Annotated in this window: 48 protein-coding genes and 1 pseudogene (1 of these 49 running past the window's edge); 30 read left to right on the forward strand and 19 right to left on the reverse strand. The window is 66.3% G+C overall.

Going from position 1 to position 57671, the window contains the following annotated elements; all coding sequences use genetic code 11:
* Positions 1 to 319 precede the first annotated feature (319 nt).
* The 3 genes from KDH83_RS03375 to KDH83_RS03385 are packed head-to-tail and all read right to left on the reverse strand — an operon-like array spanning position 320 to position 2476.
* A complete protein-coding gene (locus KDH83_RS03375; RefSeq protein WP_212312784.1) occupies positions 320 to 1288 on the reverse strand; it encodes a DUF4880 domain-containing protein in 969 nt (322 codons plus the stop codon).
* The gene (locus KDH83_RS03380; RefSeq protein WP_349291598.1) at positions 1279 to 1815 is read right to left on the reverse strand and encodes a sigma-70 family RNA polymerase sigma factor; all 537 of its coding nucleotides are present in this window, start codon (positions 1813 to 1815) and stop codon (positions 1279 to 1281) included. Before KDH83_RS03380 ends, KDH83_RS03375 begins: the two co-directional genes overlap by 10 nt.
* Complete coding sequence (locus tag KDH83_RS03385) at positions 1808 to 2476, reverse strand: STN domain-containing protein (RefSeq protein ID WP_212312786.1); 669 nt, start codon at positions 2474 to 2476, stop codon at positions 1808 to 1810. Before KDH83_RS03385 ends, KDH83_RS03380 begins: the two co-directional genes overlap by 8 nt.
* Positions 2477 to 2750: 274 nt before the next feature.
* Between KDH83_RS03385 and KDH83_RS03390 the strand changes: the two genes are divergently transcribed.
* Positions 2751 to 3098 carry a hypothetical protein gene (locus KDH83_RS03390; RefSeq protein WP_212312788.1) on the forward strand — a complete coding sequence of 116 codons (348 nt, stop codon included), beginning with the start codon at positions 2751 to 2753 and terminating at the stop codon, positions 3096 to 3098.
* Positions 3099 to 3116: 18 nt separating this feature from the next.
* Here the strand turns inward: KDH83_RS03390 and KDH83_RS03395 are convergent, their stop codons facing one another.
* The 6 genes from KDH83_RS03395 to KDH83_RS03420 form a co-directional block, all read right to left on the reverse strand.
* Positions 3117 to 3437 carry a cupin domain-containing protein gene (locus KDH83_RS03395; protein WP_212312891.1) on the reverse strand — a complete coding sequence of 107 codons (321 nt, stop codon included), beginning with the start codon at positions 3435 to 3437 and terminating at the stop codon, positions 3117 to 3119.
* Positions 3438 to 3565: 128 nt separating this feature from the next.
* A complete protein-coding gene (locus KDH83_RS03400) occupies positions 3566 to 4120 on the reverse strand; it encodes an XRE family transcriptional regulator (RefSeq protein WP_212312790.1) in 555 nt (184 codons plus the stop codon).
* Between the two features lie 154 nt (positions 4121 to 4274).
* Positions 4275 to 5057, reverse strand: coding sequence for an aldolase (locus KDH83_RS03405; protein ID WP_212312792.1), 783 nt, complete (start codon positions 5055 to 5057; stop codon positions 4275 to 4277).
* Positions 5058 to 5069: 12 nt separating this feature from the next.
* The gene (locus tag KDH83_RS03410; RefSeq protein WP_212312893.1) at positions 5070 to 5705 is read right to left on the reverse strand and encodes a glutathione S-transferase family protein; all 636 of its coding nucleotides are present in this window, start codon (positions 5703 to 5705) and stop codon (positions 5070 to 5072) included.
* A 173-nt stretch (positions 5706 to 5878) separates the two neighbouring features.
* On the reverse strand, positions 5879 to 6841 hold the full coding sequence (locus tag KDH83_RS03415; RefSeq protein ID WP_212312794.1) for a tripartite tricarboxylate transporter substrate binding protein: 963 nt from the start codon (positions 6839 to 6841) through the stop codon (positions 5879 to 5881).
* Positions 6842 to 7618: 777 nt separating this feature from the next.
* Positions 7619 to 9769, reverse strand: a complete 2151-nt coding sequence (locus KDH83_RS03420; RefSeq protein ID WP_212312796.1) for a nuclease-related domain-containing protein — start codon at positions 9767 to 9769, stop codon at positions 7619 to 7621.
* 368 nt (positions 9770 to 10137) lie between these two features.
* On the opposite strand from KDH83_RS03420, the gene KDH83_RS03425 reads away from it, so the two are divergent.
* Positions 10138 to 10842: a DUF6602 domain-containing protein gene (locus tag KDH83_RS03425; RefSeq protein WP_212312798.1), complete on the forward strand. Its 705-nt coding sequence runs from the start codon at positions 10138 to 10140 to the stop codon at positions 10840 to 10842.
* A gap of 472 nt (positions 10843 to 11314) precedes the next feature.
* The gene (locus KDH83_RS03430) at positions 11315 to 14164 is read left to right on the forward strand and encodes a hypothetical protein (RefSeq protein WP_212312800.1); all 2850 of its coding nucleotides are present in this window, start codon (positions 11315 to 11317) and stop codon (positions 14162 to 14164) included.
* A gap of 58 nt (positions 14165 to 14222) precedes the next feature.
* On the opposite strand, the pseudogene KDH83_RS03435 reads toward KDH83_RS03430, so the two are convergent.
* A pseudogene (locus tag KDH83_RS03435) lies at positions 14223 to 15178 on the reverse strand (IS3 family transposase); the annotation flags it as partial.
* A 154-nt stretch (positions 15179 to 15332) separates the two neighbouring features.
* Here KDH83_RS03435 and KDH83_RS03440 point away from each other — a divergent pair.
* The 4 genes from KDH83_RS03440 to KDH83_RS03455 all read left to right on the forward strand — a co-directional run bounded on the left by KDH83_RS03440 (position 15333) and on the right by KDH83_RS03455 (position 20519).
* Positions 15333 to 15836 carry a sigma-70 family RNA polymerase sigma factor gene (locus tag KDH83_RS03440; RefSeq protein ID WP_212312804.1) on the forward strand — a complete coding sequence of 168 codons (504 nt, stop codon included), beginning with the start codon at positions 15333 to 15335 and terminating at the stop codon, positions 15834 to 15836.
* 3 nt (positions 15837 to 15839) lie between these two features.
* Positions 15840 to 16754: a FecR family protein gene (locus KDH83_RS03445; protein WP_212312806.1), complete on the forward strand. Its 915-nt coding sequence runs from the start codon at positions 15840 to 15842 to the stop codon at positions 16752 to 16754.
* Positions 16755 to 16892: 138 nt separating this feature from the next.
* Positions 16893 to 19361: a TonB-dependent siderophore receptor gene (locus KDH83_RS03450; protein ID WP_212312808.1), complete on the forward strand. Its 2469-nt coding sequence runs from the start codon at positions 16893 to 16895 to the stop codon at positions 19359 to 19361.
* Positions 19362 to 19385: 24 nt separating this feature from the next.
* Positions 19386 to 20519 (forward strand): PepSY-associated TM helix domain-containing protein, encoded by a 1134-nt coding sequence (locus KDH83_RS03455; protein WP_212312810.1) that lies wholly within the window; start codon positions 19386 to 19388, stop codon positions 20517 to 20519.
* Positions 20520 to 20850: 331 nt separating this feature from the next.
* Here KDH83_RS03455 and KDH83_RS03460 read toward each other — a convergent pair whose 3' ends face one another.
* On the reverse strand, positions 20851 to 22395 hold the full coding sequence (locus KDH83_RS03460; RefSeq protein ID WP_212312812.1) for an MFS transporter: 1545 nt from the start codon (positions 22393 to 22395) through the stop codon (positions 20851 to 20853).
* Positions 22396 to 22532: 137 nt separating this feature from the next.
* Here KDH83_RS03460 and KDH83_RS03465 point away from each other — a divergent pair, with 137 nt between their 5' ends.
* Together KDH83_RS03465 and KDH83_RS03470 are read left to right on the forward strand one after the other, a co-directional pair.
* Entirely contained in the window at positions 22533 to 23459 is a 927-nt protein-coding gene (locus KDH83_RS03465) for a LysR family transcriptional regulator (RefSeq protein WP_212312814.1), read from the forward strand.
* Positions 23460 to 23529: 70 nt separating this feature from the next.
* On the forward strand, positions 23530 to 24261 hold the full coding sequence (locus KDH83_RS03470) for a hypothetical protein (protein WP_212312816.1): 732 nt from the start codon (positions 23530 to 23532) through the stop codon (positions 24259 to 24261).
* Here the strand turns inward: KDH83_RS03470 and KDH83_RS03475 are convergent.
* The gene (locus KDH83_RS03475; protein ID WP_212312817.1) at positions 24256 to 24984 is read right to left on the reverse strand and encodes a helix-turn-helix transcriptional regulator; all 729 of its coding nucleotides are present in this window, start codon (positions 24982 to 24984) and stop codon (positions 24256 to 24258) included. The two genes, KDH83_RS03470 and KDH83_RS03475, sit on opposite strands and share 6 nt — an antisense overlap.
* A 126-nt stretch (positions 24985 to 25110) precedes the next feature.
* Here KDH83_RS03475 and KDH83_RS03480 point away from each other — a divergent pair, with 126 nt between their 5' ends.
* Positions 25111 to 26481 (forward strand): MFS transporter, encoded by a 1371-nt coding sequence (locus KDH83_RS03480; protein ID WP_212312818.1) that lies wholly within the window; start codon positions 25111 to 25113, stop codon positions 26479 to 26481.
* A 162-nt stretch (positions 26482 to 26643) separates the two neighbouring features.
* On the forward strand, positions 26644 to 27246 hold the full coding sequence (locus tag KDH83_RS03485) for a GNAT family N-acetyltransferase (protein ID WP_212312819.1): 603 nt from the start codon (positions 26644 to 26646) through the stop codon (positions 27244 to 27246).
* A 27-nt stretch (positions 27247 to 27273) separates the two neighbouring features.
* On the opposite strand, the gene KDH83_RS03490 is transcribed toward KDH83_RS03485, so the two are convergent.
* On the reverse strand, positions 27274 to 27747 hold the full coding sequence (locus KDH83_RS03490) for a GNAT family N-acetyltransferase (protein ID WP_212312820.1): 474 nt from the start codon (positions 27745 to 27747) through the stop codon (positions 27274 to 27276).
* A 256-nt stretch (positions 27748 to 28003) separates the two neighbouring features.
* Here KDH83_RS03490 and KDH83_RS03495 point away from each other — a divergent pair, with 256 nt between their 5' ends.
* The 4 genes from KDH83_RS03495 to KDH83_RS03510 are packed head-to-tail and all read left to right on the forward strand — an operon-like array spanning position 28004 to position 32437.
* On the forward strand, positions 28004 to 28612 hold the full coding sequence (locus KDH83_RS03495; protein WP_212312821.1) for a TetR/AcrR family transcriptional regulator: 609 nt from the start codon (positions 28004 to 28006) through the stop codon (positions 28610 to 28612).
* A 47-nt stretch (positions 28613 to 28659) separates the two neighbouring features.
* Positions 28660 to 30108, forward strand: a complete 1449-nt coding sequence (locus KDH83_RS03500; RefSeq protein ID WP_212312822.1) for an alkaline phosphatase — start codon at positions 28660 to 28662, stop codon at positions 30106 to 30108.
* Positions 30109 to 30155: 47 nt separating this feature from the next.
* A complete protein-coding gene (locus tag KDH83_RS03505) occupies positions 30156 to 31679 on the forward strand; it encodes an alkaline phosphatase (RefSeq protein WP_212312824.1) in 1524 nt (507 codons plus the stop codon).
* A gap of 5 nt (positions 31680 to 31684) precedes the next feature.
* The gene (locus tag KDH83_RS03510; RefSeq protein WP_212312826.1) at positions 31685 to 32437 is read left to right on the forward strand and encodes a hypothetical protein; all 753 of its coding nucleotides are present in this window, start codon (positions 31685 to 31687) and stop codon (positions 32435 to 32437) included.
* Positions 32438 to 32455: 18 nt separating this feature from the next.
* Here KDH83_RS03510 and KDH83_RS03515 read toward each other — a convergent pair whose 3' ends face one another.
* Together KDH83_RS03515 and KDH83_RS03520 are read right to left on the reverse strand one after the other, a co-directional pair.
* Positions 32456 to 34120 carry a GMC family oxidoreductase N-terminal domain-containing protein gene (locus tag KDH83_RS03515; protein ID WP_212312828.1) on the reverse strand — a complete coding sequence of 555 codons (1665 nt, stop codon included), beginning with the start codon at positions 34118 to 34120 and terminating at the stop codon, positions 32456 to 32458.
* A gap of 295 nt (positions 34121 to 34415) precedes the next feature.
* On the reverse strand, positions 34416 to 35861 hold the full coding sequence (locus tag KDH83_RS03520; RefSeq protein ID WP_212312830.1) for an efflux transporter outer membrane subunit: 1446 nt from the start codon (positions 35859 to 35861) through the stop codon (positions 34416 to 34418).
* 123 nt (positions 35862 to 35984) lie between these two features.
* On the opposite strand from KDH83_RS03520, the gene KDH83_RS03525 reads away from it, so the two are divergent.
* Genes KDH83_RS03525 through KDH83_RS03535 form a run of 3 tightly spaced genes read left to right on the forward strand, consistent with a single transcriptional unit; the run spans position 35985 to position 41529 of the window.
* Positions 35985 to 37232 (forward strand): MFS transporter, encoded by a 1248-nt coding sequence (locus KDH83_RS03525; protein WP_212312832.1) that lies wholly within the window; start codon positions 35985 to 35987, stop codon positions 37230 to 37232.
* On the forward strand, positions 37229 to 38437 hold the full coding sequence (locus KDH83_RS03530) for an efflux RND transporter periplasmic adaptor subunit (RefSeq protein WP_212312834.1): 1209 nt from the start codon (positions 37229 to 37231) through the stop codon (positions 38435 to 38437). The genes KDH83_RS03525 and KDH83_RS03530 overlap by 4 nt, the downstream gene beginning before the upstream one ends.
* On the forward strand, positions 38434 to 41529 hold the full coding sequence (locus tag KDH83_RS03535) for an efflux RND transporter permease subunit (RefSeq protein ID WP_212312836.1): 3096 nt from the start codon (positions 38434 to 38436) through the stop codon (positions 41527 to 41529). The genes KDH83_RS03530 and KDH83_RS03535 overlap by 4 nt, the downstream gene beginning before the upstream one ends.
* A 33-nt stretch (positions 41530 to 41562) precedes the next feature.
* Here the strand turns inward: KDH83_RS03535 and KDH83_RS03540 are convergent, their stop codons facing one another.
* The 4 genes from KDH83_RS03540 to KDH83_RS03555 all read right to left on the reverse strand — a co-directional run bounded on the left by KDH83_RS03540 (position 41563) and on the right by KDH83_RS03555 (position 44598).
* The gene (locus KDH83_RS03540) at positions 41563 to 42207 is read right to left on the reverse strand and encodes a hypothetical protein (protein WP_212312838.1); all 645 of its coding nucleotides are present in this window, start codon (positions 42205 to 42207) and stop codon (positions 41563 to 41565) included.
* A 128-nt stretch (positions 42208 to 42335) separates the two neighbouring features.
* Positions 42336 to 43187, reverse strand: a complete 852-nt coding sequence (locus KDH83_RS03545; protein ID WP_212312840.1) for a hypothetical protein — start codon at positions 43185 to 43187, stop codon at positions 42336 to 42338.
* Positions 43188 to 43217: 30 nt separating this feature from the next.
* Positions 43218 to 43928, reverse strand: a complete 711-nt coding sequence (locus tag KDH83_RS03550) for a hypothetical protein (protein WP_212312842.1) — start codon at positions 43926 to 43928, stop codon at positions 43218 to 43220.
* Positions 43929 to 44109: 181 nt separating this feature from the next.
* The gene (locus tag KDH83_RS03555) at positions 44110 to 44598 is read right to left on the reverse strand and encodes a MarR family transcriptional regulator (RefSeq protein WP_212312844.1); all 489 of its coding nucleotides are present in this window, start codon (positions 44596 to 44598) and stop codon (positions 44110 to 44112) included.
* Positions 44599 to 44812: 214 nt separating this feature from the next.
* On the opposite strand from KDH83_RS03555, the gene KDH83_RS03560 reads away from it, so the two are divergent.
* From KDH83_RS03560 to nrdB, 12 genes are all read left to right on the forward strand, one after another.
* A complete protein-coding gene (locus KDH83_RS03560) occupies positions 44813 to 46270 on the forward strand; it encodes a 2-hydroxymuconic semialdehyde dehydrogenase (protein ID WP_212312845.1) in 1458 nt (485 codons plus the stop codon).
* A gap of 26 nt (positions 46271 to 46296) precedes the next feature.
* Positions 46297 to 46728, forward strand: coding sequence for a RidA family protein (locus tag KDH83_RS03565; RefSeq protein WP_212312847.1), 432 nt, complete (start codon positions 46297 to 46299; stop codon positions 46726 to 46728).
* A gap of 93 nt (positions 46729 to 46821) precedes the next feature.
* On the forward strand, positions 46822 to 47796 hold the full coding sequence (locus KDH83_RS03570) for a LysR substrate-binding domain-containing protein (RefSeq protein WP_249204808.1): 975 nt from the start codon (positions 46822 to 46824) through the stop codon (positions 47794 to 47796).
* A gap of 150 nt (positions 47797 to 47946) precedes the next feature.
* Positions 47947 to 48498 (forward strand): 3-hydroxyanthranilate 3,4-dioxygenase, encoded by a 552-nt coding sequence (locus KDH83_RS03575; protein ID WP_212312851.1) that lies wholly within the window; start codon positions 47947 to 47949, stop codon positions 48496 to 48498.
* Positions 48499 to 48523: 25 nt separating this feature from the next.
* Positions 48524 to 49525, forward strand: coding sequence for an amidohydrolase family protein (locus tag KDH83_RS03580; protein WP_212312853.1), 1002 nt, complete (start codon positions 48524 to 48526; stop codon positions 49523 to 49525).
* Between the two features lie 51 nt (positions 49526 to 49576).
* On the forward strand, positions 49577 to 50752 hold the full coding sequence (locus KDH83_RS03585; protein WP_212312855.1) for an ABC transporter substrate-binding protein: 1176 nt from the start codon (positions 49577 to 49579) through the stop codon (positions 50750 to 50752).
* 35 nt (positions 50753 to 50787) lie between these two features.
* The gene (locus KDH83_RS03590; protein WP_212312857.1) at positions 50788 to 51708 is read left to right on the forward strand and encodes a branched-chain amino acid ABC transporter permease; all 921 of its coding nucleotides are present in this window, start codon (positions 50788 to 50790) and stop codon (positions 51706 to 51708) included.
* A gap of 12 nt (positions 51709 to 51720) precedes the next feature.
* Complete coding sequence (locus KDH83_RS03595) at positions 51721 to 52707, forward strand: branched-chain amino acid ABC transporter permease (RefSeq protein ID WP_212312859.1); 987 nt, start codon at positions 51721 to 51723, stop codon at positions 52705 to 52707.
* Positions 52704 to 53483 (forward strand): ABC transporter ATP-binding protein, encoded by a 780-nt coding sequence (locus tag KDH83_RS03600; RefSeq protein ID WP_212312861.1) that lies wholly within the window; start codon positions 52704 to 52706, stop codon positions 53481 to 53483. Before KDH83_RS03595 ends, KDH83_RS03600 begins: the two co-directional genes overlap by 4 nt.
* Positions 53480 to 54190, forward strand: coding sequence for an ABC transporter ATP-binding protein (locus KDH83_RS03605; protein WP_212312863.1), 711 nt, complete (start codon positions 53480 to 53482; stop codon positions 54188 to 54190). The genes KDH83_RS03600 and KDH83_RS03605 overlap by 4 nt, the downstream gene beginning before the upstream one ends.
* A 290-nt stretch (positions 54191 to 54480) precedes the next feature.
* The gene (nrdA, locus tag KDH83_RS03610) at positions 54481 to 56760 is read left to right on the forward strand and encodes a class 1a ribonucleoside-diphosphate reductase subunit alpha (protein WP_212312865.1); all 2280 of its coding nucleotides are present in this window, start codon (positions 54481 to 54483) and stop codon (positions 56758 to 56760) included.
* Between the two features lie 16 nt (positions 56761 to 56776).
* Positions 56777 to 57671 carry the 5' portion of a class Ia ribonucleoside-diphosphate reductase subunit beta gene (nrdB, locus tag KDH83_RS03615; RefSeq protein ID WP_212312867.1) on the forward strand. 239 nt of this gene lie beyond the right edge of the window, so the window shows 895 of its 1134 coding nt (coding positions 1-895); its start codon is at positions 56777 to 56779; its stop codon lies beyond the right edge, outside the window.

The raw sequence follows: 57671 nt of genomic DNA on the forward strand, positions 1-57671 counted from the left end.
CGGCTGATTGCGCCGCGCCCTTGTCGGCGAACCAGCCGGGGCTGAAGGCCCGCGACTGCGCTTGCGCCGCGCCCGCCGCGCCGCCCGCGATCAGCAGCGCCGCGAGCGCCTGTGAGGCCGGCGTCAAGCGCCAACCCGCTGGCGCGGCCCCGCGCATGCGCGCCGCCGGCGCCCCTGCGCCCGCCGTCGGATTCGTCGTTGCCCTGCCCGTGTCCCGTGCCCGCATCATCGCCTTTCCTTGTTCCAATCGCGCGTGTTCGCCACCTAGAGCAAGACAGACGGATGGAAAAGCACCGACCGGAACCCTGTCACAAATAATTCACGACAGCAGCACGACTCCTGCTGGCAAGTGGGTCAGGCGCGCGCCATAGGCGTCGCGTATCAATTTTTCCGCGTCAGCGATCTGCGCCAGCGAGATACGCGCCTGCACCAGGCGCTTGCCCAGTTGCTCGTTCATCAGCACCAGATGGCCACGGCGATAGCGGTTCAGCTCGTCCACCACCTGGGACAAGGGCTGCTGGTCGAACACCAGCCAACCCTGCCGCCAGGCGACGACGCGATCCGTGTCCACCGGCGCCGGCGGCTGTACGCCTCGCCCGTCGTAGCGCAGCTCCCGCTGCGCGCCCAGGTCGAACACGCCCTGCGCATGCGTCAGGCGCACCGTTCCCGACAGGCAGCACAGCCGCGCCTCGCCGTCGACGTAGCGCAGGTTGAAGCTGGCGTCGCGCGCCAGGATCCGGCCGGCGCCCGCGACCACCTGAGCGGGCTCGGCGCCGGCGCGCACCTCGGCCTCGCCGTCGGCCAGCTCGATGAGCTTGGCGCCGTTCGCGCCGACCGTCACATTGATGCGGGTCAGGGTGTTCATCTGCACGTCCAGCGCATCGCCCAGCGTCAGGCGACGCTGCTCGCCGCGCGCGGTACGGTAGTCGGCGGTCAGCTCGCCGATGCCCGGCCACAACCCCAGCGGCGGGCGCAGCGCCAGATAGGCGGCCGAGGCCGCCACCGCGCCGCCCAGGAATGCGCGCCGACCCATGGCCGGCCGTCGCTCGGGCGTCCTGGCGCGCGCCACGCTTTCCTCCCGCAGCGCGGGGCCCAGCGCGCGCCAGAGTCCCTGCTGTTCGGCAAAGGCGGTCTCGTTCCCGGGATCCGCCCGCCGCCAGCGCTGGAAGTCCTCCGCGTCGGCCTCGGTGGCGCGCCCCGACGTCAGCAACAGCAGCCAGGCCTGCGCCTCTGCCCTCGGCCCGGCGCCCGCTTTTTTCCTTGCGCGCGACATCATCATCAAGGCCATGGCTCCCCGCCCTGTTCATCGCCCGCGCGCAGCGCGCGGCCGCAGTGGTCCAGCGCGCGCTTGATTTCCTTGGAGACGATGCGCTCCGACACACCGTAGCGCCTGGCGATCTCCGCATGCGGCAATTCATGCACGCGCGCGGCCAGCAGCATCTGCTGGGTGCGCTCAGGCAATCCGCGCAACGCCCGGCGAAAGACCTCGATCTCGCTGCGGCCCTGCGCGATGCGCGCGGGGTCCGAGGCTTCGTCCGCCACATTGATCAGTTCGCCGATCTCCACGCCCGTCAGCAGCCGTGAATCCCGACGCCTGTGATCCTCGGCGGCGTTCAGCGCCATCCGGAACAGATAGGCCGCCGGCTGCTGCACCGGCATGCCCGGCGGCAGCTCGTTGACTTTGAGGAACGCCTCCTGCATCGCGTCGTGTGCCAGGTCTTCCGATCCCAGCCGGCGCTTGAGCTGATTGCGAAAGTCGTTGTAGCGCTCGAGAAACAGCGCTTTCAGAAACCCCGGCGTCTTACCCTCAGCCACCGGATGCGCCCTCGAGCATGTCGCATTGCCTTGCCGCGCGCGGCTCCAGCAGCACGGTCACGGGCTGCGGCAGATCCACCGGCAAGGGGCCCGCGCGCATGTCCGCCAAGGCATGCTCCAGGGCCTGGTCGCGCGCGGCCTGGCCGCTGCGGGTGATCCAGTTCATCTTGCTGACGCGCGCATCCCCGTCGAACCACAGTTGTACCAACGCGCGGTAGCCGCCGGGCGCGGTGCCGGCCGCCGCGCACAGGACGCGGCGCAACGCGGCCTGCAGGCTGGCGGCATGAGCGGTGTCGCGCAGGCGTGGCTGCCGTGGACGGGCCGGCCGCGGGTCCGCCACCAGAGTGAACGAATACTCGCTGGCATAGCGGATCGACAGGGGCGACCCGGCCAGCAGCCTGCGCAGCGCATCTCCCGCCGTATATCGGCCGTCCAGGGCTGGCGCCTGCCGACCCTCGGTCAGACCGCTGTCGACCAGCACGGTCATGCCGCTGGCCCGGCTATAGGCGACCAGCGCCTGGCTCAGCGGCTGGGCCGGTATGGCAAACGGGATCAGGGCGGACGGCGCTTCCGCCCGCGCCAGGATGGGCGGCCAGCACAGGGCCAGCGTCAGGCAGGCGCCGCCCGTGCGCAGGCACAGGCCGGCGAAACGGACCGTCATCGCCACGAAAGGATAGAGGAATGGACAGGCATCGCCTCGGCGGCGCAGCCGCGCCGCCCGCTCCGACACACGAAAGCCGCCATGCTAGGGGCGGTGGGTGACGCAATCGTGACAAGCCGGCATGAACGACGCGGACAGCCGTCTTATACCCGTCACCCAAAGCGGCGAACCTGTCCCTATACTGGATTCACGCGCTCGTGGCGGGCATGAGTCCTCGCGGCGGGCGTGGACCGGTCCGGCACATGGCCGGCATGGAAGAACCTTAGGAGCGCATATGCGCCTGCACACCCTGTTCCTGGCGGCGGCCCTGGCCGCCGCCTCCTCGATGGCCGCCGAAACGCAGGGCCAGCCGTCCGGCGCGACGACGCCCGACGCCAAGGCCGGCAAGGCGGCCACGGCCTGCATCGACACCGAGGTCAACGGCTACCGCGCCCTGTCGTATGAGTGCCTGAACCAGAAGATGGCGCCGGAAGCCGCGCCCAAGCCGCCGCCCACGCTGGAGTCGGAGGCCATCACCCACCGCCCGCCCAACCAGATGGGCCTGCCCACGCCGGCCACAATCGGCAACCGCATGGGCAATACCTTCGGCACCTCGGCCTACCCGCAGCGGCCCTCGCCCTGAGGCGCGCGCCGGCGGCGCTCAGCCCTGGCGCGAAATGAAATAGATCTTCTTGACGAACTGGTCGACTTCCCAGCGGCCGGTATAGCCTTCGGGCATGACGAAGCTCGAGCCCGGCACCAGCTCGTGGACCGTGCCGTCCGGATCCACCAGTCGCGCCGCGCCCTCGACGATATGGCCGAACTCGACATAGCCGGTGGTGTTGGCCTGGAAGCTGCCGGCCGTGCTTTCCCAGACGCCGGCCTCGGCCTTGCCGGCCAGCCCTTCGAAGGCCGTTTCGGTGCGGAACGCGGCGTCGCCGGAAATGGGACGCCGGGGCTTGCCGGGCACGGGCTGTTTCATGGGGCCGGGATCGATGCGGACCAGCCGCGATTGGTCATGTTTCAAGGCGGATCTCCAGATGGGGTGGCCGGCGGGGCGCAATACCGCCGTGGACACCGGGAATAGACGGTGGAATCGGACGGACGGCCTCAGTGGGCGGCCACCACCAGCACCTCGGCCTGCGTCCGTCCCACGGTGCGCATGCGGTGCGGCAGCTCGGAATCGAAGTACAGCGAGTCGCCCGCGTCGAGCCGGAACTGGCGCTCGCCCACCTGGACCTCGATGGCGCCCTTGAGCACCAGCAGGAATTCCTCGCCGGGATGCGGGAACACCGCCGCCGCGTCGGGGAATTCGCGCGGCGGGTGCACCACGAAGGGCTCCATGGCCTTGACCTTGCGGCGGCCGGCCAGCGATTCATAGCGGTATTCCGCGCCCAGCCCGCCGCGCTGCAAGGCCTCGCGATCGGCCACGCGCACCAGGCTGACGAGTTCGTCCCGCGCGTCCTGGTCGGAACCGACCAGTTGCGACACGCCCACGCCGTAGGCTTCGGCCAGGCGCAGCACGGTGGAAATCGACGGCTCGCTCAGCCCTCTTTCCAGCTTGGAAAGATAGCTCTTGGTCAGGCCCGTGCGTTGCGCCAGCTGCTCCAGGGACAGGGCTTGCTGGCGGCGCAGGGTCCGCAATCGGTGAGGCAGGTCGATCATGGGCGGGCGTGGAGCGGAAAACAACAGATAAGCATGCCCTAAACGCGCCTGTCCGTCGAGCGGCCCCGCCCCGCGCCGGCCAGCGGTCGACGCCGGCCCGAAGCGCCGCCGGGCGGACTGACGCGCGCGCCGCCGCCCCGTAGCGCGGCCAGCCTCAGCCCAGCACGTCGCGATGCGTCCTGAGCGCCCGCCGCGCGTAGTAGGCGAAACCCGCCTGCGAGCGGCGCGGCGTCAGGATCCAGTCGTGCGCCTCGCGCCCCAGCGCCGGCGGGATCGGCTGGATCGCACCTGCCGCCATCGCCAGCAGCTGCATGCGCGCGGCGCGCTCGAACTGCAGCGCCAGCACGCAGGCTTCCTCGACCGAGCCGGCCGCCACCAGCATGCCGTGGTGCGACAGCAGGATGGCGCGCTTGTCGCCCAGCGCCGCCGAGATGATCTCGCCTTCCTCATTGCCGACCGGCACGCCGGGCCAGTCCTTCAGGAAGGCCACGTCGCCGTACAGCGGACAGTTGTCCATGTGCGAGATTTCCAGCGGCACCTCCAGCATCGACAAGGACGCCGCGTGCAGCGGATGCGTGTGGATGATGCAGTTCACGTCCGGCCGCGCGCGGTAGATCCAGGAATGGAAGCGGTTGGCGGGGTTCGGCATGCCGCCGCCCTCCTGCACCCGCAGATCCTCGTCCACCACCAGCAGGTTGTCCGCCGTGATCTCGTCAAAGCCCAGTCCCAGCCGCTGCGTGTAGTAGCGCCCGGCTTCGGGCGCGCGCGCCGTGATCTGTCCGGCCAGCCCGGAATCATGCCCGCCGTCGAACAGGATGCGGCAGGTCAGCGCCAGCTTCTGGCGCAGCGTCCATTCCGGCGCGTCGAGCTTGCGCTCCATGTCGGCCTGCGCGCGCGCGATCAATTCCTCTTTCGACAAGTGCATGGTGTCGGCCATTTCTATGCTCCTTCAAGCCGTTTCCAGCAACGGCGTAAAGCCCGGCAAGGCCCGCATGCGGGCCAGCCAGGCATGGACATGGCGCAGGGCCGACAGATCGTAGCCGCCCTCGTGCGCCATGCTCGTATAGGGATACAGCGCGATGTCCGCGATGGTCGGCGCGTCGCCAACCAGGAACTCGCGCCCCGCCAGGTGCGCATCCATCAGCGCCGCCGCCTTCATGCCCTGGCACCGCCACTCCCGCATGGCCGGATCGTCCACCCGGGCCGTGCCGCGCAGATGGATCAGCAGGCGCGGCTGGGCAAAGGCATGCATGTGCTGCGTCTGCTCGAAACTCAGCCAGCTGCTCACCTGTGCCTGCGCCAGCCGCGCATCGGGCAGCCAGGACGTGCCCTGCCCCAGATACCACAGGATCGCCTGCGACTCGGCCAGCCACAGCCCCTCGGGCGTCAACAGCGCCGGCACCTGGCGCCACGGATTGATGGCGGCAAAGGCCTCGGTCTCCAGATCGCCCTGCACGATATCGAAGGTCCGGCGGCGCAGCGCCAGCCCCATGTAGCCGCAGGCCAGCCGGATCTTCCAGGCATTGCCCGAACGCAGCGTGTCGGCCAGCTCCAGCGGCTGCCCCGCGAGCGGATGTACAGGCATGTTCATTTCAGTCGTCCACGAAACAAGCGCCGCCAAAGGCGCACAGAACAGATCAGGCAAGCAACAGGTATCGACATAAAGCAGCCCTCCCCAAGCGGGGCTGCGCGGATCCGGCTCCGCCGGTCCGCAGCAGCGCCCCCTGGGGGGAAGCGCGCCAGCGCTCGGGGGGGACCTCACTCCATCTTGATGTCCGCGCGCTTGACGATCTCGGCCCATTTTGCCTTCTCGGCCGCGATGAAGCGCTGGTACTCCTCGGGCGCGCCGCTATAGAGCTGCGTGCCCTGCGCCGCCAGCTTCTGCTGCAGTTCGGGCGAGGCCAGCGTCTGGCGCAGCGCGGCGTTCAGCTTCTGCGCCACCTCAGGCGGCGTGCCCGCCGGCGCGAAGAACGCGTTCCAGGAACTGATCTGCAGGCCCGCGTCGCCCGCCTGCGCGCTGGGCGGCACGCCCGGCGCCGACGGCAGCGGCCGGTCGCTAGCCACCGCCAGCGCGCGCAGCTTGCCCGCCGCGACGTGCGGCATGATGACCGGGCTGGCATCCATCACCACGTCCACCTGCCCGCCGATGGCCGCGTTCACCGCCTCGCTGCCGCTCTTGAACGGAACGTGCACGATGTCCAGGCCCGCCGTCATCTTCAGCAGCTCCAGCCCCAGGTGCGGCGAGCTTGCCTGCCCGGCCGAACCGAAATTGAGCTTGGCCGGGTTGGCCTTGGCATAGGCCGCGAACTGCGCGAAATCCTGGGTCGGCAGGCTCGCCCGCACCGCCAGCAGGTACGGCGACCCCGACACCAGACCGAGCGGCACATAGCTGTCCGCGTCATAGGCCAGCTTGCGGTAGATCAGCGGGTTGACCACCTGCGTGCCCACCGTACCCATAAAGATCGTGTAGCCGTCCGCCGGCGCGCTGGCCGCCAGCTGCGCCGCGATCACCCCGCCCGCGCCGGGCCGGTTCTCGACCACGACCGGCTGGCCCAGCGCGTCGCCTAGACCCTTGCCGACCTGGCGCGCCACGATGTCCGTGATGCCCCCGGCGCCGAACGGCACCACCAGCCGCACGGGGCGGTCCGGATAGGCGGCCTGCGCCGTGGCGCCCCATGCCGTCGTCAGCGCCAACACGGCGCTCATGGTCCATCGCTTCATCTCTGTCCCCTTGCTCTTGCGGTTCGTCCCGCTATCGAGCGTGCGCGCCATCGCGCCGCTACATGACACAAAGTGTCCTATAGAGCATTGATTTTCCGCAAGCGGGATCTTGTGGGGATAAACCCTGAGCAGCAGGAATAAAGTTCGCCTTTTTTGTTGAAGTTCGCCTTTTGGCTTTGGCGGGCAACACCTGCTATTGCGCAGGCATCTTCTCTTATTCTGTGTAGATGGACGACCTGCAGGCTGAAGAAAGGCGAACTTTGCAATAAACGCGATTAAATTAGCGCGACAGTTCAAGCCGACAGCTTTGGGGCATGCCCATACGGGCATTGGGGAAGAGACACGGGCATCTCGAGCACTCGGCCATAGGTTGGGAGTTGCAGAAGAAGAAAGCCGTGCCTTGTATGGAAGGCCCTGGCGCCCTGTGGTCAGTGGCCGCTTCAGACCAGTAGCAGTCGTCCGACGCGGAGTCTCGAACGGCAGATCCGGGGCGAAGACGCTCGCCGCTTGTCAGCCTGTGTCCGCTGTCGACAAAGCGGACATCGCTCGTTACCTGCCCGAAACTCTTTTTGATGGCTCCTGGCGAGATCGTTGGGTCTAATCACACGCCGATGCACGCATGGAGCTGGCGCGTTCCATTCGTCTTCGGCGTATGGATCGTGCCGGTGGCTCTGTGCCTTCGTGGCGCGATGCACGAGACGCATCTGCCTGGCATGTGGCCGGGGCCAGCGTAGCCTCCGTCATTGAAATGGCGTTCTTGGCGAAAGCAAAAACTGCCTAGCTCAAGCAACACTTCTTGTATTTAAGCCCGCTTCCGCAATGGCACGGATCGTTGCGACCGAGCTTCAACCGCCTGACCTCTCGCGAATGCCGAGGAAGCGCATCTCGCACTTTGGCCAGCTGCTTCATGTCAGCGGTGAGCCGATCCATCTCGTCTGATGCCTCCCACGGGTAGTCCAACGTGACGCCAAACTGGACTTGCCCGGCGGGGTCCACCGAGACGCCGAACCATTGCGCGGCACGCTGCCGATACTTGCGCTTGGTGCAGTAAGTCTCCAGCACGGCAATCGCTTCCGGAGATGGAGTCGGATTGCAATGGAACGTGACCCCGCCATGAGGCGCACTCGATGCGAGCGTGATGTCATGTCGCTTACCGTCGAGATGCGCTTGTCGCGTGATGGTCTCAAGCACATGATGGACATTCCTGCACGCATCCTCGTCCATTGCCAGCAAGTAAAACCCGAGCTCAAGAGTTGCAGGGTCAGCCCTCGTCTCAATCTCTTCAATGAGGCTCTCATAGCGAGTCCCACGCATCTTCGTGAGGATGCCCACCGGGGTGTCATCGCCAGGCAGGTTGTCCCGGCGTACCAGCATCGCTGTGTCCAGGTCCTGCGCGACGGAGTCATCGAGCATGACGCAGCCGTATTTCTCATCCAGCCACAGGTTCTGTTTAAGGTGGTAGCCGAGAACGGTCAATTCATGCCCAGTCATCAGCTTGTCTGCGACGGCCACCCGTAGCCTCACGTAGCCCAACAGCCGCAAAGGCGTCGCCAGCATCTCCGTCAACGTATCGAGAAGGAACACGTCCATCACGAACGGCGGGCGAATGACATCAGTGGTCTGAAACTTCAACGACTGGCTAGCCTGAAAGGCTAGCGCCGGATAGTGCTCTGACACTAGGCTGAACAGAAATACCTCCTTGATAGTCGGAGGCAACTCGACATGTTTCCCGTTGTCATCAACGAGGCGGCACCCTCCGGCAAGCATCTCTTTCGCGCACGTCCACCCTTGGTCATAAGAGTCTTGGATGGCAGCGGAGAAGTCAGCCTTCAACTGGCTATCGTTCCCCTTCCGAGCGGCAATGGTCAGCTTCTTGGCCTTCGCCTGCACGATGATGAGGCGGTCCCCATAAATCACCAGAACATCTGCCTCACCCACTATGTCCTTGCCACGATGCAGGTTAACGTTCGTGTGGACATGCTCGCGGCCGAAGACCCCAACCAACCGGCGCGCGGCGAACTGCTCAGTAAAAGCTCCACGATGCTTGGCCGCTATCGGGCGGTAGGCCTTGTCATCCCACATCCAAAAGAACGGGGACTCGTACATAGCCTCGTAGATGGCATAGTGCGAGAAGAGAAGCACAGTCCCACGGTCAGTAGGCAGCAGCGGTCGAGCCGTGACCTCGTTGAAGTCGCCCACCTCCTTGAACCCTGCGTTGTCTCCCGCAAAGAGCAAGGCGTGGAAGAAAGCTTCAACTACGTCCTTTGCCTCACCGCTGCGAAACGCAACCTCATCCGGTGCGAATTCAAAGGCAGGCAACCAACTCGCTGGAGGAGCTTTGGCTGCTCTCGCACGTACAAGGAGTCTCGTACCCGTCTCGTCCATCAAGACACACATCGTCTTTGCGATGCTCCGCGCTTGGCTGGATGTGAAGCCTTTAGCCTTTAGCATCCATTCGTCATCGGCGCCGTACTTCTCGGGCAAAAGGTCTCTGTACTGGAACGCATAGGCTGACTCGGTGCCGTAGAAGATGGGTTCTCGCATTCCCGGCCCACGCCACGGGTCAGGCGGTTCAGTGCCTGCTTTCATCGCCTCGAACATGGCCGCGAACATCGGGAAGGACATCGCTTCGTGCAGCTCATGCATGAGGGCGTCCGTATGCTTGACGTAGCCCTCGATCACATTAGGCTGCTGCAGAGCCAGATCCAACGGCTTCTTCGCCATCAAACCAATGATTGTCGTCAGTTCCGCCCGATTCAGTCGTTCTCTGCTAAATAGCCGATCCATGTCGGTCGGTTTCAGCTTGCCCTGGATGTGAATAACGTTGTCGCGATGACAGATGTGCGCGACCGCATGAGCGTATCCTGGTGATGCTGTAAGCGCTGCCAGGTCCTCAAGAATCTGTGACTCTTCCCGCGGCCTTTCCATAACTACCCCTTTTGAGACTCTCAAGTTCTGTTTCTCGGTGCATCTTCGCGACGATTTTCCGCCCGGCTTAGGCTGCTGACTACGAGCGCCCAAGGGCGAACTATCGGATGTCACGTTCTGACAGCTTTCTGCCACCCAGCGCACTTGCAGTGGCACACACGCCATGACTAGCTGTACGTTATGCTGCTGGTCAGTTCAACGCGTCCGGATCAGCACATTACGGCAGAGTCGTTATGACTTTTCGGTGAAGGCAATCGCCGAAAACCGAATCTTACATGCCCCTGTCACATTGCATTTGACTCCGGCCAATTAAAGCCAAATGGCATCCATGACTGGCTTTGCCATGCAATAGGACTCACAAGCACACCATGAAACCACTAGTGAAATATTGTCGGGGAGCAGTCGATGCACTGAATGCCCAATACAAGATGACCGAGGTCTTGGGGCACGCGGCAACCGCTGGCGCAGCGAGGGAGCGCCTGATTCAAGACTTTCTGACCAGTCATCTTCCCGAGATGACCAGCGTGGTTAGTGGGGTGATCGTTGATTCAGGCGGGCAGCGCTCCAAACAACAAGATATTGTGTTGATGTTGAAATCAATGCCGAGACTGGCCTTTGCAAGTGGCCACGACTTAATCTTTCAAGAAGGCACCGTCGCGACTTTCGAGATCAAGACTCAAATCTCGCCGTCCGTATTGGATGACATCGCTGACAATATTGCGAGCGTAAAACGTTTGATACCGTCGACGCGTGCGGGCGCCCAACTGGGCGATGTTGACTGGCCATACGGCAGGATTCTTCACGTCGTGTTGACGTATGGGGGATCGAGTTTGGACGTCATTGACAAGAAACTCAACGCTCTGCCCGAGGTGAGTAAGCCAGACGTCTACCTAGATTTGACGAGCGGAATTCTGATAAAGAACGAAGGTTTGCTTTTTTTAAAGAGCGGGTCTGAACAGTATCTTTGCTATGAGGACCCAGCGGCAGGCCTTGCCCGCTTTCTTGCATTACTGTCAAAAGTAACCGGACGAATGGTAATGAGGGTCATAAAGTGGGAGGCGTACATTTCATAGTCAAACCATGGCGATCTCGAATTGCGAGGATATGATTGAGAACGAGCGTCATGAGTCAAGTGAGTGGCCGTTAACGGCACACAACATGAAATGGTCGTTCCGGGTCGAAAGCAGCTCATTGCCACAAGCGGCTTGCGGCCAATTGCTGCCGTTGACGAATGGCCGCTCCCAGCGCATCAATTTGGCACCACTGCTGGCTCAGGTTTTTGCGAGCTATCGTTACGTGCTGCGAGCGGACCTCTGCTTTCAGCACAAAAGTGGCCACTCAGCACTAAGCGATCGCCGCCGCAGTGAAAGAACTCGAACGTCATCGACCCGTGGGACTTTCTAGCCAGGCGATTCAAAGCGGCACTAGCAAAAGCTGCGTATGCAAATCCAGTCGTGCCATGGATAATCTGACCTGTCGACGTGGGCGCCCGGAATCTCCACACCATCAATCGTCTACTTGCCTTATCACCGCACTCTGCCAACTATGTCCACCCAACTTATCGAGCGCCTCAAGCAAGCATGCGAGGCAGATCCTTCCTTGCAGCCGCTGACCGCACAGTGGGCCTTTGATCAGCAGTTGATAGGTAAAGCTCTACAGAACGTCGCAGTCCAGTTTCCACACTACAGCAGACACGATGAATCTCACTCTGTCCAGATATTGACCAACATTGAGCGCGTGCTGGGTAGCGAACGAATTGAGCAGCTTTCAGGCACCGACGTTTGGCTCATGCTGGAGGCCGCCTATCTGCACGACGTCGGTATGGTCGTTTCTCAGCAACAAAAACAGCAAGACTGGTCGAGCGAGGAGTTCCGGAACTTCGTGCAGCAGGAGTCTGCGCGTAACGGTGACGCCGGATCGGACGCGATTCTGGCTGCGCTGCAGGGCGGGAACCTTTTCCAAATCGGTACAAATCCAGCACTTCTTATAACCAAAATTGGTTACACCCTCGCCGAGTTCTATAGGCGCAAACATCCGAAGCGAGCAAGCGAGATTGCGCGTACGCCAAAAGATACGATTGGTTTGGACTCGCCGCGAAACGAGTTAATACCATCGCGCCTGTTCGCGCTGCTCGGCGACATATGTGCAATGCATGGTCGCGACCAAGCGAGTGTGCTTGAGTTGCCTCACGTGGCCGCCGGTCTGGGGAGAGACACCATTCACCCGCGATATATAGCCTGCATGCTACGTCTGGGCGATCTTCTCGACTTGGACGACAACCGATTCTGTCCGATTATGTTGAGCGTGGCTGGTGAACTTCCCCCAAAAACACACGCACACATTGATAAACACCGTGGCGTGCGTCACTTGCGCATAGATCCGAGGCGAATTGAAGTTCACTCGGTTTGCACCACTTACGAGGGTTATATCGAGTCGGAAAACTGGTTCGAATACCTTCGCTCAGAAGTCGCCTGGCAAATGGCGCATTGGGCGGACATTGTGCCGAATGAGCGGCTCGGCCTGTTGCCGACGATCGGCCGCGTGATTACGGAACTTACGGGTTATGAGTTGATTGATAACCGCTCACGGCCAAATTTCGATTTTTCGAGGGACCGGGTATTTGAGCTTCTCCAAGGAGCGGGCGTGTATGAGTCAGAGAGGGATGCGCTTCGTGAGCTTGTGCAGAACGCTGTGGATGCAACACTTATTTTGGCGTGGCTGAAGTATGGAGAGGGCGAGCGAGATGGCCTGGCACCCGAAGAGACAATTTATCGGTATGACAATCCCTATGGAACTAAGGTTCAAACCCTTCTTGGCCGTCTGCCGATACGAATTGATGTTCTGCAGAACGACGACGCGGCTACTGCTAAGACTCACCCCGTGACAGTACGGATAACGGACAGCGGCATAGGGATTGGTCGCGAAGATTTGGCGACCATGACACGAGTGGGAGCGTCGTATAGAGAGACTTGGAAGCGGGGTGTCTATGAACGGATGCCGACGTGGATGCGACCATCGGGTGCGTTCGGAATTGGCCTCCAAAGCTTGTTTCTGGTAACTGACGAAATTTCTTTTCAGTCGCGGAGCCTCATAAGCCGAGACTCCTTGCAACTGAGAATGACTAATCCGGTGGGTGACGAGCGTGGTTCGATATATATCAAGAAAGCGCCAGGCACGCACACATACAGCGAGAGCGGCACTCGTGTGCAGTTGAACCTGAAAAAGAATTTCATCGATTCGTTCCAGGCTAGGCGTTCCCCATTTGAACACTTCGATCCCATCATACCTAGAGAAGTGGACTATTTCTCCGAGGTACTTTCACATCTTCCTGTGCCCGTATTGATAAACGGGGAAATCCGTGGTGATTCAAAGCTTACATCTTTGCAATGGCATTACATCGATGAGCACAGTGCCGCAGTAGCGCTTGACCTGGACGAAGACTCTCGCTCCGGAGCGCGGCTGTTCTTCAAAGGACAGGAGGTGGGCTTATTTGGCGAGCGGCTGGAGTTGCCATGTCGAGTCTACGTAGACGTCTTCGGAGACGCCGAGGAGCTGCTGGCCGTGAACCGCCGGTCCTTTCGAAACACGAAGGTCTTAGAGCGGGTGCAAACGGCGATCGCGGCCGCAGCTGCGCAAGCACTAGGACAAACGTCGCGCGACGACCACAGAACATTGCTTTCAACGTTACTGCTTGCGCTTGAAAAGCCGACAACGGACGAATACCTCGAGGTGCGTTGGCTGGAGCCGTCAGACACATCAAACTACGCGCGGCGCTATCGCTATGTAAAAAATGCCGACGACGCCACATTCCCTACCATAGGCGAATTGCTGAAGGGCGACGCGAAGCTCTATCATGCCTTTGGCGATTACGCCCCGCAATACCTGCAGGTTAAAGGTCGTCACATCTCATCGGTCGACAACTCGCTTTCCATCTTTATCAAGGCGATCATCCACCAGGGGTATAGGGGATACATCGATACCGTTACACGCAAAGGCGTGACCATCGGTTGGGACAATACTAGCGAGGCGTGGGATACAGATGCGTTAAGGAAGTTGCTTCTCGAGAGCATCATTCCAGGTCTACGACTTGCACTCCCTGTGACCAAAGCCTTTGCTCCGCTCGCATCTTTCAAATGGACCCCCTGGGTGGGAGAACTCTCGCGGAGCCCGTTCTGCCCGAACCGTAAGTACATGTACTCACCCTTCATCGTAGAACACGGGAAAGTTACTACCTCGAAGCTGGATGAATTGGTTGTTTGGACGTTCGTACATCGCGAAAACCCTGTCGTAACAATAGAGGAAATCCGTCGCTGCTACCACGATTTCATTCTTCTGGTCGATCAAGCAATGCGTGACGAGCCTAGCTGGGCTAATGTGATTGGCTACAACGTCTAAAACCGATCAATTGTTAAGGTAATCCCCCCATTTTTAGCGATTGCCAGAAGTAGGAACGCTACGCGGCCATGGCCAACCGCTGTTTTGGGGTAAATCCGCCCAGAGCCATATTTGGGCACTCGTGATTGTAGGACCACATCCACTGCGTGGCGACGCGCTGTACGTGGTCCAGATTGTCCCAGTGATATTGGGACAGCCATTCGTAGCGCACGGTCCTGTTGAACCGTTTGACGTAGGCGTTCTGTTGTGGCTTGCCCGGCTGGATATATTCGAGCTTTATGCCCCATGCCCCGGCCCACTCGATAATTGCCGCGCTCAAGTATTCGGGTCCGTTATCGCACCGAATGGCTAAAGGCTTTCCCCGCCAGCAGATGATCTGCTTTAGCGTGTGGATCACGCGCTCGGACGGCAGCGAGAAGTCAACCTCAATGCCCAGTGCCTCGCGGTTGAAATCGTCGATCACGTTGAACACCCGGATGCTGCGCCCATCGGCAAGCTGGTCATGCATGAAGTCCATCGACCATACCAGGTTCACGTTGGTCGGCACGGTCAGTGGCTCAGGCGTTTGCCGAATCAGCCGTTTGCGCGTCTTGATCCGCAGGTTCAGTTCGAGTTCGCGATAGATCCGGTACACACGCTTATGGTTCCAGCCAAAGCCGCGAACATTGCGCAGATATAGGAAGCACAGACCAAAGCCCCAGTTGCGGTGGTTGTCGGTCAGACGCAGCAGCCAGTTGGAGATATCCTCGTTCTCAGCGTCCGTCTTGGCGACGTACCGGTAGCAAGTCTGGCTGACCCTGAACGCCTCGCAGGCCATCCGGATAGATACGCCGCGATCTTGCACGGCACGTTGGGCCATCTCGCGGCGGCGAGATGGCCTCACCACTTTTTTTCTAGCGCCTCCGTCACGATCTCGGCCTTGAGCTTCTCCTCGACGTACATCTTGCGCAGCCGAGCGTCCTCGGCCTCCAGCTCCTTCATGCGCGCCATCAGCGATACGTCCATGCCGCCATATGGCCGAAATCAACAATGACACTTGACCGACATCCCAAGTGCCGAAGTCACCTCCGCATCGAGGTCGGGGCGACACTCCCGTTATAATTGAGAACAATTGTCACTCTTATTCATCCCATTCTCACTCCGGGTGTCTCCACCCTTCGTGCATTCCATGAACGTGCCCGCTGGCGATATCGCCGCCCTCTACCAAGCCGAAGTGCGACGCCTGCGCGCATTCGTGCGCCGCATCGTCGGCAGCCACGTTGCGGCCGAGGACCTGGTGCAGCAGGCATTCACGAATCTGCTGCGCATGGGCGCGAGCGACGCGCAGGTGAACCCGGGCTACGTCACACAGGCGGCGCATCGTCTGGCGCTGAATCATCTGCGCGACGCCCGGCGCCGCGCAGAAGTGGAATTGACGGGCGTGGAGCTGGAACAGATTGCCGATTCCCGGCCCACGCCCGAGACGATCGTGATGTACCGGCGCGAACTCCAGCGCCTGCTTGAAGCAATCGCCGCCCTGCCCGAGCGCCGCCGCCAGGCGTTCGTGCTCAAGCGCATCGAGGGTCTGTCCTATGAAGAGATCGCCGAGCGCATGGGCACCAGCCGCAACACCGTGATCTCCCAGGTCGTGGCGGCCATGGCACAGCTTGACGCCGTGCTCGGACCGGCCTGAACCATGGCCGCTCCCGCCCAAGACCCAATCTACCTTGCCGCCCTGGAATGGCTGGCGCGCCTGAATGACGAGGACGCCGCCGACCAGGACCGGCGCGCATTCAGACACTGGCTGGACGAAGACCCGGCCCACCAGATCGCCTATGCCCGCGCGCAGGCGCTGTGGAACCGTTTCGAGATGGTGCGCCCAGCCGCTGACCGCATGCATCGCCGGCGCGCCTTGCTGGGCGCGCTGGCGTCCCTCGTGGCCATCCCCGCCCTGTATGCGCTGTCGCGCCAGCACTTGCTGGCGGACTATCGCACCGGTATCGGTGAACGGCGCCGCGTCATCCTCGCGGACGGCAGCGCGCTGGAGCTCGGCAGCGATACCGCGCTGTCGGTCAGCTTCAATGACCAGCAGCGCCGCCTGACGCTGCATCGCGGCCAGGCCTATTTCCACGTCGCGGCCGACGCCGCCCGCCGGTTTTCCGTACAGGCGGCCGACGGCGTCACCACGGCGCTCGGCACGCAATTCGACATCAAGCTCCTGGACGACATCGTCACGGTGTCGGTAACCGAGCATGCGGTCGCCGTGCGGCCCCGGCCAGACGCGCAGCCGGTGACTGTCTCGGCAGGCTGGCAGATGCAGTATGGCGTTTCCGGCGGCGCTGCACCCGCGCGCTTCGACCAGGCCGCCGTGCTGGCCTGGCGGCAGGATCGCCTGGTGTTCGACGACGTGCCGCTGGCCACCGTGCTGGCGGAGTTGCAGCGCTATCAGCGCGGTCCCATCTTCCTGATGGACGCCGGCGTAGGCGCCTTGCCCGTCACGGCGGCCTTCAATGTGGCCGATCCACAGGAAGCCCTGCGCGGGCTGGCCGAGACCTTCCCTATCCGGCTGCGCGTCATCGCGGGCTACGCCACCCTGGTCTATGCGCGCTGATCCCGGCCCACTGAAATACATTTAGTTACCAACTGATCGCCCGGTCCGATCATTACTTTGGTGCCGCCCGGTGTTTGACATGGGGAGGACGCGCAATTCGCCGTCGCGATACCGAACCACGTACAAGGGCAACCGCACATGCCGGCCGCACAACACCATTCCCTACACCGCCACGCTGGCGCAACCCTGCCCTCCGGCCGCCACCGCCTGCACCGGCTCGCGGCGGCGCTGCTGGCCGCCGCGGCATGGGCCTCGGTCCAGCCGGCCGCGCACGCGCAGGCCGCTCCCACCAGCGCCTCCACGGCGCGCCAGGCCTACGATATTCCCAGCCAGCCGCTGGCCGGCGCCCTGCTGTCCTACACCGGCGCGACCGGCCTCCAACTCGTCATGAGCGGCGACATCGCCCGCGGCAAGACCGCGCCCGCGCTGCGCGGCAACTACACCCCCGACGAAGCGCTGACCCGCCTGCTGGCGGGATCCGGCCTGGGCTGGCGGCACAGCGGCAACACGCTGATCGTGTCCCCGCTGCCCGCCGCCGCGAGCGAAGCCGCCACGCTGGAGCCGATCCGGGTGCAAGGCGTCGGCGACACCGCGGGCTATGTGGCCGACACGTCCGGCGCGGGCACCAAGACGGATGCCCGCCTGATCGAAACACCGCAATCCATTTCGGTGGTGACCCGCCAGCAGATGGATGACCAGGCCGTGCAAAGCGTGCGCCAGGCGCTGCGGTACACGCCGGGCCTGACCGCGGAATACCGTGGCGCGGGCGGTTCGCGCTACGACACCGTGATCTATCGCGGTTTTGGCGGCGGCATCAATTACGACTATTCCTACCAGGACGGCATGCGCCTGCTGGGCGCGAACTACGCCATCCCGCAGATCGACACCTACGCCCTCGATCGCATCGAAGTGCTGCGCGGCCCCTCGTCGGTGCTGTTCGGCCAGGGCACACCCGGAGGGCTGGTCAATCTGGTCAGCAAGAAGCCCACCGCCACGCCGCTGCGCGAGATCGAATTGCAGGCGGGCACCCACAGCTTCACGCAGGCCGCCTTCGACTTCAGCGGTCCGGTCGACGAAGACGGTAAGGTGCTGTACCGGCTGACCGGCCTGGCCCGCAGCAGCCAGACGCAGATCGACTACCAGAAGGACGAGCGCGTCGCGATCGCGCCCGCCATCACGTTCCGGCCCAACGCCGACACCTCGCTTACGATCCTGGCGCAGTACCAGCATGACCCGTACGGCGGCTATTACGGCTTCCTGCCGGCCGTCGGCACGGTCCAGGACCTGCCGAACGGCGGTCGCATCGGCCGTCGCTTCTTCGACGGATCGCCCAAGTTCGACGAGTTCTCGCGCACCCAGGCGGCCGCCGGCTACCTGCTGGACCATCGCATCAATGACGTCTGGTCGGTGCAGTCGAACTTCCGCTACATGCAGATGGAGGTCAATTACAAAAGCGTATTCACCACCGGGCTGAACGCGGCCAACCCGGCCAATCCACTGCTGACCCGACGCGCCATCGTGAACCATGCCAACCTGGACGCCGTCACCACGGACAACCATGCGCAGGCCCGGTTCAACACGGGCGCGGTTGCCCACACCGCGCTGTTCGGCATCGATTACCAGCGCATGAGCTACCGCGAAGACCAGGGCATGGGCGCCGCGCCCTCCCTGGCGATCAACCAACCTGACTACTCGCTGCCGATCGCCACGCCCGCGATCACCACGCGTAGCAAGCAAACGCTGAACCAGCTCGGCCTGTATGCGCAGGACCAGTTGAAACTCGGTCAATGGACGGTATTGGCCGGTATCCGCCAAGACTGGACGAACAATGACCGGCTCAATCGGATCAACAGCGCCACCACTGATCAATCCGACCGCGCCTTCACGTGGCGCCTGGGGTCGGTGTACGAGTTCGAGAACGGTGTGGCGCCGTACGTAAGCTATTCGCGTTCATTCCAGCCGGTGGCTGATGCGGACGCCAACGGCAACCTGTTCAAGCCCACCAAGGGCGAGCAGTACGAAGCAGGCGTGAAATACCAGCCGCCGGGCCAGGACGCCTTCATCACCGCGGCCGTCTACCAGTTGACCCAGAGCAACGTGCTGACGACTGACCCCGCCAACACCAACTACAGCATCCAGACGGGCGAGGTGCGCTCGCGCGGCCTGGAGCTCGAGGGCAAGGCCAGCCTGACGCGCAACCTGGACCTGCTGGCGTCCTACACCTACATGGACAACGTCAACACGCGCAGCACCACGGCGCAGGACAAGCACCCCACCTACGTGCCGCGCCACACCGCCAACGCCTGGGCGAACTACACGTTCCGCGTCGGCGCGCTGGCCGGCCTGAGCCTGGGCGGAGGCGTGCGCTACGTGGGCAGCAGCTACGCCAACGCCGACAACACGATGAAGGTATCGCCCTTCACGGTGGTGGACGCGGCGGTGCGCTACGACGTGGGCCAGGCCATCCCGTCCCTGAAGGGCCTGACCGCCGCCATCAACGCCAGCAATCTGTTCGACCGCGAATACGTGTCGGCATGCGCCACCGCGACCAAGTGCTTCTACGGCGCGGGCCGCACCGTCATCGGCACCTTGACCTACCGCTGGTAGGACCTCACGGAAAGCCCCCCCGAGATGAGCGCCGACTCCAACTCGCGCCTGCGGCTTTGGCAATGGATCCACACCTGGTCCAGCCTGGTCTGCACGCTGTTCCTGCTGATGCTGTGCGTCACCGGACTGCCGCTGATCTTCCATGACGAGATCGACGCCTGGTCCGATGTGCCGGCCAGCGCGCCCGGCTCCCGGACGGAAGCAGCACCGCAGGACACGGACGCCATGGCGGCGCTCGTGCGGCAGCAATACCCGGCGCGGGACATCCGCTTCATCGTCTGGCTGGATGAGCCCCACCAGTATCGATTCGGCCTGAGTCCCGGCGCGCAGGGGCAAAAGCCCTTCGCGCTGGTGGACGCGCGCGGTCCGGTCATCGCTGGCGAAGCCTGGAGCGAAAAGGACTGGCGCCACGGCGGTCCGATGGCGATGCTGCTGCGGTTGCACACCGACATGCTGCTGGGCATGCCGGGCAGCCTGATCTTGGCGGGCATGGGCGCCCTGTTTCTGGTGTCGCTGGCATCGGGCGTGGCGCTCTACGGCCGCTTCATGCGCAAGACGCCCTTCGGCACCGTTCGCAAGCAGCGTTCACGACTCCTGCGCATGCTGGACCTGCACAACCTGCTGGGCATCGTGCTGCTGGTGTGGACGGCGGTGGTCGGACTGAGCGGCGTGATCAACACCCTGGATTCCTTTGTATTCACCGCCTGGCGAGAACACGCGGCCAGTCGCCAGTCGGCGGCGCCCCCCTTGGGGCCGCCCGTCGCCCGACCGTTGCAAGCCGCGGTGGACCTGGCCCGGCACACGCTGCCGGACCGGGACGTCAGCTTCCTGGCGCTGCCGGGTTCGCTGTTTTCATCCGAAGGCTCCTACACGGTCTTCATGCAGGGCCGGACCACGCTGACGCAGCACCTGCTGCAGCCGATTGTCGTGCGTATCGCCGACGGCGCGCTGATCAGCGCCGAGCCTCCACCCTGGTATATGTGGCTGCTGGAAGGCTCGCGGCCGCTACATTTCGGCAATTACGGCGGACTGCCGCTGAAGCTGATCTGGGCCCTGCTGGATCTGGCGACGATCGCCGTGCTGGTCACGGGGCTGTATCTGTATCTGCCGAAGACGCGCCGGCCTGATCGCACGCTTCAGGCCTTGCGTAAGCCTTAGTTCGGCTTTTTGACCTGGGTGGCAGAACCGAAACCGGGCTCATTCACCTTGGTCATCATGGTTCAGTAAACGTGTAATTCTTCCCAGAGAATTCGTTGAATTTGGGCGCTGCTTTGTCCCATGGCATCACAAAGCAATCTGCGTTCCAGACTATCAATTCGGACGGCAGCTGGCCAAAGAGGCGGTTAGTGAGCGACCGCGTTCGGACAAGAACGGGCATAGCCCCGGGGCCCCCAAGTCGTCGGTCGACATGGTGTGATCGAAAAGGCGAACTCGATTCCTGCTGCTCAAACCCTGAGTGACAGGAATGACGCCCGAGGCCCGGGCGAGTTCAGCGCGCGCCGGCCTCCGGCGCCGGATCCATCATCGGCTGTCGCAGCGTCACGATGCACACCACGGCCGTCAGGATCGAGAGCACCGCCAATACGCCAAAGATGTCCTGGAACGCGGCGGTATAGGCGCGATGCGCGTATTCGACCACCGTGGCTTGCATGGCCCCGCCGGCGGCAGGCAAGCCGTGTCCGGCTCCGATCTGGCTGGCGACGACCGTGGCGCCTTGCGGCAGCACAAGCGCGTCGGCCAGGGCCGCCGCCTCCAGCTTCAGCGCGGTCAGGCCGATCAGCACCGCGCCTATGGCGGCAATGGCGATGGCTTCCCCCGCCACGCGCATGGTGGTGAAGATGCCTGCCGCCATGCCCGCGCGCTCCTTGGGCACCACGCTGACCGACAGGGCGTCCATCAAGCCCCAGGGCAGGCCATTGCCGATGCCGATCAACAGCATCGGAATCGCCATCGACCACAGGCCGCCATCCGGCGACAGGCGCATCAAGGCCCAGGAGCCGAGCGCCGAAATGAGAAAACCGATGCCCGACAGCAGGCCGGGCGAGACGTGTTGCGCCATGCGTCCGGCCAGCAGCGGCACCACCAGCATCGGCGCGGTCAGCGGCAGGATGGCCAGGCCGGCCGTGAACGCGTCGCGCCCCTGGATGACGATGAACCAGATCGGCAGATAGACGATCAGGGCGATGAAACTGAAGCCCGTCGCCACGGGCAGCAATTGCACGCCGATGAAACGCGGGTAGCGGAACAGGGACAGCTCCAGCATGGGGCGCGGACGCCGCGACTCCACGGCGACGAAAGCAGCCAGCAGAAGCGCCGCACCGCCCAGCAGCGACAACACCCCCGGGCTGGTCCAGCCGTCTTGCGGACCGCGCACGATGCCGACCGTCAGCGCCACCAGCGCGGCCGTGAACAGCAGCGTGCCTGGCCAGTCGATGCCTTGCGCCGCCGGGTCGCGCGATTCCCTGATCCGCCGCGTCCCCAGCAGCAGGATCAAGACCGCGATCAGCGCGATGGCGAAGTACAGCGCGCGCCAGCCCAGGCGCTCGATCAGGAACCCGGACGCCATCGGTCCGAACGCAAGGCCGACGCCGAACGCGGTCCCCAGGAAACTGAACGCCCGCGTACGTTGCGCACCCTCGAACTCCTGCGCCAGCAGCGAGGTCGCCGAGGTCAGCACCAGGGCGCCACCCAGGCCTTCGACGGCGCGCAGCAGATTGAGCAGCAGCAGGTTGGGGCTCAGGCCGATCAGCAGGGACGTGACGATGAATGTCCAGAGCCCCGCCACGAAGCAACGCTTGCGGCCGATCTGGTCGCCGATCGCGCCCGCCGCCATGACGCAGCCGCCGAAGGCGATGGCATAGGCGTTGACGATCCAGCCCAGGGCGGACTGATCGCCGCCCAGGTCGCGCCCGACCGCCGGCGTGGATATCGCCGGGCCGGTGAATACCAGGGGGATGATGACCGCGGACACGCAGATCGCCGCCAGCACCTTGTACCGGTCGTCCGTGGCGGCCGGGGAATGGGTCTTGTCCATCGCAGCTCCGATGCGCCCTCCGTCCGCGCCGGGTGCGCCGGGAGCCGAGGGCATTGATGAATGCCGACAGACTAATTAATTCACCATGCGAAGTTAATATGGCTGGATTGCATATCACTTCTGCAAATTTTGAAGATATGAACGGTACCGAGTTCGAGCAGGTCACGGCTTTCCTGGCCGCCGTCGAGCATGGCGGCTTCACCGCCGCCGGCCTGGCGCTGGGGCGCGATGGCTCCATCCTCTCGCGCCGCGTCACGGCGCTTGAAAAGCGCCTGGGCCTGCGCCTGATGGAGCGGACCACGCGGCGGCTGGCCTTGACGGAAGCGGGCGAGACCTTTCATCAGCGCATGCGCGGCGCCTTGTCCGCCTTGCAGGAGATCGAGCAGGACACCGCGGCCACGGCCGCCAGCGTGCGCGGCACGCTGCGCATCGCCCTGCCCGCGACCTTCGGGCGGATGTGGGTCGCGCCCATCCTGCCCGCCTTCCTGGCCGCCCATCCCGACGTGATCGTGGAAGCGGCCTTCGAGGACCGCTATGTCGATCTGGTGGCGGAGTCCTTCGACGTGGCGATCCGCATCGGCACATTGACCGACAGCAGGCTGGTGGCGCGCAGGCTCGCGCCCTCGCGGCGCATGCTGTGCGCCGCGCCCGCCTATCTGCACGCGCGCGGCCGGCCGGCCCAGCCGGCCGATCTGGCTCGCCATGCCTGCCTGGGTTTCTCCCGCCTGGCCTCGCATCCGCTTTGGCATCTGCGCGAGGACGACAAGGTCACGTCCGTTCGCATCAGCGGCCCGCTGGTCACCGACGATGCGCACAGCCTGGTGCAGGCCGCCGTTGCCGGCGCGGGTATCGCCATGGTGTCCGACTGGCTGGCCGGCCCCGAACTGTGCTGCGGCAAGCTGGTGCCGGTGCTGCCCGAACATCCCGTGCAAGACAGCGAGGCGATCTACCTGGTGCATCCTTCCGCGCGCCTGGTTCCGGCCAAGACGCGGGCATACGCCGACTGGATCTCGGCGGCGCTGGGCGTCAGGCCGTGGCGGCATCATGGATCCACGCCACCATGACGTATTGCCGGCAAGCGCCCCATGCCCACATGAAACAATCTCGGCACAGGATAGAGCCGGAGAGATACCGATGAAAAAGCACGTCGCATGGCACATCGTTCGCGCGTGCCTGCTGCCCGCGGTACTGTTTTCCTCCCGCGCGCTTGCGGATTGCGCGCAGGACTTTGCGCGCGACAACGCCTATAAGCCCCATGCGGGAGCCCATCGCATGCATGAACGCAAGCTGCCCTTGTCGCTACTGGATGGCCAGTGGGTGCCAACACTCAAGCAGGAGATCATCAACACAATCTCTGAAGTGGTGCCGCCCAATGCCACGCGCATCACCTCCGATGGACTTTTTGGCCCCATCGGCCTGGTGGTGATCGGCGACCGGGGATGGATTCGTGCCAATGGCGATGCCGCCTGGGAACCATTGAATGCTGCCGAGAGCAAGGAGATACTCGACGGAGCGTTCACCTCATATCTCAGTTTCAACCGCATGAGCGACCTGAGCTGCACAAGAGCAGAGCACAACGGGCGGCCGGCACGGGTCTATCACTACAAGATGCCAAGCGAACTGCAGATTGGCAGCCACAGCGAGATAACCGCCTACTTTGACGATCAGACAGGTTTGCCGGTGCATGTAGAGGTCGAGGACGGCAACCCGAGGCAGAGAGCCAAGTCGACGGTCAGCATCGCCTTTGACAGCGCCATCGCCATCCAACCACCCGAAACCGCTGGCCAAACGCCGCGCGCGGGAAATGCCGATCCCTCCGGACGACGAAAGTCCCTGTACAAGCATCCGCCCGGCGAGGCGCTATGAAACGGCGGGATTCCCGGCGCTGGCATCCATCCGATGCGCGGCGGGATCAATCCCCAGCTGTACCCTCAGCCCGACCCATCCCGGCGGCGTGACCTGCACCGCGCGCGAGTCCTTGTGCCGCCGCAGCCATCCCTTGGCGCACAGCAATGCCATCAACTGCACGCCGAGCGGACCGGCCAGATGGTGCCGCCGCTCGGTCCCATCCAGACACTGGCGAGCCAGGCCTCGACGCGTCGGCTTGAGCTGTCCGACGTTCATGCCCATCTGTTCGAACCACGCCAGGCCAGCCGGCGTCACTTCGAATTGCTTGCCTGCTCGCGCAACGAGGTAACCGCGTTCCTGCAAGGCCAGCGTCACGGCAACGCCGACGCGCCCGGCCAGGTGGTCATAGCAACAACGCGCGAACTGGAGAGATTGCGCTTGCGGGCTGAGCAGCCTCTTGCGCTCCCCCTGGACCGGACCGATGGCCGCGAGGTGTTCCAGCGTCGATGCGATGTGCGTGCCGCCCAAGCGATAGTAGCGATGCCGTCCTTCGGTTTCGACCGTCACCAGGCCGCCCGCCAGGAGTTTGCCCAGGTGCCCGCTGGCCGTCTGCGCGGTGACACCGGCCGCGTCGGCCAACTCCCCGGCCGGGCGCGCTCGACCGTCCGCGAGCGCCATCAGCATGGTCGCGCGCGTCGGATCGGCAATCAGATGGGCGATAGCAGCAATGTTGGCGTGCATGAGGGTCTCCAGGCGAGTCCGCACGATACCAGTTGCACCGGCTTGCATCCTTCGGCGCGTGCCGAATCATTGCATGCGCGCGCCGCCCTAGACTCCGACCTGTCATTTTGGAGTGGGAGATGCATCATGGATACGAGTACGGAAGCAGGAACCTTGCGCCGCCGCGTCCTGGCCGCGACCTGCGTCAGCTACGTCATCGTCCTGCTGGATACTTCCATCGTCAATGTCGCGCTGTCCAGCCTTGCTACCGCGTTCGACACCCACATCGCGGGCCTGCAATGGGTGGTCAATGCCTACACGCTGATGTTCGCCAGCCTGCTCTTGACGGGCGGCACGCTGGGTGACCGCTGGGGCGCGCGGCGCGTCTATCTCGCGGGCCTGCTGCTGTTCACCTTGGCCTCGGTGCTGTGCGCGGCGGCTCAGTCCCTGCCCGCGCTGGTTCTGGGCCGCGTCATTCAAGGCGTGGGCGCCGCGCTGCTGGTGCCCTGCTCGCTCAAGCTCATACATCATGCCAACCCCGACCCGGCGCGGCGTGCGCGGGCAATCGGGCTGTGGGCCGGGCTCGGCGGCGTCGCGCTGGCGATGGGTCCCCTGGTGGGTGGCGCCTTGATTCAATGGGGCGGCTGGCGCGGCGTTTTCCTTGTGAATATTCCGGTCTGCCTGTTTGGCATCGGCATGATGTGCCGCCCATCCGGAGAGGCTCCGAGGCGCCCGGCAGAGCGCGTTGACGTGCAGGGACAGGCATGCGCGGTCGTCGCCCTGGGGGCCTCGATCGGCGTGCTGATCGAAGGACCGGTCATGGGCTGGACCGCGCCGCAAGTGATGGCCGGCGCCATGCTCGCCCTGTCGGCATGGGTGGGATGGGGCATGATCATGCGCCGCCATCCACACCCGATGCTGCCTCCTTCCCTGTTCCAGAATGGGATATTCACCGGGTCCACCTGCGTGTCGATGGCATCGGCTTTCGTGTTCTATGGCCTGCTCTTCGTCATGAGCCTCCACTATCAGCAGGCGCGCGGCTACACGCCACTGCAAGCCGGGTTGGCCTTGTTTCCGATGATGGGCATGGTAGCGGTCGGCAGCATGAGCGCTCGCCGGGTGGCTACCCGGTACGGCGCCAAATGGTCCATGATCGGCGCATTCTCGGCTTACGCCGCGGGAGCCATCGGCCTCCATGCCTCGATGGCAGGCATGGCCTACGCGTCTTCCATCGTGCCCATGCTGGCCGTCGGCATGGCTTCCGGCGTCATTTCCCCCATGGCGACGGCGCCAGCGCTGGAAACGGTAGGCGCGCATCGAGTCGGGGTGGCCGCCGCCGTGCTCAATGCAGCAAGACAAGTCGGCGCGGCGCTCGGGGTTGCCCTCTTCGGCGCCATCGTGGGCACTGTTCACCCTTACGAGACCGGACTACGGTCGGCATTGATCCTGGTCGCCGCGGTATCCATTGCCGCGATGTGGCCGTGGTGCCTTGCCTTGAAACCCAGGCATTCCGCATGAATTCCGGCAGTCCGGCTTGCGCCGTCGCGGGAAGGTCGGACGGCCTGGCCGCCCCGGCTCGAGGCAGGGCGAGTCGGCCCGCGCCCGGCAGGCTGACCCGCCTCGCGCCGGTACAATCGCGGCCAGTCCAGGCTCTGCCAACCCACCTCACCAACACACCCCATGTCGCAATCCGTTCCGATCGGCTACAGCGATGTGCCTCGCGGCCATATCGCCAGTGTTGTCACCGACCTTGAAATGCTGTCCAAGCCGGCCACGGCCGAGCTGCCCCTGCCTGAAGGCATCACGCTGACCCCGGCTTCACGCGTCAGTCTGGATGCCTATCGGGCCTTGTTCCGGGAAGTCGGCGCGGACTGGCTATGGTTCTCGCGGCTGTTCATGGCCGACGAGGAACTGGCCGCCACGCTAGGCCATCCCGATGTCGACATCCAGGTCGTCCAGCGCGACGGAAAGGACGTGGGCATTCTGGAGCTGGACTTTCGCGTGGCGGGCCAGTGCGAGCTGACGTTCATGGGACTGACGGCCGAATGCACGGGCAAGGGCCTGGGCCGGGCGCTGATGAGCCGGGCCGTGTCGCTGGCCTGGGCCCGCCCGATCACGCGCATGTGGGTGCATACCTGCACCTATGACCATCCCTCGGCGCTGGGTTTCTACATGAAGGCGGGCTTCAAGCCCTATGCGGTGCGGGTGGAGGTTCAAGTCGACCCGCGCCTCACCGGCCACTTGCCGATTGGCGCGGCCCCGCAGGTGCCCATCATCGCTTGACCCGCCGCCTGCCGGCATCGCCGCGCCCTACTGAAGACGCGGGCCCGCCGGCGCGACGCGCTTCTGCATGAATACGCTCAAGGGATCATCCGCGTAGTCGCCAAACGGGCCGCGACGCTCAAAGCCCGCCGAGGCGTACAGCGCCAGCGCCTCTTGCTGATAGGGGCCGGTTTCCAGCCTGAGCAGCTTGCAGCCACGGCTGACGGCGCTCGTTTCCAGCAGGGACAAGAGCTGCCTGGCAAGGCCTCGCCCTCTGCCAGCGGGACTGACATACATCCGCTTGAGCTCGCCAAATTCGGGATGGAGCACGATCGCCCCGCAGCCTATCGCACACCCGACGGCGTCCCGCGCGACGGCAAACAGGACGTTCGGCTGTTTCAGCCCGGCCAAATCAAAGACGTGGCGGCTTTCCGGCGGATACAAGGTGTCCTGATAGGCGTCCAACTCGGCAATCAGGGCAATGACATCCGGTTGATCGGGTGATTCGAGCGTGATGAGCATGATCGGGAAGGGCGAAGGTTGGACGCCCGCATCCGGCGTCGGAAGAATGATTCATTATAGATTCATTTTGTTATTGACTGAATCTATAGAATCAAAATAGACTCACCGAGAAAATTGCGACACGCCGGCCTCATCGCGCTGACCCGCCAGCATCGCCACGGATCGCCTGGTCGGATGAAGGCGTCGATGCGAGGTGGCGTGATCACACCCAACGCCTCCTTTGACCATGGCCCGCCCTAGAAGCAAAGACAAGGAGATGGCCTTGCTACGCTCGGCCGTCAAGACGATCGCGACGCAAGGACTGCGCGCGTCCACCGTGATGATCGCCCGGTACGCCGGCGTCGCGGAGGGCACGCTGTTCCTGTATTTTTCGACCAAGGACGTCTTGCTGTCGGCGGTCTTCGAGCACCTGCTCCAGGACCTGGAGGCGAGCCTCGCCTCGCTGCCTCCCGGCCTGTCATCGCGACAGACCGCGGAATCCATCTGGAACCGCTATATCGACTGGGGCGCGGCCGATCCCGACGCGTATTCCACGATCAATCAATTGCTGGCATCGGACCGACTGACGGCCGGGCAGTTGCGCAGAGCGGAAACGCTGTATCCCCTCCCGGAAGTCCAGGCCTGCCGACGACGCTTTGCCGGCCTGACGGACCGGGAAGCATGGGCGCTTTCCGACGCGACGGAGAAAGCCATCGCCGACACGACGGTGCGCCTGGCCGTGGCCCAGCCGCAACATGCCGAGGCGTACAAGATGGCGGGATTCGACATGCTTTGGGCCGCGGTGACGCGGGGCGCGGACCATCCGGGACTCAGCCAGCGCGCCGGCGAATATTTCACGCGAGGGACCCGCCTTTCATCCACCTGAAACAGTTTTCCCTCAAAGTCGCGGCTGCCTACAGGGGAGAACCTTTCATGATCCGCGCCAAGACACTGATGTCCGCCTTGGCCGCGACCGCCCTGGTCGCGGCATGCTCCAGCGATGACGACAAGGCATCCACGCCAACACCAACGCCGCCTGTCGCGCAGGCGCCCAAGAACATCCTGTTCTTCCTGGGAGACGGCATGGGCATCACGACGCTCACCGCCGCCCGCATCTACAAGGTCGGCGAAGATGGCGACCTGACCATCGACACGCTGCCGGAAACGGCGTTTGTCCATACGTACTCGAACGATGCCCAGGTGACGGACAGCGCGCCCTCCATGGCCGCCTACATGACCGGCGTGAAGATGAACAACGAAGTCATCTCCATGAGCGCGGACACCAAGGCCACCGACGCCAACGGCAAGCCCTACCACGCCAGCTATGACGCCACCTGCCCGGCCGGCAATGGCACGCCGGTGGAAACGCTGCTGGAAATCATGAAGGCCAAGGGCTACGGCACCGGCGTGGTCACGACCACCCGCATCACGCACGCGACGCCCGCCGCCACCTACTCGCACGTCTGCCACCGCGATGCCGAGAACACCATTGCCGCGGCGCTGGTGCCCGGCGGCGCCGGCTTCAACGCCAGGCTGAACGACGGCATCGACGTATTCTTCGGCGGCGGCACGGATTACTTCCTGCCCAAGGAAAACGGCGGCAAGCGCAACGACAAGCGCAATCTCATCGACGAGATCAAGACCAAGTACGGCTACGCCGCGAACCGCGCCGATTTCGACGCGCTGCCCACCGACGGCCGCAAGATCGCCGGCCTCTTCACCAAGAGCCACATGGCCTACGACCTGGACCGCGACCCGGCCAAGGAGCCGAGCCTGGCGGACATGACTGGCAAGGCGATCGACGCGCTGGCCGCCAGGAACAAGGGCTTCTTCCTGATGGTGGAAGGCGGCCGCATCGACCACGCGCTGCACGCCACCAACGCGCGCCGCGCGCTGCAGGACACCGTGGCCTTCGACGATTCGATCAAGCTCGCGCTGGACAAGATGCGCAAGGTGGATCCGGATCTGAAGAACACGCTCATCGTCGTCACCGCCGACCATGACCATACGCTGCAGATGAACGGATACGCGGCCCGCACCGGCAAGACCGAACCGGGCAAGCCTGGCGTGCTGGGCCTGGTCAAGAACTACGTCGGTCCGGCCGTGCCGACCAAGGACGTGGACGGCAACCCCTACACCATCATCGGTTTCGGTAATGGCCCCAAGCGCCTGGCGACGCGCGGCCCGATCGACGACACCGCGCTGGAAGACAAGAACTACCTGCAGGAAGCCGTGATCCCGATGGATCCGGCCAGCGACTCGGAAACCCACGGCGGCGCCGATGTGTTCCTGGGCGCCATCGGCCTGAACGCCGACAAGTTCTCGGGCGTGATCACCAATACCGACGTATTCGGCCTGATCCGCAAGGCAGTCAATCTGTGATGAAGACGACCTCACGCCTCGAACCGAAAACGCCCAAGGACACGATCATGAACCATTGCATTTCCCGCCTCAGCCGCGCCGTCCTGCTCGCCCTGCCCCTGGCGGCGGGCGCCCCGCTCGCCCACGCCGCGGGCGAAGCCAAGAACGTCATCTTCTTCCTGGGAGACGGCATGGGCCCCGTCACCGTGACCGCCGCCCGCATCTACAAGGGCGAGAAGCAGCTTGCCGCCCAGCCCGGCTCGCTGGTCAGCCCGGAGCGCGCCAACCTTTCCATGCAGCTGCTGCCTTACGCCGCCCGCATCAAGACCTTTTCGCTGGACGGCCAGACCACCGACAGCGCCCCGTCCATGGCCGCCTACATGACCGGCGTGAAGATGCGCAACGAGGTCATTTCCATGTCGTCCGACACGGTGGCCGTGGATGGCACGGGCAAGCAATACGTCTCGGGCGAAGACAGCACCTGCCCTCCGACCAACGGCACGCCCGCCCAGACGCTGCTGGAGCTGGCCAAGGCCAAGGGCCGCGCGGTCGGCGCCGTGTCGACCACGCGCGTCGGCCACGCCACCCCGGCCACCACCTATGCCCATGTGTGCAACCGCAACGGCTACAACACCATCGCCGAACAATCGACGCCGGGACACGCGAACTACAACCCCCGTCTCGGCGACGGCATCGACGTGCTGCTGGGAGGCGGACAGCGCAACTATCTGCCCAAGCCGCTCAATCCGGCCAGCAAGCGCACCGACGGCGTCAACCTGGTGACGGCCTTCCAGGCCAAGGGCTATACCTACGTCGACACGGGCACCGCGCTGCGCGCGCTGAATCCCGCCGCCACCGGCAAGCTGCTGGGCCTGTTCTCGCAAAGCGAGATGGCCTATGAGCTGGACCGCGTCAAGCCGGCCCTGGGCTATGACCAGCCCAGCCTGGCCGAGATGACCGACAAGGCGCTGGGCGTGCTGAGCAAGAACAGCAATGGGTTCTTCCTGATGGTGGAAGGCGGCCGCATCGACCATGCGCTGCACGGCACCAACGCCAAGCGCGCGCTGGAAGACACGCTGGCCTTCGACAGCGCGATCCAGACCGCGCTGGATTTCATGGAGAAGAAGGACCCCGGCCTGAAGAACACGCTGATCGTGGTCACCGCCGACCATGACCACGCCATCGCGTTCAACGGCTATCCCAAGATCGGCAACCCCATCCTGGGCACGGTCAAGTCCTATGCGGATGGCAAGCCCGCGCTGGCCGCCGACGGCAAGCCCTACACCACGCTGGTGTTCGGCAACGGCGGCCGCCCGAACGCCGACGCGGACAGCAAGACCAACCCGGAAGACGGCAACAAGGCCTGGATCGCGCCGGCGCGCGGCGCCGCGCGCGACGATCTGAGCAACGTCAATACCTTTGACGACAACTTCCTGCAGGAAGTCGGCGTCGTGCTGGGCAAGCCCGGCGCGGAAACCCACGGCGGCGGCGACGTCATGCTGTTCGCGGGCGGCGCTGGCGCGAAGATCTTCAAGGGCACCATGGACAACACCAAGGTGTTCGGCAAGGTCCGCGAGGCGGCCGGCCTGTGAAGCCCTTGAACGCAACCGCCAGGCGCGGCCTCGCCTGCCTGCTGCTGGCCTGCCTGCCGGCGGCGGCGGGCGCGGCGAACGAAGCGCCCGCACCGGCCCAGGCCTCCCCGGCGCCCGCGCTGCCCGCCCCGCCCGATCTCAACCTGCGCATCGAACGCTATGCGTCGTCGATCGGCAGCGACGGCGTGCAGCGTGAAACCCGCTACGCCGACCTGATGTACCGGCGCGCGGACCTGGTATGGATCGAGCGCGACTATCCGGCCGCGCTGCGAGCCAGCGTGGAACATGGGCACGACGGACACGCGGGCCAGGACCCGCATGCCGGCCATTCCCATGCAGGCACGACGGGCTCTCCCCTTTGGGTGCAGCGCGATGCCGCCGGCAAGGATCAGGTGCGCATGGTCTTGCGCAAGCAGCACAAGGTGCTGGACATCGACGAGGCCAACTACGGCAACGTCGGCTACAACGGCTCCTGGGCGGCCACCAATGGCGTCGCGGACCCGAGGCAATTGCAGCGCATGCAGCCCGACGGCGCGCCGGCCCAAGGCGTGCAGCGCTACCGCCAGGCGCGCGGCGAATCGCAGGTCCTCATCGACTGGGATATCCAAGGGCAGTACGCGCGCCGGATCGAGATCCAGGGTCCGCACGGCCTCTCGGTCAGCCGGGTCACGGTGACCGACGCGGTCGCGCCGTCCCCCGCGCCGTGGACCATGCTGAAAGACTACGAAACGGGCGACTACTCCGACCTGCTGGACTAGCGTGCCCGCGCGCGGGCCTCAACCCGCGCGCGCGGCGGCCTTGATCATGTCGGCCGCCTTCTCCGCGATCATGATGACGGGCGCATTGGTATTGCCCGAGGTGACCATGGGCATGATCGAAGCATCGACCACCCGCACGCCCTTCAGGCCATGCACCCTCAGTTCATGATCCACCACGGCGGCGGGGTCCCTGCCCATGGCGCAGGTGCCGACCTGATGGTGATAGGACACCACGGCGCTGCGTACATAGTCGGCCAGCTGCTTGTCGGTCTGCTTGTCCTCGCCCGGATAGATTTCGCGTCCGCGCCAGGGCTGCAAGGCGGGCTGGGCGGCGATCTGGCGCATCTGCCGGATCGAGGCGACCAGCACATCGACATCATGCTGGGTGGCCAACACGTTGGGATCCAGCAACAGGCGATCGTCCACGCCGGCGCCGGTCAAGCGTAGCTGGCCCCGGCTGGTCGGCATCACGCAGGCCGCGCACAGGGTGAAGGCATTGGCGGGACCGGTCTGTTCAGGCGTGTAGTACGGCACGTTGAAGAACAGGGGCTGCATGTCCGGTCCGTCCAGCGCCGGATCCGTCTTGGCGAACAGCTGCGCGTGCAGGACGGTGAGGCCGGGGTCGTCCGGCGCGGGAATGGCCTGCCTGCCTTCGTAGATGACCGGCACCAGCATGTGATCGTGCAGGTTCTTGCCCACGCCGGACAAGTCATGCACCACCCTGATATTGTGCTGGCGCAATTGCGCCGCTTCCCCCACCCCGGACAGCATCAGCACGCGCGGCGACTCGATGGCGCCGCCCGACAGGATGGCTTCGCGCCGCACGCCCGCACGATAGAACCCATTGCCCTGCTCATAGACCACGCCGACGCAGCGCTTGCCCTCGAACGACAGCTGGTGCACGCGCGCATTGGTGATCAGCGACAGGTTGGGCCGCTCCAGCGCCGGACGCAGGAAGGCCACGGCGGTGCTGACGCGCTTGCCGTCCTTGATGGTGAGGTGATTGAAGCCCACGCCCAGGATGTCCGCGCCATTGTGGTCGCGGTTGAGCGGGTGGCCGGCCTGCACGGCGGCATCTACCATGGCCTGAGTCACGACATGGGGCTGGTACTGCGTCGTCACGAGCATGAGGCCGCCGGCCCCATGATAGTCATCGGCGCCCCGGTCATAGTCTTCCGACTTCTTGAAATAGGGCAGCACGGACTGATAGCCCCAGCCGGGGTTGCCCTGTCTTTCCCAGGCGTCGTAGACCGAGGCATGGCCGCGCACATAGATCATGCCGTTGAGCGAACTGCTGCCGCCCAGGGTCTTGCCGCGCGGCCAGAATAGCTTGCGGTCATGGGCATGCACCTGCGGCACGGTGTCGTAGGCCCAGTCATAGGGGCTCTTCCACAGCTCGATCAGGCGCAGCGGCGTGGAGATCTTTTCGGAGTTGTCGGGGCCGCCGGCCTCGATCAGCAACACCTTCACGCCGGGATCCTCGGTCAGCCTGTTGGCCAGCACGCAGCCGGCCGATCCGGCGCCGACGATGACGTAGTCGAAACTGTCCGACCGGTCCTCCGCCGCGTTGACCCTTGCTCCCATCAGGCCGCCGATCATCAGCGTGCCGCTGGCGACGCCCATGGCCTGCATGAAGCGGCGACGGGAGAGAGTCGTTCGGGGAAATTGCCCATCGTTGCTCACGGTGTCTCCTGGAAGGCAAGCCTCGCGCGCGCGGCCCGCTCATTGATGGCGATGGATGCTCGTCGTTCCCATGGACAGATCGAGGCCAGCTTAGCGCCGGGTTTCGACGCCTGCTTGTCGGCGCGTGCATGGAAACTTGTCATGCCGTGCAGGCCTCCCCTGGCGCTCAGGCACGACGCGCGTCCATGTCGCCATGGATGGCGGGTCATCCGTCGCTCAGGCGCCGGACGATGATACGCGCCCTGCCACGGTTGCCCAAGGGTGCGCGGAACCAATACGCTTGCGCGCGAGCCCGCTACACGCCGCCGCCCCCCGTCGCCTTGCTCACCGCCACGAACGCCAAGGCCCGTCCCTCCGGCGCCTCGACCGCGGCCAGCTCCGCCTGGCGATGCCCGACCGACGCGTTCAGGCGTTCCAACAGATTGATCATGCCGCGCCCGTACAGCAGCCCCGCGTGCGCGTCCGCCCGCCGCGATGCCTGCAATTGCGCGTCGATCCGCTGCGCGCGCCGTTCTTGCGCCGCCCAGGCTCCCAGGGCGTTTTCCGTTTCCTCGACGGCCTCCAGCACGACCTGCCGATAGCCCAGGATGGCAGCGGCCAGTTCGGCCTCGCGCGCGCCGGCCACGGCCCGCCGCAAGCCCCAGTCCAGCAGCGGCAGGTTCAAGGACAGTCCGCCCGACGCATAGGTGCTGCGGCCCGGCAAGGGCTTGCCGGTCAGGTTGCCGGTGATCTGGATGTCGCCGGACAGGGTCAGGCGCGGGTATAGCTCGGCGATCGACACCCTCAGTTCGGCCGCGGCCTGCAGCACCTGCTGTTCCGCGCGACGGATGTCCGGACGGACGCGCACGGTATCGGCCGGCAGCGGCGCGGTCGGCTCGCCGCGCGGCAGGGGCTGGCCAGCGGGCGTCAGCAAGCCGGGCGCGATCTGGCTCTCTCCGGCAAGCACCGCCAGGCGCTGTGCGTGCTGCCGCGCCAGATGCGCCGACAGCGGCAGCTGGGCGGCCGTTTCGGCTTCCAGCGCGCTGGCCCTGTCCACATCGAAATCGCTGGCGATGCCGGCGCGCCTGCGCTCCTGCACCAGGGCGAGCAGATGGCGCTGGTCGTCCAGCATGCCGGACAGCACCTGATGGCGCCGCTGCGCGCCGCGCAGTTCGATGTAGGCGCGCACGGCCTCGGCGGCCACGGACACCCTGGCCGCGCGCAGATCGGCTTCGGCGGCGCCGGCGCTCGCCCGCGCCGCGTCCGTGGCGGCGGCGACGCGGCCGAACAGGTCGAGTTCCCAGCTGGCGTCGAAGCCCGCCTGGTAATAGCCGATGGACCGTTCTTCCTGCGCCAGCGGCGGCTCGCCCTGCCAGGCTTCGGCGCCGGACAGCTCGTTCGCGCCGTGCGGGCCGGACAACCTGTGCTGGCGCTGGGCGGCGCCATGCAAGCCGATCTGCGGCAAGGCCTGGGCCGCGCTGGAACGGGACAAGGCGCGCGCCGCCCTGAGCCGTTGCGCCGCCTGGGCCAGCGTCAGGTTGCCCGCCAGCGCGCGTTCGGCCAGCGCGTCCAGCTCCGCGTCCTCGAAGGCCGTCCACCAGCGTGGCGACGCATCCGTCCGCACGGGCGCCGCGCCCCGGTTGTCCCAGTCCGCCGGCAGCGCCTGCCTCGGATCCGGCCGCGGTCCCATCGACACGCAGCCGGGAAGCGCCAACGTCGCCGCCAGCAGCGCCAGCCACCGGCGCCTGCCCTCTAGTTCCATGTTCCCGCGCACCTTCATCGCTTGCCACCACCCGTCGCCATTTGACGATTCGTTGAGATGAAAACATAATAGATCGACCAATCAGTCTATTAATAATATCCCACTCCAGGCTCGGCTTCGAACATGAATCGTCATTCGCGCGTCCGCCGCGCGCCGGTGTACGGCGCCATCATCGCGGGCGGCATCACGCTGTTCGGCAATGCCGTGGCCGCGGTCGCGCTGCCGTGGCTGGTGCTCGGCATCACCGGCAGCGCGGCCTGGACCGGCGCGGCCGCCGCGGCCGGCATGGTGCCGCTGATCATCGGCGCCTTCTTCGGCGGTCAGATGCTGGACCGCCATGGCGCCAGGCGCGTCGCGGTGGCGGCCGACCTGGTCAGCGCCAGCAGCCTGATCGCCATCGTGCTGCTGCATGAAAGCGGCCTGCTCGGCATGGCCCCGCTCATGGCCCTGATCGCGCTGGGCGCGCTGTTCGACGGGCCGGGCATGGCGGCGTCAGAATCGCGCTATCCCGAACTGGCCCGCCTGGCGCGGATGCCGCTGGAGCGCGTCACGGCCATGGATGAGCTCGCCGACGGCGCCGCCACCATCGCGGGCCCCATCGCCGCCGGCCTGAGCATCGCCCTGGTCGGACCGGAGCTGACCCTGTGGCTCACGGCCCTGTGCTCGATCACGGCGGCGGCGCTGAACGCGATCTATCTGCCCGGCAAGCGGCGGGCCGCGCGCGGGACAGCGGCACGGCAAGGCGCGCTGGTCGGGGGACGCTTTCTGTGGTCCGAGCCCCCGCTGCGCGCGCTGGTGCTGACGGGCATGGCCGTGGTCAGCCTGTTCAGCGCCCTGGACGCCGTGGTCATGCCGGTCTTCCTGCGCGACAGCGGCCGGGACGCTACCGACCTGGGCAGGTTCCTGGCCCTGGCCGGCGGCGGCGCCATCGTGTCCGCGCTGGCCTACGCCCGCCATGGGCAGCGCCTGGGCCCGCGACGGATCCTGCTGGCCAGCCTGGCGCTGGAAACCCTGGCCTTCGCGCTGCTGGCGCTGCAGGGCGGCGACGCGCTGATGCTCCTGTCGGGCGCGCTGGCCGGACTGGGCGTGGGCCCGCTCAATCCGCTGGTCAGCACCGCGCTGCTGCGCGGCACGCCCGCCGCGATACGCGGCAGGGTGCTGAGCGCCTTCAACGCGCTGGCGCTGGTCGCCACGCCGCTGGCCGTGCTGCTGGCCGGCGCCGCCATCGAACTGGCCGGCACGCGCGCCGTCATGATTTTCCTGGCCGCCATGTTCGCGCTGCTGGCCCTGCCCTACCTGCTTGCCCCTGCCCACGAGCCGGTTCGCGCCGCGCTCCCCGCCTCGCCCACCAACCGGGAAGCCTCCCGATGACCGCGACGTCCCCCATGAGCGTGAACGCCACCTCCCGGCGCAAAGCCCTGCTTGCCCGTCACAAATACAGTCTCGCCGCCGCCTGCGCCGTGGCCCTGGCCGCCCTTGCCGCGCTGGCGCTACGGGCCGCGCCGGCCGCCGCGGACGAGCCGCCGCCACCCCCGCCGGCCTTGCGCGTCACCACCATCGTGGCCGGCCCCGGCGCCGTCCCGATACGCATCGCGGTGACCGGATCCCTGATCGGCCGAGACGAGATCGCCATCCGCACGCCGCTGCAGGACCAGCGCATCGCGGCGGTGCTGGTCGAGGAAGGCGATTGGGTGCGCGCCGGCCAGCCGCTGGCCACGCTGGAAACGGATACCCTGGACGCGCAGCTGCGCCAGGCGCAGGCGGCGCTGGGCCGGGCACGGGCGCAGGTGCTGCAGCAGGAAGCGCTGAACGCCGAGGCCCAGGCCCAGTTGCGGCGCATCGCGCCCCTGGCCGGCTCGGGCTCGGTCAGCGCGCAGCAGATCGACCAGCAGCAGGCGCAGGCGCGCGCCAGCGCCGCCGCGCTCGCCGCCGCGCGCGCCGAACAGGAACAGGCCCGGGCCGGGCTGGCGCAGGCACAGGCGCAGCGCGACAAGGCCGCGCTGCTGGCGCCGGCCGACGGCGTGGTATCCGAGCGCCACGCGCGGGCCGGCGCATTGGGCGGCGACGCGCCGCTGTTCAAGCTGATCCGCGACGGCCTGCTCGAACTGGACGGCGAGGTGCCAGAGAGCGCGCTGGCCGGCATCCTGCCCGGCATGCCCGCGCAGCTGCGGGTGGCCGGCACGCCTGATGCCGTGGCCGGCAGGGTCCGCCGCGTATCGCCCAAGGTGGACGAGGCGACGCGCATGGGCCGCGTCCGGATCGCGCTCGATGCAGCGCAGGCGGCCCGGGCGGGCAGCTTCGCGGCCACGACGCTGGAGACCGGCATGGATCCACTGCCGGTGGTGGTGCCGCAGCGCGCGGTGACATTCGGCGCGCAGGGCGCGGCCTCGGTCATGGTGCTGGACGCCGCCGGCCGCGTGGCCCGCCGCGCGGTCACCCTGGGCAGGCTCAATGGCTCGGTGGCCGAGGTCCGGTCGGGCCTGGACGCGGGTGAGCGCCTGGTGGCCGCCGCGGCCGCCTTCATCAAGGAAGGCGACGTCGTGGCGTCCGCGCAGCCGGAGGCGCCGGCGCGATGAGCATGCAACTGTCCTCCTGGGCCATCCGCCGGCCCATCCCCACCATCGTGCTGTTCCTGGTCCTGGCGGTCGCCGGCTGGACGTCCTTCCTCGGCCTGCCGATCAACGCCAATCCGCGCGTGGATTTTCCCGTGGTGACGGTCGCGGTGCCCCAGGTCGGCGCGGCGCCGACCGAGCTGGAACACGCGGTCACGCTGCGGGTGGAACGCGCCGTCTCCGGCCTGGCCGGCATCCGCCACATCACGTCCACGGTGGCCGACGGCATTTCGATCACGACGGTGGAGTTCCAGCTGGGCGTGGATCCAGGCCGGGCCGCCAATGACATCCGCGATGCCATCGCGCAGATCCGCGCCGACCTGCCCCAGACGATCGAGGAACCCATCATCACCCGCGTCGATGTCGAGGGCGGCGCCATCCTGAACTACGCGGTCAGCGCCCAGGCCCTCGGCCTGGTCGACGTCTCGTGGTTCGTCGACGATGTGATCAGCCGGGAACTGCTGTCCGTGCCCGGCGTGCAGAAGGTGCAGCGCCTGGGCGGGGTGGAGCGCGAAGTCCGGGTCGCCCTGCGCGCCGACCGGCTGGAGGCGCTGGGGCTGGGCGCGGACCAGGTCAACGCGCAGCTGCTGCGCGCCAACGCCAACGTCCCCGGCGGTCGCGCCACGCTCGCCGGCACGGAACAATCGATCCGTGCGCTCGGCAGCGCCGCCAGCGTGCGGGCGCTGGGCGCGACGCCCATCGCGCTGCCCAACGGCCGCTGGACGCGGCTCGACGATATCGCCGTCCTGCGCGATGGCGCCGGCGAGGCGCGCACGCGGGCCAGGCTGGACGGCCAGGAGGTGGTGGGCTTCGCCGTGTTCCGCGCCAAGGGTTCCAGCGACACGCGCGTCGCGCAGGGCGTGGAGCACGCCCTGGAACAGCTGCGCCGCCAGCACGCCGACGTCGACATCCAGCAGGTGTCCTCGTCCGTGGCCTACACGCTGGCCAGCTACGACGCGGCCATCATGACGCTGGTGGAAGGCGCCGCGCTGACCGTGCTGGTCGTCTTCCTGTTCCTGCGCAGCTGGCGGGCCACGCTGGTGGCGGCGATCGCGCTGCCGCTGTCCATCCTGCCTGCCTTCGCGGTCATGGCCGCGTTCGGCTATACGCTGAACAGCATCACGCTGCTGGCGCTGACCCTGGTGATCGGCATCCTGGTGGACGACGCCATCGTCGAAATCGAGAACATCGAGCGCCACCTCGACATGGGCAAGCGGCCGTACCGCGCCGCGCTGGATGCGTCCGACGCCATCGGCTTCGCGGTCGTGGCCATCACGGCCACCATCGTCGCGGTGTTCCTGCCGGTCAGCTTCATCGGCGGCTTCGTCGGCCAGTATTTCGCGCCCTTCGGCGTCACCGTGTCGGCGGCCGTGCTGGCCTCGCTGCTGGTGGCCCGGCTGGTGACCCCGCTCATGGCGGCGTACCTGCTCGCGCCCAAGCCGCCGGCCGGCCAGCGCCAGGAAACAGGCCATGCCACCGGCCTGCTCGGGCGCTACCTGCGCATGTTGGATTGGGCGCTGCGGCATCGCCGCAAGAGCCTGGCGCTGGCCGCCGCCTTCCTGGCCGCGTCGCTGGCGCTGGTGCCGCTGCTGCCATCCGGCTTCATGCCCGTCAGCGATCTCAGCCTGAGCCGGGTCGACGTGTTCTTTCCGCCGGGCACGCCACTGTCCCAGACGGACGGCAAGCTCGACGAGATGGCGGCGCGGCTGCGCCAGCGGCCCGAAGTGCGCGCCGTCTTCACCACGGCGGGCGGCGAGGACGCGTCCGGCGCGACCGACGTCGCCAACGGGCAATTGCTGATCCGGCTGGTGCCGGCCGACCAGCGCGAACTCAGCCAGAAGGCGTTCGAGCATTCCGTGCGGCCGCTGCTGGACGCGTTCCCTGACACCCGCTATGCCTTCCGCGGCGACAGCGCGGCGCGCGACGTGTCGATCATCCTGGCCGGCGCGGATGCCGATGCCCTGTCGCGGGCCGCGCATGCGCTGGAACGCGACATGCGCGCGCTGCCGGGCATCGCCAACGTGCAGGTCAAGGAACCGCTGCCGCGCCCCGAACTGCTGATCCGTCCGCGCGCGGACGAAGCGGCGCGGGCGGGCGTCACCGCCGCGTCGATCGGCACGGTGGCGCGCATCGCCACCGTGGGCGACACCAATGCCAATTCGGCGCGCTTCAACTTCGCGGACCGGCAGGTGCCCGTGCGCGTGCTGCTGCCCGCCATCGAACAGGGCGACCTGCAGGCGCTGGGCAATCTGCGCGTCTCGACCGACAGCGGCGCGACCGTGGCGCTACGCAGCGTCGCCGACATCGGATACGGCAGCGGCCCGGCCCGCATCGAGCGGTCCGCGCGACTGCGCAGGATCTCGGTGGACGCGGACCTGGCCGGGACGACGCTGGGCACCGCGCTGGAAGCCATCGACGCCTTGCCCGCGCTGCGCGAGCTGCCGGCCGACGTGCGCCGGATCGAATACGGCGACGCGGAGTACATGCGGGAAATGTTCGAGAAGTTCAGCGTCGCCATGACCTTCGGCGTGCTGATGGTGTATGCGGTGCTGATCCTGCTGTTCCGGGACTTTCTGCAGCCCCTGACCATCCTGACCTCCCTGCCGCTGGCGATCGGCGGCGCCATCGGCGGGCTGCTGCTCTATGGCGCGGCCATCGACCTGCCAGTGGTGATCGGCCTGCTCATGCTCATGGGGATCGTGACGAAGAACTCCATCCTCATGGTGGAATTCGTGATCGAGAAGCGCCGCCATGGCATGGCGCGCCACGAGGCGCTGATGCAGTCGGGCGCGGAGCGCGCCCGGCCCATCATCATGACCACCATCGCCATGGTGGCCGGCATGGTGCCAGCGCTGCTCATCACCGGCGCCGACGCCGGTTTCCGCGCGCCGATGGCCGTGGCGGTCATCGGGGGGCTGATCACTTCCACCCTGCTGAGCCTGATCTTCGTCCCCGTGGTCTTCAGCTACATGGACGATCTGCGCAACTGGCTGGCGCCCAGGCTGGCGCGGCTGACATCCGTCACGCAGCGGGACCGCGACGAAGAGGAGGCGTGAACAAGCACCGCGCACCGGCGCGCGGCCGGCCCGCTACTGGTCGACCGAGCGCATGTCGCAGCTGGTCTCCTCGGACCCGCAGATGCCGCGGAACCACGCCCGCCCCCGCTTGCGGTCCTTGGGAGCCAGCGGCTCCAGTTTCTCGTCGTTGCGCATCTCGTAGTCCAGCAGCAGCCATTCGCCGTCGCAGGCGACGACGCCGCGCAGCGCGACCCGGTCGCGCAGCCAGTCGCCCTTCAGGTCGAGCAGCCGCTCGCTGCCGGCGTCGGGACGCGCGTATCCACGCGCCGACTGCACGCCGACCTGCATGTCCCCGGCCTTGATCCATCCCTCGCCTTGGTACACCGGCCGGGGCTTGTCGCTCATCTCGTCGCTGGCGCCCTTGATCTTGAGCCAGCCATCGCGCGCCTCGACCAAGTCGAACGTGACGCTGTAGTAGTCCAAGGCCGGATCGAGACCCTCGCCGCGCGTGGTCGGCAGGCTGCCGACCACCTTGGAGGTCGCCGACGCCCCCGCGCGCACCTCGATCGCGGGCTTGTCATTGACCGTCCAGCCGGAGAATCGGCAGGCGGTCGGACCCGGCGGCGTCCAGGCCGCCGTCCCGGCGTTGGCCTGGGCGTTGAACACAGGCGACAGGGTCAGCGTGGCAAGCACCAGCAGCATGCGTTGAACATTCATGGGTTGGTCACACCGTCTATTTGAGCTACGCGCGCAATCGTCACGTCAGCTGTGGTTGAAGGATTGGCGTCCACCGTTCGGTGGACTGCCGCGCGCCGATCGAGGGTGAAGCACAGCGAGCCCTGACGTCAAGGGCGAGGAGACTCCGGGCGGGCGGCTCCCGCCTCTTCAAGCAAGGCTCGCCGGGCCGTATGGATAAGCTTCACCCCGAGTCCTGGCTTGCTCTCGAAGGCCCTGAGGAGTTCATTCTCCGGTGCCGCATCGGACCCGATGCGCAGCATGATCTCGACGGGCTGGTCACCGCTGCTTTGCAAACGCACAAGCAGGCCATCCTCCAACAATGAGGACACCCACCGCGCCGCGTCGCTGCGGAGCTTGACCTCCACGACGAACCGACCGGGATAGTGCGTCACGCTGGTGCTTTCTTCGCGCTTGCCTGAATTGACGAAACCGTCGAAAGCCGCGCTCAACCGATCGACAAAAGACCGCCTGTCCTTGAGCGCATAGGCTTGCAAGCGGTTTTCAGCATTGCGCAGGATCCTGTCGAAATCACGGTAGTGGTAGTACAAGAGCCATGATTCGCGAGGCGTCGCGACGGACTTTTCCTGCAAAGTCATGGACTCATGCGCGCCCGCTGCGTCGACATACCGGTCAAACTCTGGTGAACCCATGGGCGGAACGAGCGACGAAGACGAGTCCTGGGCGGCAACCCAGGAATCACGAATGGAAGCCTGCTTGATCGACGTTCCGGCGATCTTGCGCTCAATCTCATGCTTCTGACCCGATTGAAGCCCGTCTTCCAACCTGACGATCGCATCAACCAATCGCGCTTCGGACTCATCGCTTGCCAGCAAACGCTCCACAACGGCTTGCGCATCCTTCTGACCGCTTTCCGTGGACAAATCAAAGCCCCGCCCCTCGATTTCCTGAAGGGCGGCCGCCAATACTTTCGGGTCGATGCGGGTGACGAAGTTAGTCATGCGAGATAGGCACAATAGGCTGCTTCCAGGCTACCGCTGCCCTTCGAATGTACTGCAGAATGCAGCGGCCTGGACGTCGTCGAACAGGAAGTACTCGTCAGTACGATGCCGGAATCGCAGCGGGGTAACGGCGCCCGCCCCCTCGGGAAGCTGTTGCATGCCCAGACGCAGGTAGAACTGCTGGAGCCGGGGGCCGCCGTCGGGCGACGCATGCAGGATCAGCGAACCGCCATGGCCGTCATCCAACGCCAGTTGGATGGTGCAATCTATCAACACTCGGGCGACGTCCTGGAGTACGGGCATGTGCAAAACCTCCGTATACAGCTCTTTGGGAGCATCCGCCAGGAACCACGTGAAGGCCCGCCCCTCCTTGAGGCCGAATGCCGTCGTCTCGAGATTCGGGACCGCCGCCAGCATGCCGACCGGGACCGCCTTGTGTCTGGGGCCATCCACGACCACGCACAATGAGCGCACGCAACCCCAGCGCACAATGGGGCCCAGTAAATTGTATAAACCGGCGGTCGCCCTTATGCGAGGCCAGTTCCAATCCCAATCCGCCCGCACCCGGCCGTCCGGCGCGGATGTGCTCGATACATAGCTATTCTGAATGACGGGCTGAACCAGTCCATGCCAGAGCCGCGCTTCGTAAGAACGCATCTCGACAATGGAAACCGCATGGATTGAACTCCCCGAGCCACCAGCAGGCATCCCCAGAAGTTTGCGAATTGGATTGTGCAGCATTGCCATCCGAAATTGACGTCTTGCTCAGTTTTGCGAATGAAGCCTGCCTTCTTTCCCTTGCCCTTCGATCATGTGAATGGGTTGTTGCTGGAAACAAAGGCCAGGAGCATTCTGCCGCATCGTGTCCGCCACGGCATGGCCATGTGTGATATTCCCGTCACTTCGCCAGCGACCTCCCCTATCAGCCCCCCTCATCCGCCTCCACTCCCACCATCAACCGCAAGCATCGCAGGAACACCGGCCGCAGTTCCTGCGGCAGCGGCGCCAGCACTTGCGCCTCCACTTCCGCGTCGCGCGGCAGCACGCGCATCAGCAGGTCCAGGCCCGCCTCGGTGATCTCCAGCGCATAGGCGCGCGCATCCTCGGCCGAGCGCGTGCGCCGCACATAGCCCTTGGCCGTCATGCGGGCGATCATCTCGGCGAAGGAATTGCGGTCCAGCGCGATCAGTTCGGCGATGCGGCTTTGGGTGGCGCCGGGATGCTGGTGGACGGTGATCAACAGGGCCTTCTGCCGCGGCGTCAGGTCCTCGTCGGGAAAGGCCTGCGCGAACAGCGCCTCGGCCCGGAAATGCGCCCGCCGCAGCAGGTGCGACGCCACCTGGGTCAGATCGAAGTCCCGCAAGGCGCGGGACGAGGCCGGACGGCGGGCGGTCGGACGGGATGCGGTCATCGGGCTTTCCATGAAATAGGCCTGGCGATTGTAGGCAAGGCGGGCGGCGAAGGACTCGCCTCCAGGCTCCTGGGCCGCATCCGCGCGGCCGCTGCCGCCCTGGGCAAAACCCTGCGTTGACTTCGCCGGACGCGCCGCCTAAGATCCGCATAATAGTACGTATACGTAGTTTATTGCCAGAACCGACGCGACCTGTTCCACGGGAATCCCGATCATGACGATCCGCCAGCTACGCAACTACATCGACGGCCGTTTCGAAGACGGCGCCGCGACCTTCGACAAGCACAGTCCGGTCGATCACGCGTTGATCGCCCAGGTTCACGAGGCCAGCCGCGAGCAGGTCGACCGCGCCGTCGCCGCCGCCCGACGCGCCTTGCCGGCCTGGGCCGCCCTGCCGGTGGCCGCGCGCACCGATCACCTGCTGGCGCTGGCCGACGGCATCACCCGCCGCTTCGACGACTTCCTGCAGGCCGAGATCGGCGACACCGGCAAGCCGGTATCCTGGGCCAGCCAGATCGACATCCCGCGCGGGGCCGCGAACTTCCGCGCCTTCGCCGAGCTGGCGCGCACGCTGGACATGGAAAGCTACATGACCGACACGCCCGACGGCCGGCAGGCGCTGAACTACGCGTACCGCAAGCCGCTGGGCGCGGTCGGCGTGATCTCGCCGTGGAACCTGCCGCTGCTGCTGCTGACCTGGAAGGTGGCGCCGGCGCTGGCCTTCGGCAACACCGTCATCATGAAACCGTCGGAAGTCACGCCGTCCACCGCGACCCTGCTGGCCGAGGTCGCGCACGAAGCCGGCCTGCCGCCCGGCGTGCTGAACCTGACCCATGGCTTCGGCCCGGGTTCGGCGGGTGAATTCATCACCACGCATCCCGATATCGACGGCATCACCTTCACCGGCGAATCGGCCACCGGCGCGGCCATCATGCGCGCCGTGGCGCCGGGCGTGAAGCCCGTGTCGTTCGAATTGGGCGGCAAGAACGCGGCGCTGGTGTTCGCCGATGCCGACTTCGAGGCCGCCGTCGACGGCACCGCGCGCTCGGTCTTCGCCAACTGTGGCCAGGTCTGCCTGTGCACCGAGCGCGTCTATGTCGAGCGCCCGATCTACGAGCGCTTCGTCGCCGCGCTGGCCGAGCGCGCGCGGGCGCTGCGCATCGGCTGGCCTGGCGATCCGCAGACCGGCATGGGCCCGCTGGTCTCGCGCGAGCATCGCGACAAGGTGCTGGCGTATTTCGCGCTGGCGCGCGCGGAAGGCGCCACCGTGGTCACCGGCGGCGGCGTGCCCGCGTTCGGCGACGCCCGCGACGCCGGCGCCTACGTGGAACCGACCATCTGGACCGGCCTGCCCGAGACTGCGCGCTGCATCAAGGAAGAAGTGTTCGGCCCGGTCTGCCACGTGGCGCCGTTCGACACCGAGGAAGAAGCCATCCGCCTGGCCAACGACAGCCGCTACGGCCTGGCCGCCGCCGTCTGGACCCAGAACCTGACGCGCGGCCACCGCGTGGCGCAGGCGATGAAGGTGGGGCTGGCCTGGGTCAACTGCTGGTTCCTGCGCGACCTGCGCACGCCGTTCGGCGGCAGCGGCCTGTCCGGCATCGGCCGCGAGGGCGGCCGCCACTCGCTGCACTTCTACACCGAACCCACCAACGTCTGCATCAAGCTGTGAGGCCCCGTGCCTCCAAGGACACCGCCATGCCCCATTCCCCCGTCAGCGCCACCGTCGTCGCCGGCAAGGCCACGCCACGCGGCAAGTATCCGCACATCAAGCGTGCCGGCGATTTCCTGTTCGTCTCCGGCACCAGCTCGCGCCTGCCCGACAACCGCATCGCCGGCGCCGAGGTCGACGCCATGGGCACCGCCACGCTCGACATCCGCGCGCAGACCCGCGCCGTGATCGAGAACATCCGCGACATCCTGGCCAGCGCCGGCGCCGGCCTGGCCGACGTGGTCGAGATCAGTACTTTCCTGGTCAACATGAACGACTTCGGTGGCTACAATCAGGTCTACGGCGAGTTCTTCGACGCCGATGGGCCGGCGCGCACCACCGTGGCGGTCCATCAGCTGCCGCACCCGCAATTGCTGATTGAAATCAAGGCGGTCGCCTACAAGCCGCTGGCGCGCTAGCGGACAGGCGCGGCGATGGCGCCAGACCGCCTTCCGGCCCTTCCTTCGGAACAGGATCGCCGCCCCGGCCCGCAAGCCGGGACGGTCGCGCGCATGTCGAACTTCCGCATCACGCCCAACGCGCTCAGCCACAAGCTGAAGCTGCACCAGCTGCAGATCTTCGAACGCGTGCTGGCGCGCCGCTCGCTGTCGCGCGCCGCCAGCGAGATGCACCTGACCCAGCCCACCGTCACCAAGGCCATCCACGACCTGGAGGCCTTCTTCGGCGCGACGCTGTTCGAACGCTCCAACCGCGGCGTCACGCCGACCGAGCTGGCGCTGGTGCTGGGCCGACGCGTGCACGCCATGATGGCCGAGATCCGCTACATGGCCGACGACATCGACGCGGTGCTCGGCGGCGCCAGCGGCCACGTGGTGGTGGGCACGCTCATCGCGGCCTCGGCCAAGCTGCTGCCCGAGGCCATCGCGCGGCTGATGACCGAGCATCCCGGCATCCAGGTCACGGTGCGCGAGGGCCCGTCGGCGCAGCTGCTGCCGGCGCTGGCCACGGGCGACGTCGACATCGTGGTCGGCCGGCTGCCGGGCGCCGACATGGCCTCGATCTCGGGCGTGGCCGTCGACCATCACAAGCTGTACCGCGAAGACCTGTGCCTGGTGGCCGGCGCCAGCCATCCGCTGGCCGGGTCCGCGCGGGTGTCGCTGGCCGAGCTGGCGGACCACATCTGGATCCTGCCCGCCCCCACCTCGCCGCTGCGCGCCTCGATCGAGCGCAGCTTCTTCGACGCCGGCGTGCGCCTGCCCACGCGCCACGTCGAATCGCTGTCGCTGCTCACCAATATCGGCATCCTGATGCACAGCGACGCGCTGGCGCTGATGCCCTACGACGCCGCGGCCCAGTTCCTGGCCATGGGCGTCCTGGCGCGCCTGCCCACCGACGCCTTCGGCGCGTTCGGCGACGTCGGCTATTCGATCCGCGCCGACCGGCCCTTGACGCCGGCCTGTCTGCGGCTGGTCGACTACCTGAAGCGGGTCGCGGCGCAGCGCGACGCGAATCCGGACCCCGCCTGATCCGCCGCGCCGCATCCGGGTAAGCCCGTTCAGGGAAACCCCGCGATAGATAAGCCGCATATCCAACCGCGCAATTTCTATTGCACGGCAGCCGCCTTCCCCCCCTAGACTTCCAGTCATCGAAGTCCGCAAGCGCCACCGGAGTCCCCCATGCCCGCCTACGGCCCGCCCTTGAATTTCCAGCGCTGGATCCAGGATCACGCGCATCTGCTGCAGCCGCCCGTCGGCAACCAGCAGATCTGGCAGGACGCCGATTTCATCGTCACGGTGGTCGGCGGCCCCAACCTGCGCACCGACTACCACGACGATCCACTGGAAGAGTTCTTCTACCAGGTGCGCGGCAACGCCTGGCTGTCGCTGTGGATCGACGGCAAGCCCGAACGCGTCGACCTGAAGGAAGGCGACATCTTCCTGCTGCCGCCGCACGTGCGCCATTCGCCGCAGCGGCCCGAGACCGGCAGCGCCTGCCTGGTCATCGAGCGCCAGCGCCCGCCCGGGCTGCTGGACGGCTTCGAGTGGTACTGCCCGCAATGCGGCCATCTGGTGCACCGGGTCGAGGTGCAGCTCAAGAGCATCGTCACCGACCTGCCGCCGCTTTTCGAGGCCTTCTATTCCAACGAAGCGCGGCGCACCTGCCCCGGCTGCGGCGCGCTGCATCCCGGCAAGACGCAAGCGCCCGCCGCACAGGCGGCGCCCGCCTGACGCCCCACTCTTCCTTTCTTTCCCCATGACCCTGAAAATCGATATGCACGCGCACTTCTTCCCGCCCATCACGCGGCAGGAAGCGGCAGCGCTGGACCCGGTCGACGCGCCCTGGCTGCGGCGCGACGGCGACGGCTCGACCGGCCAGATCATGGCCGGCGACCGCCCGTTCCGCCCGGTCGACGCCACGCTGTGGGACCCCGCGCTGCGTGTGGCGCAGATGGACCGCCACGGCGTCGACCTGCAGATCCTGTGCGCCACGCCGGTGATGTTCGGCTATGCCTATCCGGCCCGGGCCGCGGCGGACTGGGCCGCGCGCATGAATGACCTGGCGCTGGAACACTGCGCCCATGCGCCCGGCCGCCTCAAGGCGCTGGCCCAGGTGCCGCTGCAGGACCTGGACCTGGCCTGCCGGGAAGCTTCGCGCGCCCGCGCCGCCGGCCACCTGGGCGTGCAGATCGGCAACCACGTCGGCCCGCGCGACCTGGACGACGACACGCTGGTGCGCTTCCTGGTGCATTGCGCGGACGAGGGCATCCCGGTGCTGGTGCATCCCTGGGACATGATGACCGACGGCCGCATGAAGCGCTGGATGCTGCCCTGGCTGGTGTCCATGCCCGCCGAGACCCAGCTCGGCATCCTGTCGCTGATCCTGTCCGGCGCCTTCGAGCGCATTCCGCGCAGCCTCAAGCTCTGCTTCGCCCATGGCGGCGGCAGCTTCGCCTTCCTGCTGGGCCGGGTCGACAACGCCTGGCGCCACCGCGACATCGTGCGCCAGGACTGCCCCCAGCTGCCTTCGTCCTACACCGACCGCTTCTATGTGGACAGCGCCGTGTTCGATCCGCGCTCGCTGCGCCTCCTGATCGACGTGATGGGCGAGGACCGCGTGCTGCTCGGCTCCGACTACCCCTATCCGCTGGGCGAGCAGGAAGTCGGCCGGCTGGTGTCCAACGCCGATCTGCTGCCCGCCGTGCAGCAGAAGATCCTGGCCGGCAATACGCAAACATTCTTCGGACTGGACCGCTGACGTCCCGCCGCCAACCATGACCGTGAGACACGGCAACGCAAGGGGATACACATGAAACGCATCTATCTGCTGGCCGCCGCCGCGGCCCTGGGACTGGCCCCGGGCGCCGCCGCCTGGGCCGAGGTCAAGATCGGCCTGCTGACCACGCTGACCGGCCCCGGCTCGGTGCTGGGGCAGGACCAGCTCGACGGCTTCATGCTGGCCGTCGAACAGGGCGGCGGCAAGCTGGGCGGCGTGCCGGTGCAGGTCATCAAGGAAGACGACCAGTTCAAGCCCGAGGTCGGCGTGCAGGCCGCGCGCAAGCTGGTGCAGAGCGACAAGGTGGCCATCATCACGGGCGTGGTGTATTCCAACGTGATGCTGGCCGTGGCGCGGCCGGTGACCGGCGCGGGCGTGTTCCTGGTGGGTTCGAACGCCGGCCCCACCAACCTGGCCGGCAAGGACTGTACGCCGTTCTTCTTCTCTACCTCGTGGAACAACACCCAGCGCCACGAAGGCAGCGGCGAGATGGCCAACCAGATGGGTTTCAAGAAGGTCTACCTGCTGGCGCCCAACTACCAGGCCGGCAAGGACGCCATGGCCGGCTTCAAGCGCTTCTTCAAGGGCGAGGTGGTCAACGAGGTGTTCACCCAGGTCAACCAGCCCGACTACTCGGTCGAGCTGGCCGCGCTGGCCGACGCCAAGCCCGACGCCGCCTATGTGTTCTTCCCCGGCGGCATGGGCGTGAACTTCGTCAAGCAATACCGCCAGGCCGGCCTGTTCGACAAGATCCCGCTGCTGTCGGTGGACACCATCGACGGCGCCACCCTGCCCGCCCTGCAGAAGGACGCGCTGGGCGCGGTCACCAACGTGCCGTATTCGCCCGACCTGGACAACGCCGCCAACAAGGCCTTCGCCGCCGCCTTCCGCCAGAAGTACGGCCGCGAACCGTCCAGCTACGCGGCCCAGTCCTGGGACGCGGCGCAGCTGATCGGCTCGGCGCTCAAGCGCACCGGCGGCAAGGTCGACGACAAGGACGCGCTGCGCAAGGCGCTGGAGGCGGCCGACTTCGCCTCGGTGCGCGGCGAATTCCGCTACCAGCCCAATCACTTCCCGGCGGCCGGTTTCTTCCGCGCCGACGTGGCGGCGGGCGCGGACGGCAGGATCGGCTTCGTCAACAAGGGGCCGATCTTCCCCGACCTGTCCAAGGTGTCCGACCAGTACGCCGCGCAATGCGCCATGAAATGACGCCGGCCTGCCGGGCAAGAACGAGGTAAGGCGCCATGTCCGCGACGCTGCTGCTGGTGCAGGCCCTGAACGGCCTGCAGCTGGGTATCCTGCTTTTCCTGCTGGCCGCCGGCCTGACGCTGGTGTTCGGCATCATGAACTTCATCAACCTGGCGCACGGCTCGCTGTACATGATGGGCGCCTTCATCGCGGCCACCGTGTTCCGCCACAGCGGCTCGTTCCTGCTGGCCGCCGCCGCGGTGGTGGCCGGCATGGCGCTGCTGGGGCTGCTGCTGGACCGCGTCGCGCTGGCGCGGCTCTATCCGCGCGAGCACCTGGACCAGGTGCTGGCCACCTTCGGCTTCATCCTGTTCTTCAACGAGCTGACGCGCATCATCTGGGGCCCGGCGCCCATCAGCATGGGGCTGCCGTCCTGGCTGTCCGGCACCATCGACCTGCTTGGCGTGACCTATCCGCTGTACCGCTTCCTCATCATCGTGGCGGGGCTGGCGGTGGCGGCCGGCTGCTACGCGCTGATCCACCGCACGCGGCTCGGCATGCTGATCCGCGCCGGCTCCACCGACCGCATGATGGTGGGCGCGCTGGGCGTGAACATCGCGCGGCTGAACACGCTGCTGTTCGTGCTGGGCGCGGTGCTGGCCGGCCTGGCGGGGCTGATGGCGGGCCCGATCCTGTCGGCGCAGACCGGCATGGGCGAGCCGATCCTGATCCTGACGCTGGTGGTGATCGTCATCGGCGGCATCGGCTCGGTGCGCGGCGCCTTCCTGGCGGCGCTGATGGTGGGCCTGGTCGACACGCTGGGCCGCGCGCTGCTGCCGGCCCTGCTGCGCGCGGCGCTGCCGCCGGCGGCCGCCAACGCGGCGGGCCCGGCGATCGCCTCGATGCTGATCTACATCGTCATGGCGCTGGTGCTGGCATTGCGGCCGCAGGGCCTGTTCCCGGTGCGGCACGGATAAGGAGACCCCGGCATGCTTCGATTCTCTCCCCGCGCGCTGGCCGCCGGCTCGCTGCTGCTGGTGCTGGCGCTGGTGCCGCTGTATGCGCAATGGCAGGGCGAACCCTTCCTGCTGGCGCTGTTCGGCCGGGTGCTGGTGTACGGCATCGCCGCGCTGGCCCTGAACCTGCTGCTCGGCTACGGCGGCATGGTCAGCTTCGGCCACGCGCTGTACCTGGGCCTGGGCGCCTACGCCGTGGGCGTGCTGAGCCACCATGGCATCGAGAATGGCTGGCTGCACCTGGCGGCCGCGCTCGGCGCCTGCGCCCTGGTCGGCCTGGTCAGCGGCTACGTGGCGCTGCGCACCTCCGGCATCGCCTTCATCATGATCACGCTGGCTTTCGCGCAGATGTTCTATTTCCTGGCCACCGGGCTGGAAGGCTACGGCGGCGACGACGGCATGTCGCTGTTCGCCGGCAGCGACTTCGGCCTGTTCCGGCTCGACACGCCGCTGGCGCTGTACGGCGCGGCGTTCGGCGTGCTGCTGCTGGCGCTGGCCGCGCTGCACCGGCTGGTCCACGCCCCCTTCGGCATGGCGCTGCGCGGCTGCCAGGCCAATGAGCGGCGCATGCGCGCGCTGGGCTACGCCACGCTGCGCTACCGGCTGGCGGCCTATGTGCTGTCGGCCATGCTGTGCGGCGTGGCGGGCGTGCTGCTGGCCAACCTGACGCTGTATGTCTCGCCCTCGTACCTGGCCTGGACCACCTCCGGCGAGCTGATCGTGATGGTGGCGCTGGGCGGCATGGGCACGCTGTTCGGGCCCGTCGCCGGCGCCCTGGCCTTCCTGCTGCTGGAGGAAGGGCTCAAGCTGCTGACCGACCACTGGATGTTGGCGATGGGCCTGCTGATCGTGGGCGTGGTGCTGCTGTCGCGGCGCGGCCTGTACGGCGCGCTGCCGGAAACGCCCTGGCGTCCGGCCGCCGCGCGCGCCCTGCCCTGCCCCACCGGAGAACCGCGATGAGCGCGCTGCGCGTCGAACACCTGCTCAAGCGCTACGGCGGCCTGACCGTCACGGACGACCTGTCGCTGGAGGTGCGCCCGGGCGAGCTGCACGCCGTGATCGGCCCCAACGGCGCGGGCAAGACCACGCTGATCGGCCAGCTCAGCGGCGAGCTGCGGCCGGACGGCGGCCGGGTGCTGCTGGACGGCGTGGACGTAACCCGCATGCCCATCGAACGGCGCGTGCGGCGCGGGCTGGCGCGCTCGTACCAGATCACCTCGGTGTTCAAGCCCTTCACCGCGCTGGAGAACGTGGCCATGGCGGTGCAGGCGCGGCGCGGCCACAGCTTCCGCTTCTGGCGACCGGCGCACTCGACGCCGGCGCTTCGGGAGCCCGCGCTCGCGGCGCTGGAACTGGCCGGCCTGGGCCGCCGCGCCGATGTGCCGGCCGGCGCGCTGGCGCATGGCGAGCTGCGCCAGCTGGAGCTGGCCATGGTGCTGGCCTGCCGCCCGACCCTGCTGCTGCTGGATGAACCCATGGCGGGCATGAGCCAGCACGAATCCGAGGCCATGACCGCGCTGCTGCAAGGGCTGCGCCGGCAATACAGCATCCTGCTGGTGGAGCACGACATGCAGGCGGTGTTCGCCCTGTCGGACCGCGTCACCGTGCTGGTGTACGGCCGCGTCCTGGCCTGCGGCAGCGCGGACGAGATCCGCAACGATCCCCAGGTGCGTGAATGCTATCTGGGCAGCGAACGCCGGCGCGCGGACCGGCGCCCGCAGGGAGTCGCGGCATGAGCGCGCTGCTGTCGCTGCGCGGCGTCACCGCGCACTATGGCGCCAGCCAGGCGCTGTTCGGGGTCGACCTGGAGATCGGGGCCGGCGAATTCGTTTCGCTGCTGGGCCGCAACGGCATGGGCAAGTCCACCACGGTCAAGGCCATCATGGGCCTGAACCGCGCCAGCCGGGGCGAGATCCGCTTTGGCGGGCGCGACATCGGCGCGCTGCCGGCCTACCAGGTGGCGCAGTGCGGCATCGGCCTGGTGCCCGAGGGCCGGCACATTTTCCCCAATCTGTCGGTGCGCGAGAACCTGGTCGCCACCGCGCACAACCGCCAGCGGCTGGCGCAGCCCTGGACGCTGGAACGCGTCTACGCGCTGTTCCCCCGGCTGGCCGAACGCGCCCGCCACCTGGGCAGCCACCTGTCCGGCGGCGAGCAACAGATGCTGGCCATCGGCCGCGCGCTGCTGACCAATCCGCGCCTGCTGATCCTGGACGAAGCCACCGAGGGCCTGGCGCCGGTGGTGCGCGAGGAAATCTGGCGGGCGCTGGATGGCCTGAAGCGCACGGGGCTGGCGGTGCTGTGCATCGACAAGAACCTCGAACCGCTGCTGGCGGCGGCCGACCGCCACGCCATCATCGAAACCGGCCGGGTGGCCTGGAGCGGCGATTCGCAGTCCTTCATCGACGACGAGGCGCGCCTGCTGCGCTATCTTTCGGTATAGTTCGCGGCCCGAGGGTACGCGTTTCCGGCCCGATCCACCCATATATCCCTACAAATGCGTGGGTCTTGATAAAGCACAAGATCTAGTCAGACCAAACCAGTGATACACTACCTATAGTGTTGTCACTCCAGCCGCCTCGATAGCCCCGCCGCCGTCCGGCACGGGCTTCCGAGCGACGGCACGTGCCCCGCCAGCCCTGGCGGTCGGCCCCAATCTCGAACCCGAACATTCTGATCACTCGGAAGGACGTCGCTCGTCCTTTCCCAGCCGCAGGAGCTATGCAGTCCGCCATGGAAAAACAAGCAGCAATGATGGTCACCAAGCGTGATGGGCGTATGGAGCCCATCGATCTGGACAAGATCCACCGCGTCATCGACTGGGCCGCCAACGGCCTGGAGAACGTCTCGGTGTCGCAAGTGGAAATGCGTTCGCATATCCAGTTCTACGACGGCATCCGCACCGACGCCATCCACGAGACCATCATCAAGTCCGCCGCGGACCTGATCTCCGAGGAAACGCCCAACTATCAGTACCTGGCCGCGCGCCTGGCGATCTTCCACCTGCGCAAGATCGCCTACGGCCAGTTCGAGCCCCCGCACCTGTACGACCACGTGCGCAACCTGACCGAACAGGGCAAGTACGACGCGCACCTGCTGGCCGACTACAGCCGCGAAGAATTCGACGAGCTGAACGGCTACATCAACCACTGGCGCGACATGAACTTCGCCTACGCCGCGGTCAAGCAGATGGAAGGCAAGTACCTGATCCAGAACCGCGTCACCAAGCGCATCTACGAAAGCCCGCAGTTCCTGTACCTGCTGGTGGCGATGTGCCTGTTCGCGAAGTACCCGGCGCAGACGCGCCTGGGCTACGTCAAGCGCTTCTACGACGCGGTGTCGCGCTTCAAGATCTCGTTGCCCACGCCCATCATGGCGGGCGTGCGCACGCCGATGCGCCAGTTCAGCTCCTGCGTGCTGATCGAATGCGACGACGATCTGGACAGCGTCAACGCCACCACCAGCGCCATCGTCAAGTACGTGTCGCAGCGCGCCGGCATCGGCATCAACGGCGGCCGCATCCGCGCCCTGGGCAGCGAGATCCGCGGCGGCGAAGCCCTGCACACCGGCTGCCTGCCCTTCTTCAAGATGTTCCAGGCGGCGGTCAAGTCGTGCTCGCAAGGCGGCGTGCGCGGCGGCGCGGCCACCCTGTTCTACCCGCTGTGGCACCTGGAAGTCGAATCGCTGCTGGTGCTCAAGAACAACCGCGGCGTCGAGGAAAACCGCATCCGTCACCTGGACTACGGCGTGCAGGTCAACCGCCTGCTGTACCAGCGCCTGATCAAGTCGCAGGACATCACGCTGTTCTCGCCGCACGACACCCCGGGCCTGTACGAAGCCTTCTTCGCCGACCAGGACGAGTTCGAGCGCCTGTACCTGCAATACGAGCAGGATCCCGCCATCCGCAAGCGCAGCCTGCCGGCCGTGGAACTGTTCTCGCTGATGATGCAGGAGCGCGCCAGCACCGGCCGCATCTACATCCAGAACGTCGACCACTGCAACACGCACAGCCCGTTCGATCCCCAGGTCGCGCCGGTGCGCCAGTCGAACCTGTGCATGGAAATCGCGCTGCCGACCAAGGCGCTGAGCGATGTCAACGGCCCGGACGGCGAAATCGCGCTGTGCACGCTGTCGGCCTTCAACCTGGGCGCGCTGGAAACGCTGGACGAACTGGAAGGCCTGGCCGACCTGGCCGTGCGCGCGCTCGACGCACTGCTCGACTACCAGGGCTACCCGATCCCGGCGGCGCGCGCCGCCACCATGAAGCGCCGCCCGCTGGGCGTGGGCGTGATCAACTACGCCTACTACCTGGCCAAGCACGGCACGCGTTATTCCGAACCGGCCGCGCTGGGCCTGACGCACCGCACCTTCGAAGCCATCCAGTACTACCTGCTGAAGGCCTCGTCGCAGCTGGCGCGCGAGTTCGGCCCCTGCTCGGGTTTCAATGAAACCACGTACAGCGCCGGCGTGCTGCCGATCGACAGCTACAAGAAGGACGTGGACGGCATCTGCGCCGAACCGCTGCGCCTGGACTGGGAAGCGCTGCGCGCCGACATCCGCGAGCACGGCCTGCGCAACTCCACGCTGACGGCGCTGATGCCCTCGGAAACGTCCAGCCAGATCGCCAACGCCACCAACGGCATCGAGCCGCCGCGCGGCCTGGTGTCGGTCAAGCAGTCCAAGGACGGCATCCTGCGCCAGGTGGTGCCGGAATTCGAGCGCCTGAAGGACAAGTACGAACTGCTGTGGCAGATGTCCGGCAACGAGTCCTACCTGAAGCTGGTCGGCATCATGCAGAAGTTCGTCGACCAGTCGATCTCGGCCAACACCAACTACGACCCGCAGCGCTACGAAGGCGGCCGCGTGCCGATGAAGCAGCTGCTCAAGGATCTGCTGCTGGCCTACAAGTACGGCCTGAAGACCCTGTACTACCACAACACCCGCGACGGCGCCGACGATGCGCACGGCGAAGTGCAGGACGACGGCTGCGCCGGCGGCGCCTGCAAGATCTGACGAACACACCCGCATCATGGCTTACAGCATTTTTTCCCAGACCAGCAACAACCCGTTGACCGAGCCGATGTTCTTCGGCCAGCCGGTCAACGTCGCGCGCTACGACCAGCAGAAATACGCGATCTTCGAGAAGCTGATCGAGAAGCAGCTGTCGTTCTTCTGGCGGCCCGAAGAGGTCGACATCTCGCAGGACCGCCTGGACTACCAGAGCCTGCCCGAGCACGAAAAGCACATCTTCATCAGCAACCTGAAGTACCAGACGCTGCTGGACTCCATCCAGGGCCGCAGCCCCAACGTCGCCTTCCTGCCGCTGGTGTCGCTGCCCGAGCTGGAGACCTGGATCGAGACCTGGGCGTTCTCGGAGACGATCCACTCGCGCTCGTACACGCACATCATCCGCAACATCGTCCCCGATCCCTCGGTGATCTTCGACGACATCGTCAGCAACGAGAACATCCGGCTGCGCGCGGCCGACATCGCCTCGTACTACGACGACCTGATCGGCCCGTCCATGCTGTACGCGCAGCTGGGCGTGGGCGAGCACGTCATCAATGGCAAGACGCATCGCATCTCGGAATACGAGCTGAAGAAGAAGACGTATCTGTGCCTGATGAGCGTGAACATCCTGGAAGCCATCCGCTTCTACGTCAGCTTCGCCTGCTCGTTCGCCTTCGCGGAACGCAAGCTGATGGAAGGCAACGCCAAGATCATCCGCCTGATCGCCCGCGACGAGGCGCTGCACCTGACCGGCACGCAGCACCTGCTGAACATCATGCGCTCGGGCCAGGACGACCCGGACTTCGCCAAGATCGCGCGCGAGACCGAGCAGGAATGCTTCGAGATGTTCAAGCGCGCCGCCACCCAGGAAAAGCTCTGGGCCGAGTACCTGTTCCGCGACGGCTCCATGATCG

The organism is Achromobacter sp. Marseille-Q0513, from assembly GCF_018195695.1.
Classification (GTDB): domain Bacteria; phylum Pseudomonadota; class Gammaproteobacteria; order Burkholderiales; family Burkholderiaceae_B; genus Achromobacter.

Bases quoted from the DNA above. Each gene is read 5' to 3' on its own strand.
- KDH83_RS03375 (WP_212312784.1), bottom strand. From the start codon at position 1,288: ATGGCCTTGATGATGATGTCGCGCGCAAGGAAAAAAGCGGGCGCCGGG.
- KDH83_RS03385 (WP_212312786.1), bottom strand. From the start codon at position 2,476: ATGACGGTCCGTTTCGCCGGCCTGTGCCTGCGCACGGGCGGCGCCTGC.
- KDH83_RS03390 (WP_212312788.1), top strand. From the start codon at position 2,751: ATGCGCCTGCACACCCTGTTCCTGGCGGCGGCCCTGGCCGCCGCCTCC.
- KDH83_RS03395 (WP_212312891.1), bottom strand. From the start codon at position 3,437: ATGAAACAGCCCGTGCCCGGCAAGCCCCGGCGTCCCATTTCCGGCGAC.
- KDH83_RS03400 (WP_212312790.1), bottom strand. From the start codon at position 4,120: ATGATCGACCTGCCTCACCGATTGCGGACCCTGCGCCGCCAGCAAGCC.
- KDH83_RS03405 (WP_212312792.1), bottom strand. From the start codon at position 5,057: ATGGCCGACACCATGCACTTGTCGAAAGAGGAATTGATCGCGCGCGCG.
- KDH83_RS03410 (WP_212312893.1), bottom strand. From the start codon at position 5,705: ATGCCTGTACATCCGCTCGCGGGGCAGCCGCTGGAGCTGGCCGACACG.
- KDH83_RS03415 (WP_212312794.1), bottom strand. From the start codon at position 6,841: ATGAAGCGATGGACCATGAGCGCCGTGTTGGCGCTGACGACGGCATGG.
- KDH83_RS03420 (WP_212312796.1), bottom strand. From the start codon at position 9,769: ATGGAAAGGCCGCGGGAAGAGTCACAGATTCTTGAGGACCTGGCAGCG.
- KDH83_RS03425 (WP_212312798.1), top strand. From the start codon at position 10,138: ATGAAACCACTAGTGAAATATTGTCGGGGAGCAGTCGATGCACTGAAT.
- KDH83_RS03430 (WP_212312800.1), top strand. From the start codon at position 11,315: ATGTCCACCCAACTTATCGAGCGCCTCAAGCAAGCATGCGAGGCAGAT.
- KDH83_RS03440 (WP_212312804.1), top strand. From the start codon at position 15,333: ATGAACGTGCCCGCTGGCGATATCGCCGCCCTCTACCAAGCCGAAGTG.
- KDH83_RS03445 (WP_212312806.1), top strand. From the start codon at position 15,840: ATGGCCGCTCCCGCCCAAGACCCAATCTACCTTGCCGCCCTGGAATGG.
- KDH83_RS03450 (WP_212312808.1), top strand. From the start codon at position 16,893: ATGCCGGCCGCACAACACCATTCCCTACACCGCCACGCTGGCGCAACC.
- KDH83_RS03455 (WP_212312810.1), top strand. From the start codon at position 19,386: ATGAGCGCCGACTCCAACTCGCGCCTGCGGCTTTGGCAATGGATCCAC.
- KDH83_RS03460 (WP_212312812.1), bottom strand. From the start codon at position 22,395: ATGGACAAGACCCATTCCCCGGCCGCCACGGACGACCGGTACAAGGTG.
- KDH83_RS03465 (WP_212312814.1), top strand. From the start codon at position 22,533: ATGAACGGTACCGAGTTCGAGCAGGTCACGGCTTTCCTGGCCGCCGTC.
- KDH83_RS03470 (WP_212312816.1), top strand. From the start codon at position 23,530: ATGAAAAAGCACGTCGCATGGCACATCGTTCGCGCGTGCCTGCTGCCC.
- KDH83_RS03475 (WP_212312817.1), bottom strand. From the start codon at position 24,984: ATGCACGCCAACATTGCTGCTATCGCCCATCTGATTGCCGATCCGACG.
- KDH83_RS03480 (WP_212312818.1), top strand. From the start codon at position 25,111: ATGGATACGAGTACGGAAGCAGGAACCTTGCGCCGCCGCGTCCTGGCC.
- KDH83_RS03485 (WP_212312819.1), top strand. From the start codon at position 26,644: ATGTCGCAATCCGTTCCGATCGGCTACAGCGATGTGCCTCGCGGCCAT.
- KDH83_RS03490 (WP_212312820.1), bottom strand. From the start codon at position 27,747: ATGCTCATCACGCTCGAATCACCCGATCAACCGGATGTCATTGCCCTG.
- KDH83_RS03495 (WP_212312821.1), top strand. From the start codon at position 28,004: ATGGCCTTGCTACGCTCGGCCGTCAAGACGATCGCGACGCAAGGACTG.
- KDH83_RS03500 (WP_212312822.1), top strand. From the start codon at position 28,660: ATGATCCGCGCCAAGACACTGATGTCCGCCTTGGCCGCGACCGCCCTG.
- KDH83_RS03505 (WP_212312824.1), top strand. From the start codon at position 30,156: ATGAACCATTGCATTTCCCGCCTCAGCCGCGCCGTCCTGCTCGCCCTG.
- KDH83_RS03520 (WP_212312830.1), bottom strand. From the start codon at position 35,861: ATGGAACTAGAGGGCAGGCGCCGGTGGCTGGCGCTGCTGGCGGCGACG.
- KDH83_RS03525 (WP_212312832.1), top strand. From the start codon at position 35,985: ATGAATCGTCATTCGCGCGTCCGCCGCGCGCCGGTGTACGGCGCCATC.
- KDH83_RS03530 (WP_212312834.1), top strand. From the start codon at position 37,229: ATGACCGCGACGTCCCCCATGAGCGTGAACGCCACCTCCCGGCGCAAA.
- KDH83_RS03535 (WP_212312836.1), top strand. From the start codon at position 38,434: ATGAGCATGCAACTGTCCTCCTGGGCCATCCGCCGGCCCATCCCCACC.
- KDH83_RS03540 (WP_212312838.1), bottom strand. From the start codon at position 42,207: ATGAATGTTCAACGCATGCTGCTGGTGCTTGCCACGCTGACCCTGTCG.
- KDH83_RS03545 (WP_212312840.1), bottom strand. From the start codon at position 43,187: ATGACTAACTTCGTCACCCGCATCGACCCGAAAGTATTGGCGGCCGCC.
- KDH83_RS03550 (WP_212312842.1), bottom strand. From the start codon at position 43,928: ATGCTGCACAATCCAATTCGCAAACTTCTGGGGATGCCTGCTGGTGGC.
- KDH83_RS03555 (WP_212312844.1), bottom strand. From the start codon at position 44,598: ATGACCGCATCCCGTCCGACCGCCCGCCGTCCGGCCTCGTCCCGCGCC.
- KDH83_RS03560 (WP_212312845.1), top strand. From the start codon at position 44,813: ATGACGATCCGCCAGCTACGCAACTACATCGACGGCCGTTTCGAAGAC.
- KDH83_RS03565 (WP_212312847.1), top strand. From the start codon at position 46,297: ATGCCCCATTCCCCCGTCAGCGCCACCGTCGTCGCCGGCAAGGCCACG.
- KDH83_RS03570 (WP_249204808.1), top strand. From the start codon at position 46,822: ATGTCGAACTTCCGCATCACGCCCAACGCGCTCAGCCACAAGCTGAAG.
- KDH83_RS03575 (WP_212312851.1), top strand. From the start codon at position 47,947: ATGCCCGCCTACGGCCCGCCCTTGAATTTCCAGCGCTGGATCCAGGAT.
- KDH83_RS03580 (WP_212312853.1), top strand. From the start codon at position 48,524: ATGACCCTGAAAATCGATATGCACGCGCACTTCTTCCCGCCCATCACG.
- KDH83_RS03585 (WP_212312855.1), top strand. From the start codon at position 49,577: ATGAAACGCATCTATCTGCTGGCCGCCGCCGCGGCCCTGGGACTGGCC.
- KDH83_RS03590 (WP_212312857.1), top strand. From the start codon at position 50,788: ATGTCCGCGACGCTGCTGCTGGTGCAGGCCCTGAACGGCCTGCAGCTG.
- KDH83_RS03595 (WP_212312859.1), top strand. From the start codon at position 51,721: ATGCTTCGATTCTCTCCCCGCGCGCTGGCCGCCGGCTCGCTGCTGCTG.
- KDH83_RS03600 (WP_212312861.1), top strand. From the start codon at position 52,704: ATGAGCGCGCTGCGCGTCGAACACCTGCTCAAGCGCTACGGCGGCCTG.
- KDH83_RS03605 (WP_212312863.1), top strand. From the start codon at position 53,480: ATGAGCGCGCTGCTGTCGCTGCGCGGCGTCACCGCGCACTATGGCGCC.
- nrdA (WP_212312865.1), top strand. From the start codon at position 54,481: ATGGAAAAACAAGCAGCAATGATGGTCACCAAGCGTGATGGGCGTATG.